The 57,671-nt window shown below is 40.2% G+C and carries 55 protein-coding genes (1 of these 55 running past the window's edge); 22 read left to right on the plus strand and 33 right to left on the minus strand.

Annotation, left to right across the window (positions count from 1 at the left end; translation table 11 throughout):
• Nucleotides 1-34 precede the first annotated feature (34 nt).
• Nucleotides 35-1,207, minus strand: coding sequence for a glycoside hydrolase family 130 protein (locus D7322_RS20330; RefSeq protein ID WP_121126073.1), 1,173 nt, complete (start codon nt 1,205-1,207; stop codon nt 35-37).
• A gap of 5 nt (nt 1,208-1,212) precedes the next feature.
• Nucleotides 1,213-2,502 (minus strand): sugar porter family MFS transporter, encoded by a 1,290-nt coding sequence (locus D7322_RS20335; protein ID WP_121126074.1) that lies wholly within the window; start codon nt 2,500-2,502, stop codon nt 1,213-1,215.
• A gap of 407 nt (nt 2,503-2,909) precedes the next feature.
• On the opposite strand from D7322_RS20335, the gene D7322_RS20340 reads away from it, so the two are divergent.
• Nucleotides 2,910-3,941, plus strand: a complete 1,032-nt coding sequence (locus tag D7322_RS20340; RefSeq protein WP_121126075.1) for a Gfo/Idh/MocA family oxidoreductase — start codon at nt 2,910-2,912, stop codon at nt 3,939-3,941.
• Nucleotides 3,942-4,072: 131 nt separating this feature from the next.
• Here D7322_RS20340 and D7322_RS20345 read toward each other — a convergent pair whose 3' ends face one another.
• A complete protein-coding gene (locus D7322_RS20345; RefSeq protein ID WP_121126076.1) occupies nt 4,073-4,660 on the minus strand; it encodes an outer membrane beta-barrel protein in 588 nt (195 codons plus the stop codon).
• Nucleotides 4,661-5,269: 609 nt separating this feature from the next.
• On the opposite strand from D7322_RS20345, the gene D7322_RS20355 reads away from it, so the two are divergent.
• On the plus strand, nt 5,270-5,965 hold the full coding sequence (locus D7322_RS20355) for an alpha/beta fold hydrolase (RefSeq protein WP_121126077.1): 696 nt from the start codon (nt 5,270-5,272) through the stop codon (nt 5,963-5,965).
• Between the two features lie 86 nt (nt 5,966-6,051).
• On the opposite strand, the gene D7322_RS20360 is transcribed toward D7322_RS20355, so the two are convergent.
• The 3 genes from D7322_RS20360 to D7322_RS20370 form a co-directional block, all read right to left on the minus strand.
• Nucleotides 6,052-6,615: a TlpA family protein disulfide reductase gene (locus D7322_RS20360; protein ID WP_245971397.1), complete on the minus strand. Its 564-nt coding sequence runs from the start codon at nt 6,613-6,615 to the stop codon at nt 6,052-6,054.
• A gap of 752 nt (nt 6,616-7,367) precedes the next feature.
• Nucleotides 7,368-7,589, minus strand: coding sequence for a cation transporter (locus D7322_RS20365; RefSeq protein ID WP_121126079.1), 222 nt, complete (start codon nt 7,587-7,589; stop codon nt 7,368-7,370).
• 36 nt (nt 7,590-7,625) lie between these two features.
• Entirely contained in the window at nt 7,626-10,043 is a 2,418-nt protein-coding gene (locus tag D7322_RS20370) for a heavy metal translocating P-type ATPase (protein ID WP_121126080.1), read from the minus strand.
• 295 nt (nt 10,044-10,338) lie between these two features.
• Here D7322_RS20370 and D7322_RS20375 point away from each other — a divergent pair, with 295 nt between their 5' ends.
• The 4 genes from D7322_RS20375 to D7322_RS20390 all read left to right on the plus strand — a co-directional run bounded on the left by D7322_RS20375 (nt 10,339) and on the right by D7322_RS20390 (nt 13,416).
• Nucleotides 10,339-10,734 (plus strand): VOC family protein, encoded by a 396-nt coding sequence (locus D7322_RS20375; RefSeq protein ID WP_121126207.1) that lies wholly within the window; start codon nt 10,339-10,341, stop codon nt 10,732-10,734.
• A 90-nt stretch (nt 10,735-10,824) separates the two neighbouring features.
• Nucleotides 10,825-11,919: a DNA alkylation repair protein gene (locus D7322_RS20380; RefSeq protein WP_121126081.1), complete on the plus strand. Its 1,095-nt coding sequence runs from the start codon at nt 10,825-10,827 to the stop codon at nt 11,917-11,919.
• Nucleotides 11,920-12,210: 291 nt separating this feature from the next.
• On the plus strand, nt 12,211-12,795 hold the full coding sequence (locus tag D7322_RS20385; protein WP_121126082.1) for a hypothetical protein: 585 nt from the start codon (nt 12,211-12,213) through the stop codon (nt 12,793-12,795).
• Nucleotides 12,796-12,855: 60 nt separating this feature from the next.
• Nucleotides 12,856-13,416, plus strand: a complete 561-nt coding sequence (locus D7322_RS20390) for a dihydrofolate reductase family protein (protein WP_121126083.1) — start codon at nt 12,856-12,858, stop codon at nt 13,414-13,416.
• Nucleotides 13,417-14,350: 934 nt separating this feature from the next.
• Here D7322_RS20390 and D7322_RS20395 read toward each other — a convergent pair.
• From D7322_RS20395 to D7322_RS20430, 7 genes are all read right to left on the minus strand, one after another.
• Nucleotides 14,351-15,535 (minus strand): metallophosphoesterase, encoded by a 1,185-nt coding sequence (locus D7322_RS20395; RefSeq protein ID WP_121126084.1) that lies wholly within the window; start codon nt 15,533-15,535, stop codon nt 14,351-14,353.
• A gap of 657 nt (nt 15,536-16,192) precedes the next feature.
• On the minus strand, nt 16,193-16,858 hold the full coding sequence (locus D7322_RS20405) for a TetR/AcrR family transcriptional regulator (RefSeq protein ID WP_121126085.1): 666 nt from the start codon (nt 16,856-16,858) through the stop codon (nt 16,193-16,195).
• Between the two features lie 85 nt (nt 16,859-16,943).
• On the minus strand, nt 16,944-18,218 hold the full coding sequence (locus tag D7322_RS20410) for an aminotransferase class I/II-fold pyridoxal phosphate-dependent enzyme (RefSeq protein ID WP_121126086.1): 1,275 nt from the start codon (nt 18,216-18,218) through the stop codon (nt 16,944-16,946).
• Nucleotides 18,219-19,232: 1,014 nt separating this feature from the next.
• Nucleotides 19,233-19,883 (minus strand): DedA family protein, encoded by a 651-nt coding sequence (locus tag D7322_RS20415; protein ID WP_121126087.1) that lies wholly within the window; start codon nt 19,881-19,883, stop codon nt 19,233-19,235.
• Nucleotides 19,884-20,123: 240 nt separating this feature from the next.
• Nucleotides 20,124-21,272 carry an AhpC/TSA family protein gene (locus D7322_RS20420; protein ID WP_121126088.1) on the minus strand — a complete coding sequence of 383 codons (1,149 nt, stop codon included), beginning with the start codon at nt 21,270-21,272 and terminating at the stop codon, nt 20,124-20,126.
• 71 nt (nt 21,273-21,343) lie between these two features.
• Nucleotides 21,344-21,919 carry a hypothetical protein gene (locus D7322_RS20425; RefSeq protein WP_147430502.1) on the minus strand — a complete coding sequence of 192 codons (576 nt, stop codon included), beginning with the start codon at nt 21,917-21,919 and terminating at the stop codon, nt 21,344-21,346.
• A 122-nt stretch (nt 21,920-22,041) separates the two neighbouring features.
• Nucleotides 22,042-23,712 carry an ABC transporter permease gene (locus D7322_RS20430; RefSeq protein ID WP_121126090.1) on the minus strand — a complete coding sequence of 557 codons (1,671 nt, stop codon included), beginning with the start codon at nt 23,710-23,712 and terminating at the stop codon, nt 22,042-22,044.
• Nucleotides 23,713-23,785: 73 nt separating this feature from the next.
• Here D7322_RS20430 and D7322_RS20435 point away from each other — a divergent pair, with 73 nt between their 5' ends.
• From D7322_RS20435 to D7322_RS20455, 5 genes are all read left to right on the plus strand, one after another.
• A complete protein-coding gene (locus tag D7322_RS20435) occupies nt 23,786-24,238 on the plus strand; it encodes a DinB family protein (protein ID WP_121126091.1) in 453 nt (150 codons plus the stop codon).
• A 47-nt stretch (nt 24,239-24,285) separates the two neighbouring features.
• Complete coding sequence (locus tag D7322_RS20440; RefSeq protein ID WP_121126092.1) at nt 24,286-24,753, plus strand: OsmC family protein; 468 nt, start codon at nt 24,286-24,288, stop codon at nt 24,751-24,753.
• A 165-nt stretch (nt 24,754-24,918) separates the two neighbouring features.
• Complete coding sequence (locus D7322_RS20445) at nt 24,919-26,154, plus strand: TCR/Tet family MFS transporter (protein ID WP_220700138.1); 1,236 nt, start codon at nt 24,919-24,921, stop codon at nt 26,152-26,154.
• A 141-nt stretch (nt 26,155-26,295) separates the two neighbouring features.
• A complete protein-coding gene (locus D7322_RS20450) occupies nt 26,296-27,591 on the plus strand; it encodes a DUF389 domain-containing protein (protein WP_121126093.1) in 1,296 nt (431 codons plus the stop codon).
• A 99-nt stretch (nt 27,592-27,690) separates the two neighbouring features.
• Nucleotides 27,691-28,020 carry a DMT family transporter gene (locus tag D7322_RS20455; protein WP_121126094.1) on the plus strand — a complete coding sequence of 110 codons (330 nt, stop codon included), beginning with the start codon at nt 27,691-27,693 and terminating at the stop codon, nt 28,018-28,020.
• Between the two features lie 35 nt (nt 28,021-28,055).
• Here D7322_RS20455 and D7322_RS20460 read toward each other — a convergent pair whose 3' ends face one another.
• Nucleotides 28,056-28,778, minus strand: a complete 723-nt coding sequence (locus D7322_RS20460) for an SDR family NAD(P)-dependent oxidoreductase (protein WP_121126095.1) — start codon at nt 28,776-28,778, stop codon at nt 28,056-28,058.
• Nucleotides 28,779-28,901: 123 nt separating this feature from the next.
• On the opposite strand from D7322_RS20460, the gene D7322_RS20465 reads away from it, so the two are divergent.
• Entirely contained in the window at nt 28,902-29,189 is a 288-nt protein-coding gene (locus D7322_RS20465; RefSeq protein WP_147430503.1) for a hypothetical protein, read from the plus strand.
• 549 nt (nt 29,190-29,738) lie between these two features.
• Here D7322_RS20465 and D7322_RS20470 read toward each other — a convergent pair.
• From D7322_RS20470 to D7322_RS20485, 4 genes are all read right to left on the minus strand, one after another.
• The gene (locus D7322_RS20470) at nt 29,739-31,769 is read right to left on the minus strand and encodes a heavy metal translocating P-type ATPase (protein WP_121126097.1); all 2,031 of its coding nucleotides are present in this window, start codon (nt 31,767-31,769) and stop codon (nt 29,739-29,741) included.
• Between the two features lie 38 nt (nt 31,770-31,807).
• Entirely contained in the window at nt 31,808-33,118 is a 1,311-nt protein-coding gene (locus D7322_RS20475; protein ID WP_121126209.1) for an efflux RND transporter periplasmic adaptor subunit, read from the minus strand.
• A 7-nt stretch (nt 33,119-33,125) separates the two neighbouring features.
• Nucleotides 33,126-37,457 carry a CusA/CzcA family heavy metal efflux RND transporter gene (locus tag D7322_RS20480; RefSeq protein ID WP_121126098.1) on the minus strand — a complete coding sequence of 1,444 codons (4,332 nt, stop codon included), beginning with the start codon at nt 37,455-37,457 and terminating at the stop codon, nt 33,126-33,128.
• A gap of 146 nt (nt 37,458-37,603) precedes the next feature.
• On the minus strand, nt 37,604-37,933 hold the full coding sequence (locus D7322_RS20485; RefSeq protein ID WP_121126099.1) for a DUF6660 family protein: 330 nt from the start codon (nt 37,931-37,933) through the stop codon (nt 37,604-37,606).
• A 593-nt stretch (nt 37,934-38,526) separates the two neighbouring features.
• On the opposite strand from D7322_RS20485, the gene D7322_RS20490 reads away from it, so the two are divergent.
• Nucleotides 38,527-40,140, plus strand: a complete 1,614-nt coding sequence (locus D7322_RS20490) for a fimbrillin family protein (RefSeq protein ID WP_183078788.1) — start codon at nt 38,527-38,529, stop codon at nt 40,138-40,140.
• 45 nt (nt 40,141-40,185) lie between these two features.
• Nucleotides 40,186-40,353: a hypothetical protein gene (locus D7322_RS28530; protein ID WP_183078789.1), complete on the plus strand. Its 168-nt coding sequence runs from the start codon at nt 40,186-40,188 to the stop codon at nt 40,351-40,353.
• 90 nt (nt 40,354-40,443) lie between these two features.
• Here D7322_RS28530 and D7322_RS20495 read toward each other — a convergent pair whose 3' ends face one another.
• The 6 genes from D7322_RS20495 to D7322_RS20520 all read right to left on the minus strand — a co-directional run bounded on the left by D7322_RS20495 (nt 40,444) and on the right by D7322_RS20520 (nt 46,966).
• Complete coding sequence (locus D7322_RS20495) at nt 40,444-41,610, minus strand: alpha-hydroxy acid oxidase (RefSeq protein ID WP_121126101.1); 1,167 nt, start codon at nt 41,608-41,610, stop codon at nt 40,444-40,446.
• A gap of 90 nt (nt 41,611-41,700) precedes the next feature.
• Nucleotides 41,701-42,474 (minus strand): SDR family NAD(P)-dependent oxidoreductase, encoded by a 774-nt coding sequence (locus tag D7322_RS20500; protein ID WP_121126102.1) that lies wholly within the window; start codon nt 42,472-42,474, stop codon nt 41,701-41,703.
• 56 nt (nt 42,475-42,530) lie between these two features.
• Complete coding sequence (locus D7322_RS20505) at nt 42,531-44,171, minus strand: sodium:solute symporter (RefSeq protein ID WP_121126103.1); 1,641 nt, start codon at nt 44,169-44,171, stop codon at nt 42,531-42,533.
• 8 nt (nt 44,172-44,179) lie between these two features.
• Nucleotides 44,180-45,400 carry an enolase C-terminal domain-like protein gene (locus D7322_RS20510; RefSeq protein ID WP_121126104.1) on the minus strand — a complete coding sequence of 407 codons (1,221 nt, stop codon included), beginning with the start codon at nt 45,398-45,400 and terminating at the stop codon, nt 44,180-44,182.
• Nucleotides 45,401-45,434: 34 nt separating this feature from the next.
• Nucleotides 45,435-46,487, minus strand: a complete 1,053-nt coding sequence (locus tag D7322_RS20515; RefSeq protein WP_220700139.1) for an alpha-L-fucosidase — start codon at nt 46,485-46,487, stop codon at nt 45,435-45,437.
• A gap of 35 nt (nt 46,488-46,522) precedes the next feature.
• Nucleotides 46,523-46,966: an L-rhamnose mutarotase gene (locus D7322_RS20520; protein ID WP_245971398.1), complete on the minus strand. Its 444-nt coding sequence runs from the start codon at nt 46,964-46,966 to the stop codon at nt 46,523-46,525.
• A 183-nt stretch (nt 46,967-47,149) separates the two neighbouring features.
• On the opposite strand from D7322_RS20520, the gene D7322_RS20525 reads away from it, so the two are divergent.
• Entirely contained in the window at nt 47,150-48,016 is an 867-nt protein-coding gene (locus D7322_RS20525; RefSeq protein ID WP_121126107.1) for an AraC family transcriptional regulator, read from the plus strand.
• Nucleotides 48,017-48,062: 46 nt separating this feature from the next.
• Here the strand turns inward: D7322_RS20525 and D7322_RS20530 are convergent, their stop codons facing one another.
• Nucleotides 48,063-49,040: an FAD-dependent oxidoreductase gene (locus D7322_RS20530; protein ID WP_147430504.1), complete on the minus strand. Its 978-nt coding sequence runs from the start codon at nt 49,038-49,040 to the stop codon at nt 48,063-48,065.
• Between the two features lie 22 nt (nt 49,041-49,062).
• Nucleotides 49,063-49,392 carry an FAD-dependent oxidoreductase gene (locus D7322_RS20535; protein ID WP_121126109.1) on the minus strand — a complete coding sequence of 110 codons (330 nt, stop codon included), beginning with the start codon at nt 49,390-49,392 and terminating at the stop codon, nt 49,063-49,065.
• A 208-nt stretch (nt 49,393-49,600) separates the two neighbouring features.
• Between D7322_RS20535 and D7322_RS20545 the strand changes: the two genes are divergently transcribed.
• Together D7322_RS20545 and D7322_RS20550 are read left to right on the plus strand one after the other, a co-directional pair.
• Nucleotides 49,601-50,374, plus strand: a complete 774-nt coding sequence (locus tag D7322_RS20545) for an SDR family oxidoreductase (protein WP_121126111.1) — start codon at nt 49,601-49,603, stop codon at nt 50,372-50,374.
• Nucleotides 50,375-50,502: 128 nt separating this feature from the next.
• Entirely contained in the window at nt 50,503-50,985 is a 483-nt protein-coding gene (locus D7322_RS20550) for a low affinity iron permease family protein (RefSeq protein WP_121126112.1), read from the plus strand.
• A gap of 166 nt (nt 50,986-51,151) precedes the next feature.
• On the opposite strand, the gene D7322_RS20555 is transcribed toward D7322_RS20550, so the two are convergent.
• Nucleotides 51,152-51,382 carry a hypothetical protein gene (locus D7322_RS20555; protein ID WP_121126113.1) on the minus strand — a complete coding sequence of 77 codons (231 nt, stop codon included), beginning with the start codon at nt 51,380-51,382 and terminating at the stop codon, nt 51,152-51,154.
• 376 nt (nt 51,383-51,758) lie between these two features.
• Here D7322_RS20555 and D7322_RS20560 point away from each other — a divergent pair, with 376 nt between their 5' ends.
• Nucleotides 51,759-52,079, plus strand: a complete 321-nt coding sequence (locus D7322_RS20560; protein WP_121126114.1) for a hypothetical protein — start codon at nt 51,759-51,761, stop codon at nt 52,077-52,079.
• 85 nt (nt 52,080-52,164) lie between these two features.
• Here the strand turns inward: D7322_RS20560 and D7322_RS20565 are convergent, their stop codons facing one another.
• On the minus strand, nt 52,165-52,821 hold the full coding sequence (locus D7322_RS20565; RefSeq protein WP_121126115.1) for a response regulator: 657 nt from the start codon (nt 52,819-52,821) through the stop codon (nt 52,165-52,167).
• A gap of 404 nt (nt 52,822-53,225) precedes the next feature.
• Between D7322_RS20565 and D7322_RS20570 the strand changes: the two genes are divergently transcribed.
• Both D7322_RS20570 and D7322_RS20575 read left to right on the plus strand, forming a co-directional pair.
• Complete coding sequence (locus tag D7322_RS20570; RefSeq protein ID WP_121126116.1) at nt 53,226-53,840, plus strand: DUF4142 domain-containing protein; 615 nt, start codon at nt 53,226-53,228, stop codon at nt 53,838-53,840.
• 75 nt (nt 53,841-53,915) lie between these two features.
• Nucleotides 53,916-54,404: a hypothetical protein gene (locus D7322_RS20575; RefSeq protein WP_121126117.1), complete on the plus strand. Its 489-nt coding sequence runs from the start codon at nt 53,916-53,918 to the stop codon at nt 54,402-54,404.
• Here D7322_RS20575 and D7322_RS28350 read toward each other — a convergent pair.
• From D7322_RS28350 to D7322_RS20595, 5 genes are all read right to left on the minus strand, one after another.
• The gene (locus D7322_RS28350; protein WP_147430505.1) at nt 54,395-54,688 is read right to left on the minus strand and encodes a hypothetical protein; all 294 of its coding nucleotides are present in this window, start codon (nt 54,686-54,688) and stop codon (nt 54,395-54,397) included. The two genes, D7322_RS20575 and D7322_RS28350, sit on opposite strands and share 10 nt — an antisense overlap.
• An 18-nt stretch (nt 54,689-54,706) precedes the next feature.
• Complete coding sequence (locus tag D7322_RS20580; protein ID WP_121126118.1) at nt 54,707-54,913, minus strand: hypothetical protein; 207 nt, start codon at nt 54,911-54,913, stop codon at nt 54,707-54,709.
• Nucleotides 54,914-55,133: 220 nt separating this feature from the next.
• Complete coding sequence (locus D7322_RS20585; RefSeq protein WP_121126119.1) at nt 55,134-55,376, minus strand: membrane lipoprotein lipid attachment site-containing protein; 243 nt, start codon at nt 55,374-55,376, stop codon at nt 55,134-55,136.
• Nucleotides 55,377-55,495: 119 nt separating this feature from the next.
• Nucleotides 55,496-56,167, minus strand: a complete 672-nt coding sequence (locus D7322_RS20590) for a DUF6766 family protein (protein ID WP_121126120.1) — start codon at nt 56,165-56,167, stop codon at nt 55,496-55,498.
• 23 nt (nt 56,168-56,190) lie between these two features.
• Nucleotides 56,191-56,676 (minus strand): DUF421 domain-containing protein, encoded by a 486-nt coding sequence (locus tag D7322_RS20595; RefSeq protein ID WP_121126121.1) that lies wholly within the window; start codon nt 56,674-56,676, stop codon nt 56,191-56,193.
• 233 nt (nt 56,677-56,909) lie between these two features.
• On the opposite strand from D7322_RS20595, the gene D7322_RS20600 reads away from it, so the two are divergent.
• Together D7322_RS20600 and D7322_RS20605 are read left to right on the plus strand one after the other, a co-directional pair.
• The gene (locus D7322_RS20600) at nt 56,910-57,653 is read left to right on the plus strand and encodes a hypothetical protein (protein ID WP_121126122.1); all 744 of its coding nucleotides are present in this window, start codon (nt 56,910-56,912) and stop codon (nt 57,651-57,653) included.
• Between the two features lie 2 nt (nt 57,654-57,655).
• Nucleotides 57,656-57,671: the 5' end (the start) of a metallophosphoesterase family protein gene (locus tag D7322_RS20605; protein WP_121126123.1), read on the plus strand. The gene runs 719 nt beyond the window's last position; 16 of the gene's 735 nt are visible here — the first part of the coding sequence; its start codon is at nt 57,656-57,658; its stop codon lies off the right edge, out of view.

Consider the following 57,671-nt stretch of genomic DNA (forward strand, 5'->3'; position numbering starts at 1 on the left):
TGTCTTTCGTGGCGTAAGGGACACCACATTCTTCCTATATAGAGTAATGAAATTGTATGCTTAAAAAATTGTACCCCCCAAACTTTCGGTATGATCCCTTTTGCGGATCAAAAACTGCTACACCGACACGTGAATCAGCACAACCGTAATACAGAAACCATTTTTGTTTAAAATACACCAAGCCCTCAATAAATACAGTGCCGTCGACATATTGGCCACTCTTTTCAAAAGCTTCCATTGGACGTAGAAATGGTGTAGCTAGACGAGCGAGTACTTTGGTGGGATCTTTCTTGTCAAAGAGCACCTGCCCTGCTGAATAGGTGTTTTTATTGAATCTCGGATCCCCTTTGTCTGCATGGTTTTTGCCATTATAGAGCAGTAGAATTCCTTTCGCAGTCAAAACCGCGGGTGGTCCACATTCGGTGAGCGAGCTGTCAAAATAACCCTCACGGGGCGAAATAAATGCTTGCAACTTTCCATTTTTATCCACGACGGGCTCCCAGTCGATCAAATTGTCTGATGTAGCACCATACACCCCGTATTCGCCCCAATATAACCAGTACTTACCATTTATCTGAGTAATAACCTGCCTATCTCCTACCAATTTTGTGAGAATAGATGCGGACTTATGTGCCATGTTAACAAGATTAGGCAATTTGTTTGATTTTTTGAAAATAGGTCCATGCTTTGTCCAGTTTCTTAGATCGTTGGAGGTGGCTACACCTAATCGGGGAACTTTACGATTCCATTGCGTGTAGAACATGACAAAGGTTCCCTCTGCTGTCTGGGCAATCCGGGGATCTTCAGTTCCCCCCGGCCATTCGTTGGCCTGTTGACTATCCTCATCCGGAAAGAATATAGGTGTTTTGCTTCGCTCAAAATGCAATCCATCCCCGCTTGCCGCAAGTCCAAGACGGGACGTTCGATGCCCAATTTTTATTCCTGTTTTATCTTCAGCGCGATAAATGACATAAACACTATCGCCCATGACAGCCGCCGCCGGATTAAACGTGTCATTATCCTCCCAGCGGACGGTCGTTTGGCTAAGGGGATCGTAGAATCTGGTGCTACTATCTGGGGCAATAACAGGGTTAATGCCGGGAGGCCGTTCAAATCCACCCATTATCCAGTTTTTTCCATGCTGTATATTGCATCCCTGTAAAATAACAGATTGGATAATAATATAAAGCCTAATAAATGTCTTCATAATGCCTATTTTATTTCCTCCAGCGGTCTGCCTTTAGTTTCTGGTATGAAAAGAATAAAGATAAAAGATAATACAACCATACTGGCGTAGAAAAGAAATGCATAAAATCCGCCCAAAACTGTCCCCTCCACGATGATTGGAAAAAGCCAGGATATTATTGCGGCAAAAAGCCAATGTGCAGTACTTCCCAAAGATGAACCCTGCGCACGCGCTTCATTCGGAAAGATCTCTGCCAAGAACACCCAAATAACGGCTCCCTGTGATAATGCAAAGGCAGCAATAAAACCGATAATGAAAAACAAGAGGTAATCGGCGTGGACACCCTTTAGTCCATAGGCTGACAACAATAAAAAGAAAAACATTCCTACTGCTCCTGTCAGCAATAATTTCTTACGACCGAAACGATCGATAATGCTCATCCCCATCAAGGTAAATAGCAAGTTGGTTCCACCGATAAATATGGGTTGGAGATAAGATAATTCTGCACTAAATCCTGCCATTTCGAATATGCGCGGCGCATAATAAAGAATTGCGTTTATACCCGTCATTTGATTGAAAAAAGCCAATAGAATAGCTAGGGTGATGGGCTTAGCATAGCGTTTTTGAAAGAGATTAACTTGCCTAGGTGGACGAACATCCTCAGACTCCGTCATAGGCACACATATCATTTCCTGATCCCCTATCAGCGCATAGCTTTCACTTGCCTTACTTCGGTCTCCCATCTGCAATAACCATCTTGGACTTTCCGGAATTCTTCGCACAAGTATGACAAATAAGAATGCAGGCAGTGCCATGACACCAAGCATATATCGCCAGGCATCAGTCTCTAATCCTAAAAAAATAAAATTGGTGAGATAGGCTGTAAAAATCCCTGTCACGATCATAATCTGAAATGTACCGGTCAGCTTTCCCCGATCCTTGGCCGGTGCGATTTCGGAAGTATATACCGGACCGACAACAGAACTTATCCCGACAGCAAGCCCACCAAAAAAGCGGAATAAAAGAAAAACTTCCCACATAGATGCGAGTGCACATCCTATAGCGGATAATAGATAAAGTAATGCAATAGCATAGAGTATTGGCTTCCTACCATATCGATTGGCGAGCTGACCAGCAATAATGGCGCCCAGGATTGTACCTATTAACGAGACGGAAACAGTGAGACCATGTCGCGCTGGGCTGAGTTGCCATAGTTTTTGAATAATCTGCTCAGCACCTGAGATGACAGCAGTTTCAAACCCAAATAAAAAGCCACCCAAGGAAGCGATCAAAGTAAATTTCCAAACAGGTTTCATATTGAAATTGGTTCATTAATTCGTTCTTAACCGAAATTTTATCGCCTCCATGGAGTCAATACACATCAAATTTATTTTGCTAGTTGACGCAAACGAATTGGTTATAGGTTTGATAAAAAAGCAAAACCGGTTTTGTCAATTACCCAAATATACTTGTTATTCCAAAATAAATCAAAATCTTTCTTCTGAATGTATTCTTCAGTGCATATGTAATTGGATAAAGTAAGGTTGGCAAGGATCATATACATGTTATTTTCTTAAAAATCCGATCAAAATATTGAAGGAAATTCATTAAAATAAGCGGGATATTTCTATATTTATGTTAGGGTCTTTCCTATGTTAGACATCATGAATATGCGGAGAATATTCAATTTCGGACAACATCGCTACAACAAGATTATATATAAATGGCAAGTACAAAAATTAATACAGGAATTTTAAGTTTTGGTATGTCTGGGCGTGTCTTTCACGCACCTTTCATCCATATTAGTCCACATTTTAACTTAACCGCCGTCGTAGAGCGGTCAAATAAAACAGCGCAGGAACTTTATCCGGAAATTATTAGTTATGATAGTGTAGCTCAATTATTGGCAGACGATACAATAGAACTTGTGATTGTAAATACACCAAACCATACCCATTTTGAGTTCGCTACCGACGCATTAAAAGCAGGGAAACATGTTCTTATCGAGAAGCCGGCAGTGGAAAATATTGCTCAATTCGATGAGCTTATTGAGGTCAGCAAAAAAAGCGGGAAGCGGATTTTCTTTTATCAAAACAGACGTTATGATAGTCATTTCCTTGACGTAAAGAAAGTCGTCGAAAGCGGTGATCTTGGCAAACTGGCTGAAGTATCTTTTCGCTTCGACCGCTATAAACTGGAATTGGGTCAAAAATATTTCAAGGAAAATAACCAATACATCTCCAGCGGTCTCACATACGACTTAGGGCCTCATATAATAGATCAGGCTATCGCACTTTTTGGTAAACCATTAAAATTCAGTAAAACAACCTCAATCAATCGACCGGGGTCCAAAGTCGCGGATTACTTTCATTATCATTTGCGTTATCCGGATGGTTTGAATGTATTTTTAACGGGAAGTCTTGCTGTTGCCGAACCTTTACCTGCTTTTGTTTTACACGGTACTAAGGGAAGCTTCATTAAAACGATGGCAGATGTACAAGAACAACAATTAATAGATGGCATGCTTCCCGACAATTCAATATATGGCGTGGAGCCAGACGGCAGTGAAGGAAAACTTGTGACCATCGATAGCTCAAATCAAAAGCATATATCTTATCCTCGTCCACATAAAGGAGATTATAATCTATTATTCAATGCTATCTATGAAAATCTTGTTAATGATGTTGAATATCCGATTACAATTGACCACATTAGGTGGCAGATCGAAATGTTATCGGCGGAAAACATAGGATAAGATATATAAAAAACCATCCCGATTACGTCGGGATGGCCTCTCCTGTTAATATTGCCAATATCAATTTTTATGCATGAAAAACCAACTTTTCAGCAAAGTCTTCCACAATCAGGTTTTGCACCGAAATTCATTTAAAATAATTCAAATTTGAATCCCAGTTGATATTGTTCAATATCAGCAATCCAATTGTCAATAATATTATTTGTCCTATTAAATTTTCGATACCGAAAATAAACTCCGCCCAATTCCGCCCCTAAACTATAACCTGTTCTTGGTCTACTACGGAATGCATTGTCTCCATTGTTCAATTTATAGCGATCATCATTGAGTAGAAAATTAAAGTCGAGACCACCCATAATTGCAATAGTATGGGTAAAGTTTAGTTTCAAATAGAGTGGTACACTCATATAGGCTAGCTTTCTGGTGCCGGCTCCAATACCGTGTTCACGCTGTGCTGTCTGATCATTATTTTGGATCCGTATCAAGTTATAGACCGGTTCAGCTTGTAAAGCAATGTTTTTATTGAAATGATAGGTAAGATCCCCTCCGATCTGAAAACCGACTTTCTTATTTGAGCGGAAGGCTGAGCCATCTGTACTTGATAGATTGCCCCCTGCCCGGATGCCCATTCCAAATTGTGCTAAAGCTTTGTGGGTGGACAGCAGTCCAAAAATTACTGTTACGGCAAATACAATTTTCTTCCTTTTATTGTTTGGCATACAATGTCATTTACTATTTGAGTTCCTCCTGATAATTCTTTCAACACAACGGAATATCTGCTGACATACCGCCAAATCCGCAATCAACAAACGGAGAATGCTTACAAAAAACTATTTTTTAATAAGGAAGCTGTTATTTACGATAAAGCTAAAAGAAAAATAAATACAGATAGACAAAATTATACGAACGGCATTGTTTTATATACGAACATGCTAATTTGCATTAGGCTTCGGTCTCCCAGCTCTTCTTCATCACGATTCGAAAAGAGCTTTCTTTCCAGATAATGATCCCACCCAAGATAAATTAAGTCCAGGGTTTGGGCTGTTGTGATAGCAATAAGGTAACTTTTATTGTCAATGTCAAAGCAAGCATATGATTCATGTTGTGACATATTGTAAAAAGTTTTCAATAAATTTAATATAAAATTATTTTGCTCGCCGAAAACGGGCAGATATTTCAATTGGTTGCTCAAAAAACATATTGACAGCTATATCAAGGTCAAACTGGCATGGTTGAGTGGAATCGGTCTACCGGTTTTAAAAGGTTAACTTAAGTTAATATGTTCAATAGCAACTTAAACATATATTTGTTTATAAACTTCAACGAATATGGGAAATCAAAATGTAACAATTATTTTAGTCCACGGAGCTTGGGGAGACGGGGCTCATTGGCGACATGTTATTGAAAACCTTCATGCAGAAGGATATGCTGTCCGAAGCGTACAAAATCCATTGACATCAGCGGAAGATGATATTCAGAAAACGAAGGATTTAATTGATTTACAGATGGGTAAAGTTGTGTTGGTTGGGCATTCTTACGGCGGAGCAGTCATATCGGCAGCAGGGCATCATGAAAAAGTTGCGGGTTTAGTGTTTATTGCCGCCTTTGCTCCTGATAAGGGCGAAAGTTTAAGCGGGATATTCAGTCGCAGAGAGAAACCTTCTGGCGCATCAAGTATTGTTCCTGATGCAAAAGGATTTCTTTGGATCAAGCACGATAAATTCCACGAAAGCTTTGCCCATGATTTAAACGAAAAAGATGCAATTGTGATGTCTTTAGCTCAAAAGCCAACTCATGGCAGTATTTTCGTCGCGGAGGCGGATGAACCGGCGTGGAAAACAAAACCAAGCTGGTACCAAGTATCAGATAATGATCATATGATACCACCGGCAACACAAATAGAAATGGCTGAGCGGATCAACGCAAAAAAAATCATTCATTTAGCAACTAGTCATGCTTCCCTGGCTACTCATCCAAATGAAATTACAGCATTGATCAAGGAGGCTGTAAGTGCAGTTTCTTAAAATCTTATCGTATTATAAAAGAGCTAAATAGATTAAAATCCATTTAGCTCTCTTACGACATTTTACTTTAACTATTTGTTCGTGTATTAATTTGCCTTTGTAAGTTCCGTCAATGCTTTTACGATCTCCGGAGCAGCATAGTCTCTACTCCCCTCTAAGCGTTCGATTATCTGTCCATTTTTGTCCAAAATTACTGTCGTAGGAATTGATCCGCCTAAAAATTCGGGTGGGATTTCTCCTGCGGGAGTGAATAAAGGTAAGTCATAATTGTTCTTTTCCATAAATCCTGCTGATTGATCGATATCATTATCTACATCCACCATCAGGAATTCAATATTTTTATTATCCTTGAATATTTGTCTTAAGGTATTTATGGACGGCATCTCATGTATACACGGAGGACACCAAGTAGCCCAGAAGTTGATAAACACAACTTTGCCTTTTAATGCACTCAACGATACGACATTTCCCGACTTATCTTTAAAAGATACGTCCGCTACTTTTGGGTGCTGTATCTCCTGGATAGGCTGCTCTTTTTCTTTTTCGGGTTTGTTACTCGGTGTTGGATTTCCGCAGGCAGTTAAAACACTTGCCGCGATAATAAAAAGCCCAATACGCATGGTTATACTGTTAAATCTAATATTCATCATTGTATTTGTAAGTTACTATAGTTTATATTCGAAATTTATTGCCTCAATTTTTTTACCTTGCTAACTTTCAGTGGTATAAAAATGTGAATACAGCTGCTGCCGTTCTGTTGATAAGACTCAAACTTGTGAAATAAAGATAATCCTAAATGCGCAATGTCTGGTATTGGAGAAAGATAAGTAAGGTACGTGTGGTACTCTGATTCGAATACTGTATTGAATTGATTTTCAGGTATCTATGTGTGATAAATGCATGAAATAATATATCCGTACATACATTCCGAGGTAAAAGAAGCCTCCCTTGAGCAAAGACGATTCGTGTATTTCTGTTCTCTATCGACTCACTGCATCGTTCAGATCCATTTTCGATTGGGGCTACGGGTTGCGTTAGCCTTCCTTGGACGGTATTTATCGGTAGCTCGATGAGACGTTTGATCCCACTCCTAATTGGGCAGGATGTGAACGATACGATGACCAACATAAGTAAAGTGATCAGGTATTGTCCGTTTTTTTTGAAAATGTTAGATTTAATATAGCCCATCAATGGCTAAAATAAGCTTAATTGTGCAAGCACACAAGTGACTTAAGCTATTTTATTTATTTTACAGTGCTTTCTATAACATTCAAAATGATTGCTATAGAGCAGACTTCCTGACCACGATACCAACTATAGACTTAAAAAACTACCTCATTTAGTAAAAAAAAGAAAAGCCATCCGCTATAAACGGCGACTTTTCCCTGATGATTGCAGTTAATTATGCAGAATGTGATTCTGCAATAAAGCCTTTCTTTTTGATAATCTCGATAACTTCTTCTTCGGATATGCCATTTGATTTCACGGTGAGAATTTTATCACTGTTCGATGTGTCGACATTCCATTCGCAGATCCCTTCGGCATTGTCCAGATCAGCACTAACTTTGGCTACACAGCCTCCACAGTTGAGGTTTGTTTTGAATTGAATATTTTTGCTTTCCATGTTATTTAATTTTGATATTATTAATTCTATTTCTATCTATTTTTTCCATTTTAAACGTAAGCTATTGCTCACTACACTAACACTGCTTAAGGCCATTGCCGCTCCGGCGATCATAGGATTTAAAAGGAAGCCATTGATCGGAAAGAGTATGCCTGCTGCGAGCGGGATACCGATCACATTGTAAATAAAAGCCCAGAATAAATTTTGTTTAATCGTGGTCACCGTTTGTTTTGACAGTCGGATAGCCTGTGGTATTTTAGTTAGATCCGAGGAGATGATGGTCATTTTTGCCACATCCATAGCAATATCACTTCCTTTACCCATCGCTATACTGACGTCAGCTGTTGCCAGCGCCGTGCTGTCATTGATACCGTCGCCGACCATGGCCACCACTTTCCCTTGTTGTTGAAGTTCTTTTACAAAGTCAGCTTTGTGTTGTGGCATAACTTCCGCTTTGTAGTGTTTAATACCGGTTTGTTCGGCAATCGCTTTAGCGGTAGATTCATTATCACCCGTCAACATATAAAGTTCAATACCCATGGCCTGCATTTCTTGAATGGCCAATACGGAGGTTTCTTTGATTTTATCGGAAATTGCAATTACCGCAAGTGTATTTGTACTATTCGCGAACCAGATAACAGTTTTGGACTCTCCACTCCATTGGTCTGCCTGACGCTGCAATCCTGCCGCGACGCTGATTCCATTTTCCATCAGAAGTTTCTTATTTCCTACATAATAAGTTTCCGGTCCATAGTTAGCTTTTGCTCCTTTGCCTGTTATGCTATCGAATGCAGCTATCGGCGTGACGCTTACACCTTCCAAATGATTGACTACTGCCTCCGCCAGCGGATGCTCTGACTGTTTCTCAATATTCAATAAGATACCGTTTGTGGCATCATCATCGTTTAACCATTGGATACCTGTTACCCGTGGTCTTCCCTCCGTTATTGTTCCGGTTTTATCCAATACGATCGCATTGACGCGTTTGGCAAGCTCAAGGCTTTCCGCATCTTTTATCAAGATACCATGCTCTGCCCCTTTACCTACGCCAACCATGATTGCGGTAGGTGTTGCTAGGCCAAGGGCACAGGGACAGGCGATAACTAATACGGTAACCGCGGCCAATAAACCTTGTACCAGGCCGTTGTTACCGCCCAAAGTAAGCCACATAGCAAAGGTGAACAGTGCAATGCCAATGACGATCGGAACAAATACACCAGCGATTTTATCAACCATTTTTTGTACGGGAGCTTTACTTCCCTGCGCGTCCTGAACCATTTTGATGATCTGAGCTAGCATGGTCTCCTTACCCACTTTTACAGCGCTAAACTGGAAGCTGCCTTTTTGATTGATCGTACCGGCAAAAACTTTTTCATTTTCTTTTTTCAGAACAGGTACAGGTTCACCGCTCAACATGCTTTCATCCACGTAGGAATCGCCCGATATGACCGTCCCGTCAACGGCAATTTTTTCACCAGGTTTTACCTGAATGATATCGCCAACATTGACCGCTGCTATAGCAACCTGTCTTTCAGATCCGTCTGCTTGTATTACCATCACTGTCTTGGGCTGCAAGCCCATCAGCTTTTTTATGGCTGATGAGGTATTGCCTTTGGCTTTCTCTTCGAGCAATTTCCCGAGCAAAATAAAAGCAATTACCACAGCGGCAGCTTCAAAATACACATGTGCATGCAAGCCGCGTTGGTGCCAAAAATTGGCAAACAGCATATTGAAAACACTAAATATATAAGCAATCCCAGTACTTAACGCGACTAGGGTATCCATATTGGCTGAACCATGTTTTGCTTGTTTCCATGCATTGATAAAAAAGTCTTTTCCCAACCAGAGTACGACAGGTGTCGCAAAGAACCACATAATCGGGTTCGCATAAGGCATATCCATAAAGAACATGCCAATTGCCACCACTGGTAGGGACAGGATGACAGCCCACATTGTTTTGGTTTTGAGTGTTCTAAATTTTGCAGCGTGAATTGACTCCAGGGTTTCTTGTTGTGTGGCTTCGTCTTCTACCAATAAATCATAGCCGCCGGCTTGAACAGCTTTCTGGATTTTCGTAGCATCAGTTATATTTGGAAGATATTCGACAGTCAAGTTTCCGGTGGCAAAATTTACGGAAGCATTAACTACCCCCTGTTCGTATTTAACCATACTCTCGGCGCTACTTGCACAGGAAGCACAGGTCATTCCCAATACAGGAAAAGTTTTTGTTATCGTAGATACGCCGTAACCAAGGTCTTTGACAGCCTTTACAGCAGCAGCAACAACTTCGGTGCCCTTGACAGTAATAGCTGCCCTACGATTATTTAATTCTACGTTGTGGCTCTCAATCCCTTTTATCAGGGCCAGTTCTTTCTCAACAATTAATGCGCAATGTTCGCTTTCGACATCTTCCAATGGAATGTAAATTGTCTCTTTATAATTATTTGTAGCCATATCTGTATGTTTAATCTTACCATACAAATGTGCGCACAAACTGCTCGGAAATCTTTATGGAATTATGGGATTGATTTGTAAAATTATGGCCTGTTTGACCGGAAAATTTGGGGAAATATTGCAGAGAAAACTTCAAAATCCTTGACAGTTAAGGGATTGAAAATACTTGCACTACTTTTGCTGCGCGTCATACAAGTTGTAAGGAAGAATGAGATTAAATCATAATCTTTTTATGTTGACAGTCAGCTGTCAGTCCGATGATCTAACTTTGTCCAGCAATAAAAAATTTAATACAATGAAATTTCAATCCAATAGAATTATTACAAGTGATATCAGGAGATCTGTAGCATTTTACGAAAAGGCTTTAGCAGTTGATGCCCATTGGTTTACAGCAGATTTTGCGGAATTGTCCATAAATGCCTTTACACTGGCTATTGGCAGTACGCAAACATTACAGTTATTTGGCGATGACTTGCCAATTCATAGTGATAAATCAGCTATCATCATGGAATTTAGGGTAAGTGATGTGGATGAAGAGTATTTACGGATAAAAGATATCACGGAAAAAATCATTCAAAAGCCTACCACGATGCCTTGGGGAAACCGTTCACTGTTATTCTGTGATCCTGATGGAAATCTGCTGAACTTCTTCACTCCGGTAAGTCCTGCGGCCATTCAAAAATTTAGTTAGGTTTTATCGTTCATTCCATGCCCTGATGTTATTTTCTTTTTGGTTATTTCCCGATCAAGAAAATGTATATAAACTATATAGCGCGTATTTATGAGTCTTATCAAGGATGTCTATTCCACCAGCTTCTACCAACAACTAGCAGATCAGTTTAACGTCGTAAAACCTGATTTCGATGGCAAGCAATTTATCAAGCGAATTTTTAGCACTAATTTTAATGATTTGGAGTGGAAGGAACGGACAAAACACAGCACACAGACCCTACATGAATTTATGCCACCCGATTTTGAAGAAGCAGTTGAATTGATCAATCAGGTTGTTAAAAATGCCATTGCAGCGGGTTATTCTGGTGGTCTCGAATATATTATTTTTCCCGACTATATTGAAACTTACGGTATTGACCATTTTGAATTGGCAGTACAGTCATTTGAATTAGTTACCACCTTCATAACCTGTGAATTTGCGGTTCGTCCCTTTATCATCAAATACAAAGAGCGGATGATCGCTGTTATGGAAAAATGGGCTGAAAGTCCGCATGCTGCGGTTCGTCGTTTGGCAAGTGAAGGTATTCGACCACGATTGCCCTGGGCAATGGCTATCCCCTTTTTGAAGCAAGATCCGACGCCAATTTTACCCATTCTGAACTTGTTAAAAAATGATGTTTCTGAAAGCGTAAGAAAAAGTGTCGCCAATAATTTAAATGATATCTCGAAAGACCATCCGGTTATTTTATTGGATATAGCCCGACATTGGAAAGGGATTAGTAGAGATACAGACGCAATTATCAAACATGCTAGCCGTACATTGCTCAAGCGAGGGCATCCCGATATTCTGCACTATTATGGTTTGGATGGTGCAGATTTCAATATCACCGATTTATACATTGAAACTCCGGTCGTAAAAATTGGTGGGCAGGTCAGTTTCTCTTTTCAGATTGAAAATACTCGGCCGCACCCCAAAGCACTCCGGCTGGAGTATGGACTGTATTATCAAAAATCAAATGGCTTATTATCACGCAAAGTATTCAAAATTAGTGAGCGGATCTACCAGGGATCTGAAATCAATCGGATCTTACGAAAACAATCATTTAAAGTGATTACCACACGAAAATTTTACACGGGTAGACACAAAATTTCCATTATTGTCAATGGACAGGAAACATTGATGACGGATTTTGAACTGATATAAGTTTTCATCAGGAGCAGTAGAGTATGTATGGTGCGAATGAATGCGTCAGTATCGAAACCTATATGAAAATGATCAAGTATTTCTATTATTATTAAGGAAATATGATGAATGGTCTTCCGATTAACAAGGTCATTATACGCTGGTAAGGAATAGTGGCTGAGGGAATGTTCATTAAAAATTATCTTAGTGTTAAATTAGATTCGATTCAAATTGCAATTAGATCCTGATAAAGAGACTGAAAGCGAAGTTTTAAAATTATCTTTAACGTGCCAAATATAATGAGCAACAAAAATGGAAAAAATAAGAACTTTTCAGCAATATGAGCTAAATAAAATTAGGAAAAATGTTAAAGATAGCGGACTGCAATTCGAAAAGTTTGGGAGATCTTCAAATATAATGGACTATTCCGATAGGGAAATCAATGAGATGATCCTAGGAATCTATAAGGATAGTAAACATCTACTGGTTGACGGAGAATATTTTATCGATGTTTCTACAGTTCAGAAAGCGAGCTGTATTTTAACGGATGTATCCTATTCTCGTCGGATAAAACCTGATAAAACATCTCCGATCAAACTAAAAGATATCAGAAACTTTTATATTGAGGATTATTTTGTGGAAACAAGTGAAAAGTTCTCAAATTCCTATAAACACAGAATTACGGGTTACCTGAAAAAAATTGGCGGTATTAGTCTTGGAAAAGGAAAGTACAGTCATTCTTATTCTATCCCAAATGACTTCAAAACTTTCTATAAGGGCATTCCGCTAGACCTCTTCTATCCAATCCAGCATTATATTAATGGCTTGTTTTTTGCTGATGATTACCATGTGGCAACATTTGAAGTAGTTGGTAATCTTACAATTACCGACGAATAGTATACGCTGTTTCGCGTTTTTTTTTCGTAAATTTAAGTTGCACGCTGATATAAGTAAGATATGAGAAAAGTAATTGCGGCAATTAATATGAGCTTGGATGGTTTTTGTGACCATAATTCGGTGGTTGCAGATGATGAAATTCATTCGCACTATACAAACTTATTGTTCGGGGCCGACACCATACTATATGGCCGGATAACCTATCAGCTTATGGAGTATTGGCGTCCATTTTTAACAAAGTCCAGTGGTAACAGATCCATGGATGAATTTGCCCATGCTATGGACAGAATATCAAAAATCGTGTTTTCGAGAACTCTTAATAACGTGGATTGGAGTAGCGCTAGATTAGCGCACCGAAATATATTGGATGAAGTTATTGCGTTAAAACAACAATCTGGTAAGGATATTTTGGTAGGTAGCCCAAGTTTAATCGTGGCATTAACAAATTGCGATCTGATAGATGAATATCAAATTTGTATCCATCCTGTTATAGTTGGAGGCGGTTTACCGCTGTTTATGAACCTAAACCGGCAGATAGTGCTCAAGCACCTGAAAACAAAAACTTTTAATGGCGGAGCATTACTCATTTATTATAAACCAGAAAACCGTGAACAAAACTGAGCGTTAGGTGATTTTTGGTTTATTATGCACCATGATCGGAAACTAAAAGCATGGCGCTATCGTATTCCTTCAGTTTCTTTAATTTTTATTCAGAAGATTTAAAATATAATTAGTGCTGCGTACAATTGTATTGTCGTAAGCGTTGATAAGCTCATCTTTGGAGCAATTTCAATTTCACACTATTCTCTTGCAAAAAAGTTTAAAGGTTTCAAATTGAGCAGGGTATTTTTACTATAAGTAGATCCATGGCTATAGTAACAGGTTTCCTAAGCGGCAATCTGATTTTTTACAAGACTTAACTATCCCAAGGGTTTGTAGTCTTCAAGCTACAGTTTTGGCTACCGAGATACTCACTTTTATAACAAGGCATGACTTTTGTCAACTAAAATTTATAAGTAATAAATAAAAAAAAGATCATGAGAAGAACACCCTATACTACAACAGTTATTGTCCTATTGGTATTATGTGTGGTAGTACTAATGACAACCTGTGCAAGAATTGTATAAATACCTATACATATCTGATTCATTAGGTCAGTCAATAAAAGTCAAAACGCATATAGCCCTTAGGCGTACGCTCCTGCCCTCTTCTAAATGAGGGAAATTACTTTGTGTGCCATATTTCAAATTAAATAATTGGTTATAAATCCTATTAATTATCGAACTCACGCATCCTAGAATCTGTATGACATCTTCTTTACGAATTCCGTCTATATTATATCAAGCGTAGGTTCTTTCTTTCCGCTAGATTTAATCGGTTATCATTACTTGCTTGTGCCCGACAACTTACATTGCCAAGCTTAGCTACCTGAAATATAACAAATTAATTTTCGGAACAAGAGATATTGTTGATTACAATTAATCAAGAATGAGGAAAATTGAGTAGTTAAAGTACACATTAGGTGTTTTAGATATTGGGATCGTTAGCATAAAAACTAAGAAACAGACTTTTTAAGCGTAATGACAGTGATCTCTGGCCATACGCCGATTCTGCCCTTTAGTCCATGATAGCCAAAACCACGGTTAACATACAGATATTTACCCTGTTTTTGATATAATCCGGCCCACTGTTTATAAAAATATTGGATCGGACTCCATTTAAACCCAAAAAGCTCGATTCCAAATTGCATGCCGTGTGTATGTCCGGCCAGCGTCAAATGTACATGTTGATCATGCGTCAGGGTGACCCTGTCCCAATGCGAGGGATCATGTGACATCAATATTTTAAAGGATTCAGCTGGTAAAGCGGACGTTGCCTTACCGAGGTCTCCATATTGATGAAAACCACCCTTTCCCCAGTTTTCCACACCGATTAATGCGATGCTCGCTCCTTTATTTTCAATTTTGATAGATTCATTCAGCAAGAGCTTAAATCCCATTTCCTGATGAATTTCTTTTAATCTGTCGAGATTAGATGCCTTCAATTCGGCATTATCCCATCGGGTATAATCTCCGTAATCGTGGTTCCCAAGTACCGAAAATTTACCAAATGGTGCCTTTAGAAGTGTAAAATCTGAAATCCATGCTTCCATCTCGGCAGCCTTGTTATTAACAAGATCTCCTGTAAACACTAGGAGATCACTATTTTGTGCGTTTGCCAAGGCTATTCCCTTGCGCACGCCATTAACGTCCGATAAACTGCCAGAATGAATATCTGAAATTTGTGTGATTTTAAATCCGTCGAATGCATCTGGAAGATCCGGAAAACTTAAGATTTCTTTCCTGACCCGATAAAAATGCTTTCCTCTTGTAAGACCGAAAGCGATAACAAGTAAGGTCAGGGCTGCACATATAAGAACAAATTCGCTTAGATATATATTTCGAGGTGGAAAGCCCTGTACCATACGCAGTAAATCTTCAGTCAATAAAATTGGCAAGGCCACTAGCTTCGGTATATACACAATTAAAAAAGTGGTAACTAAATCGCCTGCCTGCCGCTGAATATCCTGACCTTGTCGTTGGAGAAAAATCAGCTTTGCGACACCAATGAGCAATAATATATCTATACACCAATACGCGTAGTGTAGAAAGGGGCTATGAAAAACCGTAGTAAACGCTTGAAAAAAATAAATATCACCAAGTATAAATACCATGAATATAAACATCAGTCTCTTTGCCATTTTTGAATCGTTTAAATCTAAGCGGGCGAAAGATATGCCAAAAATAGCCTGAGAGAAAATGAATGTCTTCTTGCACTAGATATTGATTTCTGTGTGACAATAGGTTGTGTAATCACCTGATGCCCATGGGATAATTGACAGATTGACATGCTCTCCATTAGCACTTGAATAAGAAAAAGAGCGGTTCCTTTTGGTAACTGGGCAAATGATATTATACAGACAGTCATTTTCTTATACATGTTCATGATAGGAAGTATGAATAAGAAATAATTGATCATTGGCAGTCTACTGCCTATTATTACTGATGAACTGGCTGAGCCAAACCTATAAATAATCCTTCCACCCCAGGAATATAACAAAGACGGAAAGCATTTTCGTACTGTACAAACTCTCCGACAGTTGAACTCCATGTTTGACAAGTCTACTTAATCGCTTATCAATATGCAATCGATAAATATTGCTCTTAAGTAACCTAATGAATTCATTGGGCCGTTCGGATGGTCAGATATGACAGATTATACTGCCTCCTTCAAGTTTTAGGCCGAGTTCCGTTAAAAATAAAATGGCTTTGTCGAGGGGGTCTACGACGATACCAATATTGTGCATTCTTAGTAATTTGCTCTGTTGTGCCATAGCAATATATTTAAGAAATAAAGTTTATTTCAGTGAATTGTTCTCAGATGAAGTTTCTTTTGTCTGTTCTCCGTATGCCCAGGAAAGAATTGTTTTAACCGCATTGCGTATTCTGTTTAATCCGTCTTCATTTAATTCAATTTCACAAAAGGTGCTATCCGTATTTATTGAATGTAGTACTAAATAATAAATTCCTGCTGTTAAAATACTACTAATAGCCCTTAAATCAACATTTTTATCTTTCATTTCCTGATCAGCAAATGCAAAAAACAAAGCGCTCATCTTTTCACGTTCTCTGGTAATCTGAGACATAATTTCAGATTTTTCACTTATTTGCCACAGAACTGCTTTTTGCATTTCAGTATTCTCCAAAAAACTGTCCATTTGGTTTAATAACAACGATTCCAAAAAACCTTTTGATCCTTCCGTTGGTGCGGTGCCGAAGTATTCAACAGCACCGAGAGTTGCTGATACCCAATAATCTTTACTTCTGATGTATGTTTCCACTAAATTGTCAACCGAACCGAAATAAAGTGAAATAAGTTTCCTGTCAACACCAGCAGTTTTAGAAATGTTTGCTATTGTCAAACCTGTGTACCCTTTATCTCTAAGCACTTGGCCTACAGATAAGATAAGTTTGTTCATGGTACGTTCTTTATCGTTCTTCTCTCCTTTATAAGTTTTACGCATCTGTTGTCTATATGGTATTGATCTGAATACCTAAAATTAATGATTCAGATCAATATAATAAATAATAAAAAATTATATAATTAATTTATCTTGATTTTTTTAAACTTACTACTTTGCTAATGTCTTCCAGTACGTTTAATACTTTATCCAAGTGTTCTTTTGTATGGGTGGCCATCAGGCTTGTACGAATACGGGCATCCTTTTTTGCTACACCGGGATAGACGATGCAATTGGCATAGACCCCATTTTGTAACAACATCCGCGATACCTGAGCGGTTCGAATTGGGTCACCGATTTTTATCGGGATAATTGGAGAGGATGAGGTTCCGATATCTGCACCGAGTGACAATAGCCCTTCTTTAAAATAGGTGACATTGTCTTTGAGCCTAGCGCGCCAAAAGGGCTCTTCATCAATTAGATCAATCGCTTTTAATAAACCAAAACTTGCCGGTGTTGACGTAGATGAAAATACCTGTTGTCTGGATTGATAGCGAAGGTAATTAATGATCTCCGGAGTTGAAACGATAAAACCTCCAATATGACCCAACGCCTTACTCAGCGTACCGGCAATAATATCTACCTTATCCAAAAGGTTGTAGATTTCAATAGCGCCCCTGCCATGATCGCCCATAACCCCTATACCATGCGCGTCATCGACCATTAAATATGCACCATATTTTTTTGTCAACGTATGAATCTCATCCATCTTCGCTAAATCTCCGTTCTGAGAATATACGCCATCAATGATAACCAATTTGGTTCTAAATTTACTTTGCGCCTCAGCTAATGCACGTTCAAGATGAATCATACTATTATGTGGAAATCGCTTGACGTTTGTATTTGGCAAACCTTCATATACACTAGCATGTACTTCCATGTCAACGATAGCGCAGTCTTCTTGCTTCAATAAACTTAGTAAGGTCGAGCTATTTGCAGTATATCCAGTTGTAAAAACAATACTCGATCCTTCAGGACGATTGAAAAATTCACACAGCTTCCGTTCTAAAGCCACATGATATTCATGATGTCCTCCGATTAACGGAGACGCTCCCGCTCCCGTGCCATATTTTTCAATTCCTGCTATTGCAGCAGCTTTCACTTTTGGATGTTGAGAAAAATTAAGGTAATCGTTTGATACAAGACTTATACATTCAGTCGGTTTAGCTAAAAATGGAGAAGTTACAATAGCCGTTGGCCCACAGCCTTGAGTTATAAATCTAAAGTTAAGATGCTCATTTTCTTTCATGTAATTTATATAAGAATCGAAATACTTTGCAGCATCCATCATATCAAAACCAGCAATATTTTCAAATTCTTTAAAACTTGCTGTAGCAAAATCAATTTGTTGGTTAATTTCCATTGATATCTTGTTAGGTATTCATAATAATACTATAAATATAAAGTAAAAATTAGATTACTCATCTTATTAAACATTCATTTATAAAAATTTCCTGACAGACCTTTATAAGGTATAGGACAATGTTAATCTTGTCTTGGCTATTGGTAATATAAAATGAGGGATTATGCTAGTAAATGACAAAAAAGAAGTATATATTAACAAAAGCTTTAACTTCAACAGAAGGCGGTTGAGTTACGTCATTGTATGAAAAAAGGAGTTATTAAAAACAACAGCGGGTAGCCCCTACAGCTACCCCTGTTATATTATACACCTACCTACAGTATACATATCATATCTACATTTTTATAGGACAAATACATCCTTATAAGTCCACTTAGCAGTTTATAAGAGCTGAATAAGTGAAGAACGCCTCAATGATATACAAATATATAAAAATAATTTCCCTTATGTGTTAAAATTAAAAAAAATAATAAAAATGTGTAATTCGAGTCATAGACACTATATGTGGTAAATATTGCTGTCTGCTATTTCTTCTTTAAAACTATAGTTATTATATTTTTCATCCCTGTAAGAAAATAGTAAATATTAGATGTGTTGAATAATAAATTTTCTCAAAACAAGGAATATTGTAAATTATTGTTATAAATATGAAGGGTATAAACGTTTGGAATCACTAATTGTTACTTTATGCTATATTTTAAAGTAATTGACGATGTGGTTTACGTAAAGGTATTTATAGGCTGTGAAGGAAAAATGGCTACTTATCTATTGATTTGTAGCCATTTATGATAGGTATACTGTAGGGTGCTTTGTAATAGTGCTGTAAATGTAAGAAAAATACACCAAAACATTTCTTTTCTGTGAAAAAAAATGTTTAAAACACAGGTGAAATTAGTGAGAATATGGATAATAATTTCTTTAGATATTTTTGGCAAATTACTGGGAATATCTATTTTGCGTTGATCTTTCAGATTTTTAGATTTTTTATAGAATGACTAGATATTTGATCAGATCTTATTGAATAATTTTTGCCTTATCTTTTGATGCAAAAGCTTTTATAATGACCGGTGCTGTCGCAATCAGAACAATAACGATAATGACGAGCTCCAGATTTTCTTTTACCCAAACATTCTCACCTAACAAGTAACCGAGAGTAACTAGGCTTCCTGACCAGATAATTGCTCCAATCACGTTGTACAGTACAAATTTTTTGAACTCCATACCAACGATGCCCGCAACGATTGGTGCAAAAGTTCGAACAACAGGAAGAAACCTCGCGAGAATAATAGCTCCACCACCTCTTTTTTCGTAAAACTCCTGTGCTTTATAGATATAACTTTTCTTGAAGAACCAGCTATCTTCCATACTCATTATTCTTTTTCCAAAGACCCTTCCGCACCAGTAGCCAACAAAATTACCCAGAATTGCGGCCAATGACACGAGTACAATCCAATAAAGCAATGTCGGTATTTGTTCTGATGGAGGAATTGTCATGTTAGAAACAATCATCCCCGCGATGAAAAGAATCGGATCACCAGGAAGAAAAAATCCAATGAGGATACCTGTCTCGGCAAAAATAATAAACAACAGCAGATATAAACCTCCATGGTTAACAATCCAGTCTGGATTTGTGAGGTTATTTAAAAATTCAAAAAAAACATCCATCAAATAAATCGAATAATATCAAATACAAAACAATCTGCCTTCACTCCAAATTTAAAGTACGCTGCGCCGATCAAATTGGATTACAGCCCAAATATCCTAAAGCTATGTGATCTTTAATTAAAGGCGCAAGATAGAAAATCAGCTGCAATTGCAGGCAATTTTTTACACTTATTTTTGGAACAATAGAGCATGTTCCAAAAAAACGCAATTTGCTGGCATTTTTGACATACGATAGGGATATTACTTAATTGCTTGTAGGGTAAAGATCGTTTTCAATTTATTTTGCAGATCTTCGCCTCTTAGATTTCGTGCGATTATTTTACCGTCAGGACCTAATAGAAAACTGGCTGGAATGGAGTTGATTCCGTACAGCTTTGCTGCTATGCTGTCCCACCCGCCCAAATCCGAAACCTGGGACCATGGCAGCTTATCTTCTTTGATCGCTTTAATCCAGGCTTCTTTGCGTGCCGCATCATCTAAAGATATGCCAAGGATCTCAAAGCCATTATCATGGTATTTTTTATATGCTTCTACAAGATTGGGATTTTCCGCGCGGCAAGGTCCACACCAACTTGCCCAAAAATCAATGAGCAAATATTTTCCCAAAAAATCCGAAATTTTAATCGTTTTCCCATCAGGGCTTTTGAGGGCGAGGTCCGGGGCAATCTCCCCGATTTTTGTTTTGGCGAGGGAAGCCAGCTGAAGTGGAATAATCCGGCCTAGAGGACTCTCTTTTAAACCCGGTGAAAGACGTTCAAATGCTGACTCAACTGCCTCGGCAAACTTCTCCTGACTTGCAACAAAACTTAAACTAATGACACTGAGGTATGAATTGGGGTGTTTCTTCGCAAATGCCAGATGGGTACTGTAATTTTCATCCATAAGAAGCTTCTCCCGATCTACAAAATGGGCGAATAGCACAGAATCCTTCTGTTGCTCAACTGGCAGTTTTGAGAACTCTTTGTTTAACGCATCGAATTTTCCGTCAAGACCTTTTTTCATTCGTTGGAATTCCTCATTTTCCAGATTCAGCTTCGATCCGCTCAAAACGATATTTTTGAGCGAGTCTTTGGCATTCATGACAATATCAGCGGCCTCTAGGTAAAAGCGAAAGTAATCCAATTTTTCACGGGGCTGCAGTTTCGTTACGTATGGATTTTTATTTAGGTAAAGCGCGGAATAAATTGGATAGCTGAGCCTTCCCTTAAATGCAAAATGTCCCGCTTTGGTTTCTGTTGAATCCACATATGAAACACCGTCACTGTTGTAAACCAGAAAAAGTTTACTGCCATCTTCCAGCTGTTCTACTTTGCCTGTAATCGAGTAGTGATCTTGGGCGATGCCCAAAACTGGAAATAATAGCAATAGGCATAGGAAGGGAGTTTTCATTAAGCTGCTTTTTAGGTCTATTAATCAATCTATTGCTAAAAATAGTAAATTTATTGCAATCTGACCAATAACTAAATATCCTGGAGTATAAGTGTGTCGGAAAATAGCCTCTTTGCCATAGGGATCATTTGCGTAACTTGATTCTGCCCGCCAATTGGCACTGATAGATAAGGATCCTTCATCCCATACAATGCCGGATCTTTAATCTTCATGCTCATTTTGGAGCTATTTTTTCCAAGATAACGCCTAAAACAAATTTCCTGAATATCATTGATAAAGATAAACTGATAATCGCTTGTCCATATCCCGTTAGGGGCCAATCTGACTGCTGTTTTCTCTTTGAATGGCATCAAAGTAAACTTTACACCAATAAAAAGGACAAAAATACCAGCAATTGACTGCTCGCGAAATATACCAATCGCGGAAAAGCAAATGACCAAACCAAAAATAAGCGTAAATAATATATTGGGGCTTACCGTAAATGTTACTTTATAATTTATTACGGTTTTACTTAACGCACGCTGATGAATAATTTCATAACGTTGTATAAACTTCATTTTTTTAGTATCCTCAAACCAGCTCATGAAATAATACACATTGATCAGCACGGTGCCAATTACACAGAAGCTTAATCCGGTTTTTTTCATGTTTAACAAATAATACATGAAAAGATTGATGGCAACGTATAAAATATTGTAAGCTAGGATCGTATAAACTCTTTTATTTTTCATGCTGATTCAACGAGCTGTAAAGATAATCATTTCATCTATCACTCATCCCGCAAGGAATCTACTGGATTAGCAAGAGAAGCGCGTATAGACTGATAGCCTACAGTCAATATCGTAATTCCGATTGCCAAAGTTCCCGTCATCGCAAAGATTTCCCATCCCGGGCCAATTCGATAAGCATATTCCTGAATATAACTATTCATAGCCCAATAAGCAATTGGAAACGCAATCAGGCAAGCAATACAGACCAATAGAACAAATTCACCAGATAACATCCGGGCAACTGAAAATACAGATGCGCCATGTATTTTACGGATGCTGATTTCTTTTGTTCTGCTTTCAACCATATAGGCTGCCAGTCCAAACAGGCCGAGACAAGAAACAAAAATAGTAAGTGCAGTAAATATACCCGCCAATCGCTCCGTCCGTTGTATTTCATGAAATTTTTTAGCATACTCCCCATCTAAAAAATGATATTCGAGGGGATAATCAGGATTGTACTCTTTGAATATTTTAGCTGTCTTGCTTAGCGCATCTGCCGTCGTTAATAAGGTATTGAATTTAATATGAACAACCCCCAATGGTGCTGCTGCACCCTCTATAACTGTTGGTGTAATTGGGTTAAATGGTGATTCTTGAATAAAATCTTTGACAATAGCGATAATTGTATACTTCTTGTCTCCGTCCACGATATAGCTGCCGATCGGCTGCTTAAGTTTCATAACCTTTGCAGCTGTTTCATTGATTATAGCGGCCATCGAATCCGTAGGAAAACGTCGAAGATCAAAATCACGTCCTTTGATTAGTTCGAGGCCTGTGGTTTCGATCAATCTGTCATCAGCTGACTGTCGATTAAACGGAATGATGCTATTGGGGTCTTTTCCTTCCCAGGATGCGCCGCTCCACCCACTCCACCTCTCTGTCATTGGTGACATAGTCCTGGTTACGGAAGTCGCAATTCCCTGCTCAAGTAAAGCTTGCCGGATTAATGCTATATTTTTCGCAATGGCCCCTATCTCCACTACATAGACCAAATTATCTTTTTTAAAACCCACATCACGATTTTGAGCATGCTGAATTTGTTGCCGGATAACCAGCGTACTGATGATCATCACGACAGCGATGACAAATTGGGAGACAACAAGTACTTTTCGTGGGCTTATCCTTTGTTTGATATAGATAAACCTACCTTTTAGTACACGGACGGGATGAAAAGCGGAAAGAAAGAATGCTGGATATCCCCCAGCCAGCAAACCAGTTAAAAAAATAAATATAACTCCGGTAGTCAGGAATTTGATCTGATTGAGCGGAAGCGTTAGTTTTCGCCCTATTAAATCGCTAAAACTCGGCAATAATAGGATGACGATCAAGATGGCGATAATAGCAGACACCGATACCAGCGCGATTGATTCCGTTAAAAATTGCCAGACCAGAGACATTCTCTGTGCACCCACAACCTTACGTACCCCGACCTCCTTTGCTCTTCTTTCACTCTGTGCGGTGCTTAGATTGACAAAGTTGATACAGGCAATCAGTAAAATAAATGCGGCTATACAGATAAAGATCCTTACCATTTCTATTCGTCCGCCTATAACAATACCATTTTTGTAACTGTTATAAAGATAAGTTTCTCCTATAGGCTTCAGGAAATTGTCATTTTTGACATCCGCATGTGCCTTTGAAATAACAACTGTAGCTAACCGGCTTATCACAAAATTAATTAGCGCAACTGTATTTACTTACATATTCTTGTGTATATTTAATGCCTAAACTAAGTAATTCATAATGTCAAATCCGCTGATACAATTATGGTTATATAACGATTGGGCGAATAATTTGCTGATCGAAAAAATGAAACAGGACGCTGAACGTATTCCTGCAGGCTGTTTACGCTTATTAAGCCATATCATGAATGCACAGCTGATATGGCTATACCGGCTGAATGGCGAAAAACCTCCTGTAGGGGTATGGGATGAACATACTCTGTTAACTTGTGAACAATATCATCAGTTAGCTTCCTTGGGGTTTACAGAGAAGGTCTACGCTGATGAGTGCAAGATCATGGAAACCGTAAACTATACCAATACCAAGAGTGAGCAGTTCCAGAACTCTTTTGGAGATATTCTTTTACATGTATTTAATCACGGTACATATCATCGGGCACAAATCGCTGTGGAAATGCGAAGGAATGGACTTGATCCCATCAATACCGATTACATCTCTTTCGTTAGGACGTAATCGTAACTCCAGCAGTAGAAACTAATAATACCCAAAATTTTCATAACATGGCTTTTAAACATTATTTTAAGGCTACTTTAAGATGGTTTCATCAACAAAAGCCTGGATCAGGCGCAAAGTTATATCCTAAGAGTCACCGGATTTCTATCCAGGGCAAAACGGATTTACAGCTTTCTGCAGCAAAGGCCTTTAAGGGTGATCCGAAATTATATAATCCGGAGGATCTGTTGTTGAGTAGTCTCGTCTCTTGCCATATGATGTCTTATCTATATGTCTGTTCTAAAAATAACATTGAAGTAATTTCCTATACGGACAATGCTGAAGCAGTTTTAGAAACCGGTCCCGATGGCAGCGGTCGGTTTGTTCAGGTTGATCTATATCCAGAGGTCAGTATATCTGATCCCACAAAGATCGTTTTGGCGCTATCATTACATCATGAAGCGAATCGGCTTTGTTTTATAGCCAATTCCTGTAATTTTCCCGTACGACATCATGCAGTTTGTTCTGTCTGCTGACAAAAAATAACCGTTTCGCAGAATTCGCTTTTCAGCACGACTGAAACAGATTATATCGAGTTCGATCTTTTGTTAATTGACTTTCTCTTTTGAGCTGATAGTTTATCAAAAATTAAGTTTTTAAAATTCAGACGAATTTTTTCAGGTTTTTTCTATTTTTAGGCCATGATTGACAGCTCGAAAAAGAAGGCCGCCATAGGCTTTATATTTATTACTCTACTTATTGACATCACAGGATGGGGTATCATCATTCCTGTTGTTCCCAAGCTTATTGAGGAACTTATCCATAGTGATATCAGTGAGGCCGCAAAGTATGGTGGCTGGCTCGGTTTTGCTTATGCGTTCACTCAATTTATATTTTCACCAGTGGTGGGAAATCTGAGCGATAAATATGGACGGAGACCGATTATTTTAATTTCCTTATTCGGTTTCGCGGTGGACTATATATTTCTCGCCCTTGCTCCTTCGATCGGCTGGTTATTTTTAGGACGGGTGATTGCCGGGTTAACAGGGGCAAGTTTTACAACCGCCAGTGCTTATATTGCGGATATCTCTACGGATGAAGACCGGGCGAAAAATTTTGGACTCATTGGGGCCGCTTTCGGATTGGGCTTTATTATTGGGCCTGTAATCGGTGGATTGCTCGGACATTATGGCGCAAGAGTTCCTTTTTACGCTGCTGCTGGATTATGTTTATTGAACTTTCTTTACGGATATTTTATTCTTCCTGAAAGCTTGGATAGAGATAAGCGGCGTGCATTTGACTGGAAGCGTGCCAATCCGATCGGGTCATTTCGATTCTTAGGAAAACATCCTGAAATTTCCGGCTTGATTGTAGCTTTGATATTGATCTATATTGCGGGGCATGCTGTACAAAGCAACTGGAACTTTTTTACCATGTATAAATTTGACTGGACAGAAAGAATGGTCGGTCTCTCTCTTGGTGTTATTGGTCTATTGATAGGCTTGGTCCAGGGCGTTCTGATACGCTGGACAACACCAAAACTTGGTGAACAAAAAAGCATTTATTATGGATTGATATTTTACGCCTTAGGGCTATTGCTGTTCGCATTTGCCAGTCAGGGCTGGATGATGTTTGTCTTTCTGATCCCCTACTGCCTGGGCGGGATTTGTGGTCCGGCACTACAGTCTGTAATTACCAAAAATGTTCCGTCAAATGAACAAGGAGAACTTCAAGGTGCATTAACCAGTTTAATGAGTGCAACATCCATTATAGGTCCGCCGATGATGACCAATTTGTTTTACTATTTTACACACGATAAGGCACCCTTTAAATTCTCCGGAGCCCCGTTTTTTCTGGCGTTTGTTTTAATGACTATTAGTGTGATTATTGTGTATTCAGCTTTTAGACGTAAGACTAAGGAGCGGCTTGGAGGTTAAGCCGCAAAGACATTTTACCACGAGAGTGCCAAGTTCATCCTATATGTAACACTACTTATTTATTATTCTAAGTTAGTAAAATTGCTCTTTTAAGAATAATGATTTCTCTTGTGTATATTCGTATAGGAAAAAACGATCCATATGAATAAAATAATTCGATTTTTTGATTTACATCCGGGCGAAGAGCGTAAAGAGGCTGTGCTTGATAATGTCATCAACAATATTTCATTCCGCGGAGCCAATGCATGGATTTTGGCCTGTGCCATTGTTATTGCCTCAGTTGGCCTCAATGTGAATTCAACGGCGGTCATTATTGGTGCCATGTTGATATCCCCGTTGATGGGGCCAATTGTGGGGGCAGGATTTGCACTTGGAACATTTGATTTTCAATTGTTAAAGAAGTCAATAAAAAATTTGTTGATCGCAACATTGATTAGTTTGATTGTGTCCTATTTTTACTTTCTCCTGAGCCCATTTAAAGAGGCACAATCCGAACTGCTCGCCCGTACCTCACCCAATATCTATGATGTACTTATTGCGCTTTTTGGAGGGCTAGTAGGCGTTATCGCCATAACTCGTGTGGATAAAGGGAATCCCATACCGGGAGTGGCTATTGCTACAGCCCTAATGCCGCCACTCTGTACTGCGGGTTATGGGCTGGCTATTGGAAACCTGAGTTATTTTGCAGGAGCTTTATTTTTGTATATCATCAATTGTGTATTTATCTGTATAGCTACATTTACGATCGTAAAATACCTGAGATATCCCAAGAAACATTATGTTGATCCAAGAAGAGAAAAAAGGATAAGTCAAAGCATCACGCTGATTACTCTAGCCTTGGTTGTCCCAAGTTTATATTTCGCATATAATCTCCTGCAAGAAAAGAAATATACAAACAAGGTTAAACAATTTGTTCAGCAACAGTTTAGCGATAAGGGCTATACAGTGGTCTACGAAAAATTGTTTACCAAGCCAAAGCGTTTAGAGCTAGCTTTTTTAGCGAAGAAATTTAGTGACCAAGAAATTGCCACCTTGAAAAAATCCATGGTGTCATTTGGAATCGAACATACCGATCTGGTCATCCGTCAGGATAGCTTCGACTTAAAGACAACGATTCTAAGTGAAATTGATAAACGAAGCGCTGCCGTTAATGATAAGGATTTAACGATTCGGGCACTGAATAATGAACTTGCCAGGTATCAGGTCGCAAGTCCGCAATTGGACCAGGATCTATTGGTGCTTTTTCCAGAGCTACAGTCGTATAGCATAGGACAACAACAATATTATGCAAAAAAGGATAGCCTTGCGAATCTCATTGCCTTTATCTATTCGTCAAAAGATCCTCTAGCTGAATCGCAACAGATCAAATTACGCCTTTGGTTAAAAAACCACTTTCCAAAAGATAGCCTTGAGCTTATAGATCGCAGGATCAAATAGAATCCAAAAGAATTTCACAATGATCAGTACTGCTGTTTTTTAACATTTGTAAAATGTTAGTACGTCCGTGATACGGATCTTTGTCTAAAAGAACAAGATATGAACTGGATAATTTTGATCATCGCCGGATTGTTTGAGGTTGGCTACACTTACAGTCTGGGCAAAGTAAAGGAAGCCACAGGAAATGCTATCTATGTCTGGTATGGAACATTTACGTTATGCCTAGCCATTAGTATGGTTTTATTGATCAAATCCGTACAAGGACTTCCCTTAGGAACCGCTTATGCAATATGGACGGGTATCGGAGCTGTCGGCACAGTCATTATAGGAATCCTTGTATTTAAAGATCCCGTAAGCTTCTGGCGTCTATTCTTTATCGGTACGCTAATCGCTTCTATTCTTGGATTAAAGTTTGTAACTGGCCATTAGAACAATAGGGATCCACATCTCCTGCATTCGGATTATTAAACATTCCTGTCATTCATTGCCGGCATATGAATCTCTTTCACACAACTTGCTTTTGATGTCGAGATAATAAATCTTAACGCCTGAATGACATCCGATAATGGTATAAGATCGTCATTTGTTTCCTGAGTGGTCATTCCCAGATTATTCTCGTTATCAGGCGCTGTGGCCAGATAACCAAGATTCAATATAGATACTGCAATCTGATCGGGTCGAAGTTGTTCTCTCAATGCATGAACCACACCCCGCAGCGCAAATTTTGTTGCTGAAAACGCAACTTCCCTTCCATTGTGGTTGTCAAGCCCCCACGTTGAACCGATCAAAATAATTTTGGCATTATCGGCCTGCTTCAAATTATCCAATGCTGATTGAATATTTAAAATACATGAAGTAACGTTGGCATTGATCAGGCCACTAATCTCCTCTACCGGAGAAGACGCAAAATCATACTCGTCACTAAAAGCGTTATTCTCCCAAATACCGACATTATAAATAAAATAGTCAATTTTCGTATTTTTTATCCTGTCTTTGATTACGTTAGCAGCCTCCACAGGGTTGGATAGATCAGCCGGCACCCAATACACATTTGCGTTGTCTTCCAAATAATCGGGTTCACTTCTGGACACTCCAAATACAACATCAGACGGATCTGGAAGCTGCAGTGTGATTGCCCTTCCCAATCCCTTACTAATGCCAAAAATAAGATATGTTTTCTTTTCCATTGTATTACAAATATAAGGTAAGAACCCTCTTTCCTATGGAATATTCCGAATTATTTTCGATCACATGAAAGCAGAAAAAAGCTATAAGAAACAACAAATTGATATTTTCGGTGTTCTATGTTTATGGAAAGACATTATAACAAAGGAAACACGATTTCAAGTGGTCATAGTACCCACAAAGGTAAGGCTGCAAGAAAGTATATTGTCAGTGAAATTATTCTTAATGGCGAGCTTGTTGGTGTGGGCATTTATTATGATGGAACCGACGAACTTCGAGCCGCCGTTGTGGTAAATGATCAGGGACAGGGTGTCGAAATCCGCAATCTCCATGATGAACACTACCCAGAAGCACAATCAGATGATGACCTCGCGGAGCTCTGGCCGCTCTATGAAAAACTCGTGGCGAAATAAACGTCAGCTCTTTCCAATTCAACAATCTTCTAAAAATATATAAAATCTATACTTATATATGGATAAGTTTAAATATTTCAGTTTTAATGTATTTAATATTTATACGATTATATTTATATATTATACATTTTAATTGATTAACGTACTATACTTTTAGCTTTCCGGAACGATGTCCGTGTCTTATCCATTATTCGATATAAGTTCGAACCTGATTTGAGACAGAATATGCCCTTCTTCGCCCCTCATTCGACATAAGACCACAATGAGTACAGCTTCATACCACTGTGATACCGTGTTTAACACGGACTCACCACGGACTCACGTCGGACGCATGGTGGACACAGTACGAAGTAGGTAAGAAGAAAGCTACACGCAGGATCGACCAAATCCTATAAGATACCCGAATCACAGCCGACCATTAGCTCTTTTAATAGAAATTAGTGTATAAACAGTTTATTAAAAACCTTATAGTATTTATTACAAACCTATTATGCCTACCCTTCCAATATTTCAACTTGAAGGGTAAGCACATCATAAATAAAAATTGAATTAGAACTTCATCTTCTGGATGCGGATGGCGTTCAGTATGGCAATAAGAGAAACACCAACATCTGCAAACACCGCTTCCCACATCGTTGCCAATCCTCCGGCGCCAAGGATCAAAACCACCCCTTTGACCACAAATGCCAATCCTATATTTTGATAAACTACTTTTTTGGTCTGTTTACCAATATTGATTGCCATTGGTATCTTAGATGGTTTGTCGTCCTGTATCACCACATCAGCAGTTTCGATCGTTGCATCGCTTCCCAATCCGCCCATAGCAATTCCAACGTCGCTCAAAGCAACTACTGGCGCATCATTAATACCGTCACCGACAAAAGCAATACTTTCGTTCGATGCCTTTATTTCTTTGACTTTGTCAACCTTATCTTCCGGCAGGAGATCTCCAAAGGCTTTGTCTATACCGAGCTCCTTTGCAACATAAGCTACGACAGTGCTCTTATCTCCGCTCAGCATAGTCGCATGTACGCCTGATTTATGTAAAAGTCGTATGGTCATCGCGGCATCTTCTTTAATACTATCCGCAATGGTTATGAAGCCCATAAAACGATTATCGAGCGCTATGGCTATTGTCGTGTAGACAATACTATTGGGATCTATGTGATAAGCAATATTAAACTTGTCCAGAAGCTTAAAGTTACCGACCAAAAGTACTTTTCCATCTGTAGTTCCTTTTAATCCATGCCCCGTTATTTCCTCCACGTCAATCAGGTTTAGTGATTCATCTGGTTCGCCGACATATTCCCTGATTGCTGTTGCGACAGGATGACTGCTGCGACTTTCAATCTTATTGACCAATTTGAGTATGACCGTTTCATCAACCCCCGGTTCTAAACGAACTTCTTGCACCTTGAAAACCCCTTCGGTCATTGTGCCTGTCTTATCCATGACGACATGCTGAATCTTGGCCATTGCATCCAAAAAGTTACTGCCTTTGAATAGAATGCCATTTCTGCTTGCTGCACCGATTCCTCCAAAATAACCAAGTGGTATGGAAATCACCAAAGCGCAGGGGCAGGAAATCACAAGAAATACTAGTGCGCGGTACAGCCAGTCATTAAATACATATTGTACAACAAAAAAGTAAGGGACAAGACAGATCGCTATTGCCAAAAGCACGACAATGGGGGTGTATACTTTCGCAAATTTTCGGATAAAAAGTTCCGTAGGCGCTTTTTGTGAGGTTGCATTCTGAACCAGCTCCAATATTTTACTCAATTTACTGTCTTTGTAAGCGGTTGTCACTTTCACCAGGCTTACCGTGTTCATGTTGATCATTCCGGCCAGCACAATTTCTCCTTTGGTTTTTGTATCCGGTTTGCTTTCTCCGGTTAATGCGGCTGTATTGAACGAAGCAGTATCCGAGATCAGCTCACCGTCCAAACCAAGTTTCTCTCCGGGTTTCAGCTGAATAATATCACCAATTGCCGCTGTTTCAGCTCTGATGACCCGACTATTGTTTGCTTCTACGATGGTCACCTCGTCCGGACGCTGGTCCAGGAGCGCCTTAATATTGCTCTTGGCTCGACTTACGGCCAGCGTCTGAAACACCTCACCTACTGCGTAGAAAAGCATCACGGCAACCCCTTCGGGGAATTCTTTGATCGCAAATGCGCCCAGGGTAGCAATACTCATCAGTAAAAATTCGGAGAATATTTCCTCTTTGCTGATGCTTTTCAGCGCATCTTTAATTACGGGAAATCCAACAGGAATATATGCAACCACATACCAACATACCCGGACCCAGTCCTTGAACCAGCTCTGAGGCACCCAGTTGTCCATTGCGATAGCTGCCATGAGCAATACAAATGAAATAATTGCAGGTAGAAAGAGTTGCAATTTACTCCCTTCTACTGCAGCATGATCATGGCCATCATCGTCGTTATGGCTATGGAAGTGATCCTGTGCAGGCGCTTCCTGTATTAAACGTTGCGCGCCTGCCTGATTATAAATTTTTTCGGTCTGTGTACAACAAAGCTGTTTGCCTTTTGCATCATAAATATGTTTGTGTTCCATAACTTACCATGTTTTTATGCGTTAAAAAACGCCAATAGTTAATGTTCATGTCCACCTGTATTGCTCATCTTGGCATTGATAAAAAATGCGCTTTTCACAACAATTCTGGTCTGAGCAGGGATTTCCTGTACAGGCGTAATCGCTGTATACCCCATTGCCGAGACACCTTTTTGAACTTCAATTTTTTCAAAATTTATATTTTTGCCCTGATCTGTGGCATGCTTAGCGGCTTCCTGTTCATTTTTATGTTCATGTTTTGCCTCACCCTCATCATGCGCATGACCATGATCGTCGTGTCCTTCTTCATGTTCTTCGGGCTGCTTGTCTGTCTCTACGAAAATATAGAACTTACCATCAGCCTCTACGATCGCGTCATTTGGAACAGCTGGAGTCGTTACATTATTTATTCCGATCATTCCGGTAACGTTCATTCCGTCTATCAGACCAATCTTACTGCCGATCACAGTGCTATGCACGGCAATTGTTTTGCTGTCATTCTCAAAAGAAGATCCGATCGTAAAGACTTTAGCCGCATAGGTTTTATCCGGATTATTTGTCAGTTGAAAATTAATGATCTGTCCGATTTTGATCATCGGAAGGTCCTTTTCAAAGACTTGTAAGTCAAGATGTAAGAGACTGTTGTCTACAATTTCAATGACCGGAGATGAAACATCTACATAACTACCTATCTTGGCGAAAACATTGCTCACAGTGCCATTAATTGGACTTGTAACCACAAGTGATGAGCGCAGGGTCGACAGATTGACACTGTTTGGATTGATGCCCATTAACTGAATCTGCTGTTGCAGGGATGCCTTTCTGGCGCGAAGACTATTAAACTCCGCTGTCGCCGATTGTAAGTTCTTTCTCGCTCCGGCATTGCCTTCATTGAGTTCCTGCTGTCTCGCCATTTCTTGTTCCGCAAGTGTGATTTTACTGCCCAAAGCAATATACTCTTCCTGAAGCTGAATAAATTGCGGATTTGTAATGGTTGCTATCACCTGCCCTTTACGTACATTGTCGCCCAACTGCACATTTAAGGTTTTGATGACTCCTCCGTATAGGGTGGTTGCATTGGCCTTATTGTTATTGGGCACACTGAGTACCCCATTGGCTTTGATGGTGGCTGTCAATTCTTTTTCCTCAATGCTTCCGAAGACAATTCCCACGGCTTTGATCTGTTGCTCGCTCAACGCCGCTACCGTCACTGGCCCTTCCTCATGGCTTTCTTCGGCAGCACCTTTCCCTTCCTCCTTCTTGGCATCGCCAGTACCTTTTGAATCTGGTCCGCAGCTATATAAAACTGTTGTAATCGCTAGTGCAAAGAATATTTTTATGATAACTCTCATGGTTGACTTATTTATTATTGAAGTAATTGTATTGGATTGCTGATTGATTATATTGATTGAGCACATCTAAATAGTTCTGTCTGATCCCGATCGCCTGACTTAAGAACTGGCTCATCTCCGCAAAACTTATTTCACCGGTTCTGTAGCCAAGGCTTGCGGCTTTGATGATGGCATCAGCTTGCTTGAGTCCTGCGGACTCATAGAACTGCAATAGAGCAGCATTTTTCTCAATATCAGCCAATGCATTCACCTTATTCGTGTGAAAAACTTGTGTATCATATTCCAGTTGCCTTTGTTGCGCCTCCATTTCCGCGTTTGCAGCTTTCACTTTGTTTTTATAAGCAGCCAGGCCAAATACAGGAAATGATGCCGATACCGAGAATCCCGTAAAAGGATCCTTTGCCCCCCAAAGGCGCTGCGAAAAGAATCTGCCCGAAAATTCAGGCTTATTTGTATTTTTCTGTACCGCAATATTGGAGGATGCAATATTGACATTCTGTTGTTGCAAAGCTAAAACAGGATGTGAGGCATCAACCGATGGATTTTGTACATCCACGTCCATTTGTATCTTTTCCAGTGATTTCTCGACAGGCAATAGCCAGTCGTTGCGGTTAAGGAGCATCATCAGTTGTTGTTGTTGAACCAGCATATCCTTTTTATTCTGCAACAGCTGCGCCTGTAGTTCCTTTAATTTCGCTTCTGCAGCTATTTTATCCAAGGCGGCAACATCGCCGGTTTTAAAACGAAGCTCGGTCGCCTTGAACATCGCTGAATAGATACTGTCCAACTCCACATAGAGCTTCTGTCTATCTTGAAGATACCAGAGCTGATAATATGCTGTGCGCACATCTTTCTTGATATTCGCATTGAGTACTTCGGTATTCAGATTGGCATATTTTAGCTGTTGCATAAAATATGCCTTTCGTGCCGAATAGAGTCCCGGCCATGGAATGCTTTGCGTAATACCGATTTTCATGATCCCTGTCTTATCGCTGGGTCGGTAATCTTCATTCTCCACAAAAACACCCGTTTTTGGGATCTCATTGGCAGTTTTGACCGTGTAGGTCGCTCCGGTTATTTCGGCCTCGTTGACCTGAAATTGGCGGTTGTTTTTTAATGCGGTAGCGATCGCCTGATCTATTCCGATCCGTTCCTGTGAAAAGGCCTTAAATCCAGATACAGAAAATAGGAAGACCAAGATTGTTGCAATAGCTTTGCCCGCATTTCCTTTTTTCATATTCCTTTTTGAATTAAAAATGATATATAATAGCGGTAGTACAAATAGGGTTAAGAAGGTTGCTGTAACCAGTCCGCCGATAACGACAGTAGCCAGTGGTTTTTGCACCTCCGCACCGGCACTTGTGCTGATCGCCATCGGTAGAAAGCCTAATGATGCGACGGTGGCCGTCATCAGTACAGGACGTAACCGGGTGAGTGTCCCCTCTTTAACGCGCTGCAAAATGTCGTCCATGCCATCTTTCTTCAATTGATTAAAGGTACCGATCAGAACAATGCCATTCAGTACGGCAACGCCAAATAGGGCGATGAAACCAATTCCGGCACTGATACTAAAGGGCATGCCACGCAACATCAGCGCAAAAACACCGCCAATTGCACTCATCGGGATGGCGGTAAAGATCAGGGTTGCTTGCTTAAACGAATGAAATGTGAAATAGAGTAACATAAAGATCAGCAATAACGAAACCGGTACCGCAATCATTAGACGTGCACTTGCTTTCTGTAAGTTTTCAAACTGACCTCCATAGGTGAAGTAATAGCCTGCCGGTAGTTTAACCTTTGTTGACAGCTGTTGCTGAATATCCTTGACCACACTTTCAACATCTCTTCCGGCGACGTTAAAGCCGATGACGATCCTTCTTTTACCGGCCTCCCTGCTGATCTGAGCAGGACCAAGCTTGTAATCAATCGCTGCTACCTGTGAGAGTGGAATCTGGATGCCGGTGTCTGTTGGGATCATCAGATTGCGTACATCGTCTATACTATTACGATGTGTTGTATCCAGGCGCACGACAAGATCAAAACGTCGTTCGTTTTCATAGATCTGGCCAGTGCTTTTGCCTGCAAAAGCCGTGCTTACCACATCATTTACGTCCTGAATAGTCAGTCCATAATTGGCAATACGTGTACGGTCATAGACAATATTGATCTGGGGAAGTCCTGACACCCGCTCCACCTGAGGAGAAGTAGCTCCTTTAACGGATTGAATCTGTGTGGCGACGATATTGGCGTAGGAAGCCAGCGAGTCAATATTTTCGCCGAAGATCTTTACGGCCACATCCTGGCGGATTCCAGTCATCAGCTCATTGAAACGCATCTGAATAGGTTGGTTCTTTTCAAAGAAAACGCCCGGTATTACCTCCAGTTTCTCGAGGATAGCTGCTCCAAGTTCGCTATAGCTCCGCCCGGATGTCCATTCTTTCTGTGGTTTGAGAACCACCATCAGATCTGTAGCTTCTGGTGGCATTGGGTCTGTCGGTACCTCGGCAGCTCCCGTTTTGCCCACAACCATTTTTACTTCTTCAAACTCCTTAATGATCCGGGATGCTTGCATCGAAGTTTCAATACTTTGTGAAAGCGAGCTCCCTTGGGGCAATATACAGTGAAAGGCATAATCCCCTTCCTGTAGTTGCGGGATAAACTCTCCACCCATGTTTTTAAAGAAGAAAACCGATAAGGCAAAGAAGGTAATCGTCAAACCGACAATGAGATATTTAAAGCGGATTGCTTTCTGCAACAACGGAGCATAGATACCTTGAAGTTTTTCGATCAGGTGATCACTGAAAGTCTTCTTGTCATGATGCTTTTTTGGCAGAAACAGGGCACACATCATTGGAATGTAGGTCAGCGAAAGGATCAGTGCTCCAAATATCGCGAAACCCACTGTCTGTGCCATCGGACGGAACATCTTTCCCTCCACACCCACTAATGTCAATATTGGGATATAAACGATCAGGATAATAATCTCGCCGAAAGCGGCGCTGGTCCTTATTTTTGAAGCCGATTCAAACACTTCGTTGTCCATTTCGGTCTGTGTAAGCTTTTCGGTAGACTTGCGTAGCCCAAGGTGATGGAGCGTCGCTTCTACAATAATGACCGCACCATCGACAATAAGCCCAAAGTCTATAGCGCCCAAGCTCATTAAATTGGCACTTACGCCAAACACATTCATCAGTCCCAATGCAAAGAGCAGCGATAAAGGAATGGCTGAGGCAACGATGAGGCCTGCCCGGAGATTACCCAAAAATAACACCAATACAAAGATAACGATCAGCGCTCCCTCTATGAGGTTCTTTTCGACGGTGCCTATTGCCCGGTCGACCAGATCTGTACGGTCCAGATAGGGTTCAATGACCACATCATTAGGCAGGGATTTTTGGATAGTTGGTAGTTTCTCCTTTACACGTTTGACAACTTCATTGCTATTTTCACCCTTTAGCATCATTACCACACCGCCCACGGCATCTACTTGGCCATTATAGGTTAGAGCGCCGTATCTGACCGCATGTCCAAAACGTACATCCGCCACATCTTTGACGTAAATCGGAACGGTACCAGATTTTTTGATGGCGATATTTTTTACATCTTCCAAAGATGTCGCCAGCCCGATGCCGCGAATGAAATAGGCATTTGGCTTTTTGTCGATATAAGCACCACCGGTATTTTGGTTGTTCTTCTCGAGTGCGGCAAAAATCTCCGGTATGGTGATATTCATTGCTTTAAGGCGATTAGGATCAACAGCAACTTCATATTGTTTCAATTCACCTCCAAAACTATTGACCTCAGCAATACCGGGGGTACCATAAAGCTGACGAGCCACGATCCAATCCTGCATTGTCCGGAGGTCCTTTGCATTATATTTGCTTTCATTTCCTTTCTTGGGGTGGATTATATATTGGTACACCTCTCCTAAGCCCGTACTAACAGGTGCCAGCTCCGGTCTGCCAATACCTCGGGGAATTTGGTCAACGGCTTCTTTTAAACGTTCGCTGATCAGCTGCCGCGCAAAGTAGATGTCTACATCTTCCTCAAAAACGACAGTAATGACAGAAAGTCCAAAACGTGATATACTTCTGATTTCCTCGATCTTCGGTACCGTAGCGATACTTTGTTCAATCGGAAAAGTAACCAATTGTTCGACTTCCTGACCTGCCAAGGTAGGGCAGGAAGTAAAAATTTGTACTTGATTATTGGTAATGTCGGGAACGGCGTCTATGGGCAGCTTTGTCGCACTCCAGCCACCCCATATAATAAGTAACAAGGTCATTAACGCGATAATGATCTTATTCTTGATGCTAAATTTAATTATACTATCTAACACAATATGCTTGATTAATGCTTAAATAATAGATATATAGAATATCCTATTTCCATGTAGCAGTATGCTACAGTTAACTCCTACGGCTAGCATTGATTAGAAAAGAAAAATTTTCCAATCATGTTTGCTAAGGCTATTAAAAATTAAAATTAAGCATCTAACTTAGGCGGTTGCCAGATAGTTCCGAAGTAGTTTGATAGAATGGGGGTGTCTAAAAGCGGCATGCGATGGTCAAAATAAATCGAAATCGGAATCCCCCCAATTTTTGGTAATTGATATTCAAATATCGTAATATTTCCGCTGCAGCAGTTGCAATAGCAAAAAATCGAACAAGCATCCGTGGTATCTTCACTATGATTATGCGGTTTGTTCAATTGTGTTGCCATAGCTTCCCCCTCGGTGCGAATATTCGCATCACTGCATGGGACAAAGGAAAGTCCCAAAATATAGGCGATCAGTATGATAACAGTTAACCTCATTTGTTATACAAATTTAGAAAAATATTTTAAAAAGTTATTCTTTTATAATAATAGCTCATTTCGTTGTTTGTCTATAGACCTATAGACTACAGTATTGGTCTTGCCAGAAAAAAGTTATTTCGGAAAATATAAACAATCATATCGCTTCCGACAAATCCTGTTCTATCATAATATTAAAGCTTTTGGCCTCCCGACGGATAGATGCCGTGTGAAAACGAGGAGCTGTGCCGGTTTGGACTTATCCATATCAAAAACAAATCTGTCTATCGCAATCTTTTATTTAACTTTTACGATAATAATAACCCAATAAAACTATTGGCAATACTAGAGATAAAAAGCTTTAAAGGGTTTAAAAACAGTGTTTAAACACCGTTGTGGATTTGTAGGGATTTCTCTACAGGAAAAATTACTTATACAAAATCATAATGATTAAACAGGATGCTATATATATAATTGTAAAAATAAAATTTAACGCTAATAAATAAGTCGTGTTTTTGGTGTGAATAATGTTAACTCTGTAAATATAAATTAATAATAATATAAAATAAATCAAAATCACTAGGAATCCAAGAAAAATCAAAATGTCTACTTACATGAAAAAGAATCGTTACCGTAATCTTAAAAATGTTATAATGTTGGGATGCATTATGCTGGTTGCATCAAGCATTTACTCTTGTAAAAAGAGCGGTGAAAACACAAGTCTGGCCGGAGAAACGATGGTCAAAATCAATCTACAGGGCGTAGCAGCCTATGGTGAAGACGAAATTGGCGCCGTAGGACAAAAACAGGGTTCAACAAAGGTTAATGCCGTAAGCAATGCCGCTGATGTTCAGGAAATGAGTATTCCCTTTGGCAACGGCACTTCCATTGATGTGGTAGTGACAAACAATTCCACTGCGGCAGTCAAAAAAGGATTGGTCGCTTCATCGGGAGCCAAAGCCGCAATACCTCAAGTAACTGAAAAGCCTTTGGATAACGGTGTGAAATACAAAGTCGTTGTTTATGACGACCAGGGGAATTACGTGACTGAAAAAACGTATAGCTACGGTGGCGAAGCCGCCGCTGAGGGTATTGTTCTTGATGCCGGGAAAACGTATACTTTTATTGCCTATTCAACCAATAGCACAAGTACAGTGCCGGCGATCAATAGTCAGGGCACACTGTCATCTGCAAGCCTTGATAATATCAGTGGAGATTTAATGTACTTTACGAGTAAGCTGAAATTAAACAGTGGTGTGAATAATTTGAACGTGGTTTTAAAACATCGTTTTAGCCAGATCACAACAACATTATCAATGGATGCCAATATGACTGGTGCAATTACCAAACTTGAAAATGCTGTATTTAAACCAAGTCATTCATCTGCAAATCTTAAGCTTTCGGATGAGACACTTACCTACAACGAATTAAACGATGCAGGCGTGTGGGCACAATTCCCGGCTTTGGGAATTGGACTACGAACTGTGGCCAGCACTCCGTCCCTATTGATCCACCCAGCCACTAGCGCGGGAACACTTAAATTGGGAACCTTGACCATTGATGGTGAAACAAAATCAAACCTGACAATTCCGAACGTAAAGATCAATCCCGGACAGAAATACGATCTGAAACTAAATTTCAAAACCTGTACACAAGATGTGACCAGCAATGGATTAAATTGGAGTTACCCAGCGGTGACCGTAAATGGAAAAACAGGAATCCGAATTGACGGTGTATTTCATCCCAGTGGTACCACAATATCCAAAAGCTTTACGGCACCTGCTGCCGACTATGGGTTTGTATTTGACATTACTGAATTGGATAACGCCTTCAACATGGAAATCAATGGAGTGAAACTGGCAAAAAATGAAATCCAATTTGAAGTTGGTGCATCCTCGGCACAAAATATTCAATTCCTCGACGGAAGTAAATATGCGGGTACGAATGTGGAGACAGGTAAGAGAATTGATCAAGTCTATAATATGCAGGGAACAGCTGCTAATCCACTGATCAAGCTGGTGATCAGCAGAACGGGTAAAGTGACCATGTTTGGTAGCAAAACAAATGGCGGACCGCTATATGAGCTTGTACTGGTCAAAGGTAATTCTTTCAATACTTTCCCTTGGGGAAGCACACAGGACAATGCGGTTAAGGTGACTCAACTTGTGGACGGACGTACAATTATTAAAGGCGTAGGTGCAGGTAAGAAGAAAATACCTTGTAGCTAAGCACAGAAATAGATTCAATATATATAATTCAATAAATAAAAGACTATGAAAAACAAAATTGCCTATATCAGCCCGGAGGTTAAGGTACAAAGGATCGAACTTGAGCAAGGTATCGCTGCTGGGTCTGCTTGTGTAAGACCCGAAGACTCAAATGGTAACGTCAGTGAACAATGGGGACTTGGTGACGATGACAACCGCACAATAGACTGGTAATAGATATCAGCACTATCGATATGCAAAAAGGCCGAATTAAGCACCATTTATCTGTGTTTAATTCGGCCTTTTACTGATTGTATAAAGAGCTTATAGTACCTTCTGCAAACGTTTTGGAAATTCGCTTATTTTTGAAATACTGAGCTGTTTCATTACTTGGAACAGGTGTGCCTTGAACATATTGATCGTATGTTCACCGCCCGCATTCCCCAGTGCCCCAACGCCATACATAAATGGTCGTCCCATGAAATTAAATTCAGACCCAACAGCATGCGCACGGGCTAGGTCCACACCGGAGCGGATACCACCGTCCAGCATAATCTTGATTTTGTTTTTATAATCCGGATTGCTCGCAAGGTGAATCAATGAATTGATGGACGATTCACTGGCATCAAGCTGTCTTCCGCCGTGATTAGAAACAATGACACCATCTACTCCGAGCGTGATGGCAGCCTGCATATCTTCATCGGTTGCAATCCCCTTTAATACCAGCGGTCCTTTCCACAAGTCGCGAATGGCTTTGATCTTTTCGACATCTACTTTTCCGGTAAAGGTTCTGTTCATAAACTGTCCCAGCTGGGCCAGGTCAAGACCTTTTTCCATATAAGGTTTTAACGTTGCAAAAGACGGGATACCATGTCTGAGCGTTTCAATACCCCATGTTGGACAGGCGAATGTCTGCAGAATATTTGCGATATTCATCTTTGGAGGCATGGACAAACCACTTTTGATCTCTTTATACCGCAGTCCAAAGGCAGGAACATCTACCAGAACGACAAGTACTGGGCATTCCACTGCTGTCAGACGTCTTAGGATATCGTCGCGCAACTTATTTTCTGTCGGATGATAAAGTTGAAACCAGGCCTTCCCCTGCGATACTTCAGCGATGCGTTCGATACTGCTTGTTGACACAGTGCTCAAGATATAAGGGATATCGTTTTCTGCGGCTGCTTTTGCCAAAATTTCCGGTGCATTAGGCCACATCAAGCCCTGCAAACCGATTGGCGAAACACCAAATGGAGCACTATAGCGACGACCAAAGAGCTCGACGGACATATCAATTTCTCCGCTCGCTTGAAGATATTGAGGTTTTAATAAAATATGATCAAAATCATTTTCATTCCGGGCGAGATTCAATTCTTCGTTGGCACCTCCTATTAGATAGTCAAATGCAAATTTGGGGATTCTTTTCTTTGCCTGTCTTCTTAGATCTTCAACAGCAGGAAATCGCGTATTATATGTAAACTTTTGGCTCATGATTGATGTATTAAATATTGGCAGTGAATTATCTGCGCGCCAAATATACTATATAATTTGAAAATAGTTTGCTATTTATCCAATAATATCCTAGGTATTCCGTCGGTAGCCAAGCTCAGCCCCACCGCTGACGGGCAGGTTTACCCCCGTGATAAAACGGGCACTTTCAGATAGCAAAAAGATACATGCATCTGCAATGACATCCCCTTCCGGACAATAACCCAGGAGGTGAATGTTTTTTAAAAAATCAAAAATCTGTTCCGGTTGTGCTTGCTCGGATGCCCATTGCTGAAGCATGGGAGTCATGACTGCGGCTGGCATAACCGAATTCACCCTTATTCCCAGCGACGCATAATCTATTGCCATCGCTTTGGTCAAAGCGTTGACGGCGCCTTTTGTCGCAGCATAAGCAGCATGGTTTTCCTGACCAATCTCGCCTACCAGACTGCTGGTATTTAAAATGCATCCCTTGGCGTTCTTTAGATGGGAAAAACCATACTTGGTCGTCAGTAAAATACTCTTTACATTGATATCAAATAGCCTACCCCACTCTTGTACACTGGTGTCATGTAAAGGTTTTGACGGACTCGCCAGGCCAGCATTATTGTGAATGGCGTCCAGCCGGCCAAAAGTTGCTATGGTCTGATCTACGACTGCTTTTACTTCCTCCTCTTGGGATATATCTGCACAGATGCCCAAATGCGGAGCCCCCAGCAGCTCGCCTGCCGCTGCAACGGACTTTTGATCAAGGCCGATAAAAACAACCTTTGCCCCTGCCTTTGCATAGGCCTGAGCGCATGAAAGACCAATTCCAGCAGTCCCCCCACTGACCAATATCACTTTATCCTTTAATGTGTTCAACATAAATCTATAAAAGGTTATTCAATTAATTCAGAATCTAAAATACGACAAGTAAGCATTTACCTGAAGATTACATATAACATTGTGACAATAAGGATTAATAAACCGGTTAACACACGGTAATTCCCTACTCCTTTCCATGCGGGTCCACCAAGCGGTTCCAATGGACTTTTCCAGTACAGCAGCTCACTTTCAGTATTATGCTGTACCGGATATAGAAATGATAGAATGATCTGCATAAGCGCGCAGACCAAGAAAAGATAGAAGGCCATTATCATAAACGGCGTCTGTCCGATCCATGAATGTGGCATGATCTTATTGATGATAAAAACACCCATACCCAAAAATGATCCGATCCATAAAGTCATTTTTGCAGAAGCCGCAGAGGCTTTGCGCCAGAATACCCCCAAAAGGAAAACACAGGTTATAGGGGGAGCGATATGAGCGATTACATCGTTGATGCCATTAAAAATGCTTTCGTACTTATCTAATAATGGCAATAGAAACAAGGAAAAGACCATGGCGATCACAGCGGATATTTTTCCGATACGTATCAGCTGCCTGTCCGTAGCATCGGGTTTCCGCTGTTTGAATATATCATAACTGACCATGGTGGAGATGGAATTGAGTGCGCCAGAAATCTGGCTCATCAAGCCGGACAGCAGTGCTGCCACAAGTACACCGATCAGACCAGAAGGTAACAATTGCGTTATCATCAGTGTATATATTCCTTTGGAATTCACATTGCCCGAAGCATCTAGCCCCAAACTATGGAGATCGAGCTGTCCACTTTTAAACAAGGTGTAAGCAAACAAGCCCGGCAGCACGAATATAAACACGGGTAAAATTTTAAGAAAACCACAGAACAGCGCGCCAACACGGCCATGGTTCTCGTCTTTTGCGCCCAATACACGTTGAACAATTGTTTGATCGGCACACCAATACCAGATTCCCAAAATAGGATATCCAAAAAATACCGCATACCAAGGCATACCGCTGACATCATCAGCCCCGCGCAGCATAGATAATCGGTCGAGCCCACCTTCGGCAATCAGCACATTTTTCATTGGCATCCATCCGCCCATACGGTCAAAAGCTGCAAAACTAATGATAAACGCGCCGGCTAATAAGACAATAGTCTGAATAGATTCCGTGATAACTACCGCACGCAATCCGCCAAGAATCGTATATAGCCCAGTAATAATACAGATGACGGTAATGCTTAAATACATGTTAAAGCCAAAAAGTGTCTTCAGTACAATACCGCCCGCGAGCATGGAAAAGGCAATATGGATCACGATTGCAGATACAATGGAGATAAAAGTCAACCAGTCCCTACTGGAGCGGTCATACCGTCTTTCTAAAAAATCCGGTAGGGTTGTTACGCCGGATTTAAGATAAAATGGCACGAAGAACAGGGCTAACAGGATCAATGTAAAAGCCGCCATCCACTCAAAGTTACCATTGAGCAAGCCGGTATCAAATCCACTTTGTGCCAAGCTTACTAAGTGTACAGTGGATATATTGGTAGCAAACAGCGCAAGTCCTATCGCTGGCCAGCGCAGGGTTTTGCCAGCGAGAAAATAGCCTTCGGCCGTACCTGTATTTCTTTTGCCTCCTCCTACGCCAGCACGAATGCCTACAATCAAAATAAGAGCGATATAAGCCATCGCGATACCTAAATCTATATTTCCTAACATAAATTATGCTATATTAAATCACAACTACTTCCTGCTTCCATTGTTGTTTGATAAACACCATTTTCAATCCTTACCGGCTGTGCAAAATGAGATTTTAGGTGCGGGATGTGTTCAAGGAACAATGCTTGATGACCAAGGCTTATGTGGTTGAACAGGACTAAATGCTGGTGCAGTTGCCCCATGTCCCCTACATGTGGGACTACCGGAATCCCATATTTGCGGCAAAGGAGACTGACACTTATAAACTCACTGACACCACCCACACGGACCGCGTCCACCTGTACAAAACCAGCAGCACCCAATTGCAGGTAATTTTTGAACACAATGCGGTTGGGTACATGTTCACCCATGGCGATCTTTATCGGCGCAATGGTATCGGTCAGTATTTTATGTGCAAAAATATCATCGGGATGAGTGGGTTCCTCCACCCAATAAGGATTCATCGTTTTAAGTTCCTGACATATTGCCAACGCTCGTGGTAAAGTCCACTGTTGGTTCGCATCCAACATCACAGTAGCCTGATCCCCTGCGACCTCCCGAACAATATGTGCTCTTCTGATATCACGGAGCGGATCTTCACTGCCCACTTTCAGTTTCATGGCTGTAAAACCATTGGCGATTGCGCGTTTACAGTTTTCGCGAACCTGTTCATCAGAATAGTTAAACCAACCGACAGAGGTATCGTAACCGGTATACCCCTTTTCGATTATATGAATTCTTTCTTGCCGGTTTTGCCAATTTTCAGCAATTAACGCAATGGCCTCTTCCCGCGTAAGTTCATCTTCCAGGTAGGAAAGATCCAGTGTATTGACAATTTCTTCGGGAGAGAGATCTATTAACAGTTTCCAAAGCGGAACATCACGCGTTTTTGCCCATAAATCAAAGCAGGCATTTGTGACAGACGCTAATGCCAGATGTACAATACCTTTATGTGGCCCCAGCCATCGGAATTGCTGTTCATTGCTCAAGGTGTTGAATATCGTACCGAAATTTGCCATGAGTTCTTCGATCGGCATTCCTTTGAGGCGTTCGGCGTAAAAAGATGCTGCCCGACAGACCAATTCATTTCCCGCACCTATCGTAAAAGCTAGTCCGGTTCCTATACGTCCTCTGTGATCTTTCAACCGTGTGACGGCATAGGAATATATAGGATCTTTGTGTACAGCATCACTCCCTGCTCCGGTACCTAAAGGAAATCGGCGGTCCTGTATATCGTAATTTATAATCATTCTGTTTCGTTGGTTTTAAAATTTTTGGATAGATCTATTGTAGTTTCAATTTTTCCTTTAGTCTGAGTAGCAGATCAACATCCGTCTCTTTGATACGTCCATTCCTATTTGGGCCGACGTTTAAGATCAGGATATTATCCTGCGCCGTTGCTGTTCGGTAGATCTCTTCCAGTTCCGCTAGTGTCTTATATTTTTTGTCGGTCGTATTGTAAAACCAGCGCTCCCCGAGTACCACTGTGGTCTCAAAAGGCATGTAATACGTATTTCCTTGCGCGGTAAAAAGTTTGGGATCTGGCACGACAGGCAAATACGGATCTCCTAGACGGAAATCGCTCGGGAAATAACGTATCGGAAATAAATCCTGTTGCTCTTTGGGGAGTACAGTATGCTTATCTGCGTTTTCGGGACTACCAATACTCCAGTTGATACCGATCTGACATTGCGGAACCTTACTTTTGACCAAAGTATAGATCTCTTGTGCCGGCCACCTGTAATTCTCCTTTTCCCAGCCACCATCTAACCAGAGTTCAACAATATCTGTATACTTCTTGGTCATATCGAGCAATTCGTTCAATTGGTTCAGCATATAGGTATTATAGGCTTGATCAGCCTTTCTGTCTTTGACATCACCATTCTGCTTGCGGTCCCATAGCGAATAATAAAGTCCCAAGCGTATTCCCTGTGCCCGACATTCCTTGGCCAAAGCTTTCACTACATTGGTCTTATTCGCTGAACTAGCTACATCGTAAGTCGTATATTTACTATCCCATAAACAGAAACCATCGTGATGCTTAGATACCAGTATGATATATTTCATTCCCGCTGCTTTAGCTGTAGCGACCCATTGTTTGGCGTCGATCGTTGTCGGGGCATATGAACTCGTTGGTTTTGACCCATCTGTCCATTCTTGATCATGGAATGTATTTATACCAAAATGTATAAACATGCCATACCTTCTGTCGATCTGCTCCTGCTGAAATCTATTGAGTTTATCGGCAGCTGTTGGCACGATCGCTTTCGTCTGAGCGAAGACTTTAGATACCAATAAGCATAGGGTTAAATTAAAAAATACACGCTTTTTCATCATTAATTTATTTTAGGTTCTTATTTCGATATTTTGGGCTAATCGGTATGAAAAACCTCTGTCATATCGGACCAGATGGCACTTTTTTCTTTTGCCTCCGGAAGCGGGTTTTGACAAGGATCAGTTTCTTTCCACCAGCGCTGTGTCTCGGCATCGGCAGCCATTCGTTGCATATCCGAGGAAAAATCTGTTCCTGTATACTCAAAATAACTGAAGAGATAATACTCGCCGGCTATCTCTTTCAGAAAAATAGAGTAATTCTGAATATGACATTCTTTGATTTTTTGCAGCACTGCTGGCCAGGCTTCCGCATGTAGCTTTTTATAGTAGGATAGTTTTTCAGCTTTTAAACCAGTAATTGAAGCATAACGCTTTACTGCAGCACGTTTTTTTTCTTGTGTGCAACCAAAAGCGAGTAAGGCTATTAAACCAATCAATACAAAGCGCTTAAAGGGAAATCGTTTTTTCAGTATCTTCATCATATTTAGGTATTCTTGTTGTCAATACTCCGCTAGACATAGTGCTAAACTACGACAGGCAAAACAATAAAACTTCACTTAGATTGCTCAATACTGACACTATATTAACGGTATTTGGATTAGTGTTTTATAATTATGACAAAATAGGCTATATTTAAATTCCTTTAAACAAAAATAACCAAGTAAATGAAACCCGTTTTCACGAAAATATTAGCGGGATCAGAGATCGAGACATTCGCAACAAAGGAGGTTTGTCAGCCGTCTTTTTCCACTGAATTCCATTTTCATCGTGCTTGCCAGATGACTTACATTGTGCAAAGTGAAGGTAAACGAATTATAGGTGACAGTATAGACAGCTATTTAACGGATGAATTGACTTTTTTAGGACCCGATCTGCCACATGTATGGCATAACGATAGCATGGATAAGGATTCTGTACAGGTATCGCGTTCTATGGCGCTTTATATCGAACCTGAATTAATGGTCGAGGTGTTAGGGCATCTTTTCAAAACACATAAAATAGAGACATTTCTTACCGCATCTAAACGGGGCCTCTTATTTCAGGGCAAGACAAAAGAACAACTGAAAGGTAAACTGGAACAGATGATCCATCTCGATTATGGTATTCAAAAAACTATTTTACTTCTTGAAATTATCGACTTGCTAATTACTACTGATGAATATGAATGTCTTTCCAGTCCGGGGTATACACATAATTACAGTTCGATGGACAATGATAAAATTGACCGAATCTTTAAGTTTGTATTCAATAACTTTACAAAAGAGATTTCGTTGGATGAGGCTGCAACTTTAGCAAATATGTCCAAGCATTCCTTCTGTCGGTATTTTAAGTCCCGTACACAAAAGACCTTTGTGGAATTTGTCAATGAAGTACGTATCAGCGAATCATGTCGACTGATTGCTGAAAACAAATTGCAGATAACGAATATTGCCTTTGCCTGTGGATTCAACAGTCTTTCTAATTTCAACAAGATTTTTAAATCCATCAAAGGGATTACGCCAAGTATGTATAGAACGCAACTACAGACTTAAAGAAAACTTACATAAATGCACATTATTGCTGCTTAGCAATAAGTGGTTATTTGTTTACACGCAAGAGTCCTGATATAGCAGGGCCATTTAATAACTTACCATCGATATCAAAACGGGATCCATGGCAGGGACAATCCCAGGATCTTTCCGAGGCGTTCCAGCTTACTGTACAACCCATATGGGGGCAAATTGAACTAACACAGTGTAACGCCCCTTGCTTATCTCGGTAAGCAGCAAAGGTTTTGCCGTCGTAATTCACGATCCTGCCCTCCTCCGGATGTATATCTTTAAATTCGTTTATCTTGTCTATTGCGAATTTATCCATAACAAAATGTTGAGCGGCACTCCATCCCTCCGATAGTAAACTCTTAGCACTCGCGATTGGCTTGATACGGGCTGGAGATAACAATTTGGATAAGGGTGTTTCTTTGCCCTGTAGTAAGTCTGGAATAATTAGAGACGCCATTGATCCGAAAGTCATGCCATTTCCGCCGTACCCCGTCGCGATATAGATGTTATGTTCGCTAGGCATGCGGCCTATAAAGGGTAGACCATCAGCTGAAACATAATACTGTGATGACCATTGTGCAACGACTTCTTCGTATTGAAATTGTTTGTCCACTAACGCTTTGAGGTCAACAAAATGCTGCTCGGTATCTTTTTCATCCCCTGTTTTATGGTCGAAGCCACCTGCAATAAGATAGTACTTGTCGCCATCACTGTGATATCTAAAGTAATGATAAGGGTCATACAAATCTGCTGTCTGCGCAAGCATTTGTGGTTCCTGTAAGAGTTTCACTGTAAGCACGTAACTCCGATAGGGCGCTACCAACAAGTCAAACCTATTTTTTCCGGGGGGTATATGGGTAGCCCAAACGATATTTTTTGCTGTAAAAATGTGTCTATCACTCGTTTTCAATGTGATTTTGTCATCGTGATGTTGATAATCGACAATTGACTGATTTGTCAAGATTGCTCCGCCGCCTTTTCTAAAGGCATCTAAGATTCCGAGTAAATATTTCAATGGATGAAATTGTGCTTGTCCCTCAATCCGGATAGCTTTTATAAAAGGCAGGTTGAAAGGAAGAGTACTGCTTGGCGTAGTTTTTACACCCAATTGTTGATGGGCTGAAAGTATGCGCGTCGTAAAAATTATTGATATGAGCCGTTGTTCCACCCGTGGTACCGAAACCAGGGTTTTCCTTGTCCAGAAGCAAACATTTGAAACCCGTATCCTGTAGTTCCTTGGCGAGCGTCACACCCGTGATACCCGCCCCAACTATAATTGTATCAAATTCCAAATCGCTGAAATCTGTTGGAAAATTTTGCCCATCAATCGTCTGCCAAAAGCTGTTGTTACTACCGTCACGTTTCATATTGGATGCAGTTTAAAGGCTGGGAAACTAGTTCCCGGTCTTTGGTGATATAACTAATTATGATTTGTACGAAAAGAACCAGCCCTAGAGCTAATCGTTTTACGATTAAATACTTAAAAAAAGGAAGAAATACGTCATCCGCTACCAAATCAAACGATCCAATTTCAGGCATTGTTCTTCTCGAAACAGAAAACAAAAAATAAAAGTGATGACAGATAATCTCAACGACTATGTAAATTCCATTATCCCTACTTGGATAAAGAATAAAAAAATAATGGTCACTGGTGGTACTACTGGTATTGGACGCGCCACCGCACTTCTTTTAGCAGCCTTGGGTAACGACGTTTTTATATGTGGGCATCATGAACAGCAACTCGAGGATACCTTGCGTGATTTTGATAAATTGAATGTTGGAGGTTCACTGACAGGAATAGTCATAGATTTAGCCACCGAAGAAGGCATACAGGAACTTTTCAAAAAATTTGACAGCATGTATGACCGGCTGGATATCCTTATTAATAATGCCGCTATCGCTTTTCAATCTGTCAAAGATGGTAGTTATAACGATCAGGCTTACATTTTACGAACCAACGTCCTCGCGTACCTTGCTTGTGCTCAGGCAGCCTTGTATCGGATGGAACCCAGGGGATCAGGACATATCGTCAATGTAGGATCCATGAGTGCAGATATACGCGAGGCGCAAAGTTCGGTTTATGTATGTACCAAAGGTGGTATCCAGGCCTTTACAGAATCGTTACGCAAAGAAGCGAATCCGAAAGGTATACAGATTTCCTTGATTGAACCGGGTGCTGTTGGAACAGATATGCAACCCTACCCCCCTGACGAGCAGCGCAAAAAAATTGAAACCATGGAGATGCTGTTCGCCGAAGATATCGCCAGAGCTATCGTATTTACGATTTCTCAGCCAATACGCACCTCAATTGTCAGTATGCAGGTTAAACCTCTACGTCAAATTATATAGCGTGTGTCTCAGGCTTTGACTGTAGTTATTATCGATTTACAAACTAAATAATTCTGCTCTACAGAATTTAGCAGACTGTTTACGAAACAAATTGATCAGCACTATTGTCCCAATAAAAATTAGAAAACATGAAAAAAAAGAAAAATTTGTTTGAACGATTTTCAAACTGGGCTACACATGCAACCGGAAGTTCAGCAGCGTTTATTCTGGCTACATCCACTGTTGTTGTCTGGGCGGTCAGCGGCCCCATCTTTGATTACTCCGAGACCTGGCAACTAGTTATCAATACAGGTACAACAATTATTACCTTTCTCATGGTATTTCTGATTCAAAAATCACAGAATAAAGATTCCAAGGCAATTCATTTAAAACTCAATGAGCTGATTGCTTCTCATGAAGGGACGAGCAACCGAATGGTAAGTCTAGAGGATCTGAGCGAGGCAGAGTTGGATCAACTCGCTAAATTTTATGCGCATATTGCCAAACTTGCCCTTGAAGAAAGTGACCTAACCTGTACCCACTCTATTGATGCAGCTCAAGAAAATCATGACTTTAAGAGTAAATTCCGTCAAAAAAGAAATGAAAGTGACCGGAACAAAAAACAACAATAATCCCCAGGGCTGGGGATATTGCCTTTAGGGTTGACCACCGCCACCAGCAGCCCCATAAATCTGAGCATTTTTTATCTTCCTTATTTTATCATTTTGTATAAAAAAGGGCTCAACTTGGTTGAGCCCAATAGCTATTGAATGCTAATTTTCTCTTTTAATGTCAGAACTAATCGTGTCCCTCCGTTTTTACAATTTTATTATAGATGCCTAATAATAGAAATGGCGCTGCCCATTGCCCTACAAACAAGGCTGTCTTATCGTGCATCATACATTTTAAAGCGGCTGATACGCCCATAGAAAGTAGTGCAGCGCCTAAAAATAGCGTGGAGGGAATTTTAGAAGTTTGTTCTTCGATTTTTTTGGTGATTTCACCTTCGTTTCCTGTTGTTAATGCCATAATATCTGTGTTTAGTGATTATTTAAAAATTTCTAAATCTTTTTGTTTTATGCTTATTCCGCCTTTGAGTTCAGATTTGTATCGGCAAGTGCTGTCAAATCGCGGTTACTGTTGCCATAATATTTATATGTTTATGCTCAAAGAGCGGTTCGTTAAATAAAGAGAGGCAAGAGTTTATTCGTTCATCCGCCAGCCTCGAAATCGCCAAAACACGCATATATCCAGCATAAAAAGTAAAAACACGTTATCGACGCGATGAAAACGTATTGCATAAAGTGCATTATATTTAAGTAAAAACCGGTTCGGAATGAGTACTAATTCTTCTAACTATATCGATACTGCACATGTTTATTAGATGAACTAAAAACAAAAAAAGATGAATAAAATTCAATCAGCGCATAAACAGTATCAAGGCATACTGATTGTTGCATTTACTGTGATAAGCCAGGTCGGTCCAGAAGATTTTCCGGCTGATATCCCAGAGCGACCCGAGGAAGAATTGCCTGAAAATGATCCAAACGATAAACCAGAAATTAATCAGGATGATTTGGACTCCGAAGAAGAACTAGACCTAGATGAAGGGGAAGAAATTCCTGAATTAGATGAACAGGAAATTGACGAAGAAGCGAATGATGCTGAAGGTGTTCCTTTGGAACCTCGGAATCCACCTTCGGACTTAAATGAAACAACAATTTAGCATGAAAAGGTGCAAATGGGCTAATATTTATAACCAATATTAGCCCATGTCTCTGTTTTATTAAACTATATGGAAGAATAATTTATTAATTCAAAAGTTTGGTTTTAAATCCAAATCGGATCAATCCGGCCGTATTTCTGGAACTGGTTTTTTCCAACAGCTGTTGTCGATGTCCCTCTACGGTACGCTTACTTAAAAATATTTGATCCGCTATTTCAGCATTGGTATACCCTTCTGCGATTCGTTCCAAAACTAAAATTTCGCGATCAGAAAGCTCATATCTTGCCATAACATCATCTCTATTTACTTCTTCGGGAATATGTGAGGCAGAATAGTCTATCAGTTGAAAAGCGAGTGCCGAACTGATATAACGCTCTCCCCGTTGGACCTGTTTAAGACCAAATAAAATTTCGTCAACATGTGAACTTTTAAGCAAGTAACCATCAGCACCCATACTGAAAGCTTCAGATGCAAGATGAAAACTGGCATCCATTGTCAATATAACAAGTTTTATTTCCGGGAAGCGCATTTTTACCGTCTTAATAAATTGTATTCCATCCATTATATCCATATGGATATCAGTAAGAATAAGGTCCGGCTGAGTGGCTCGGGCGAGATACTCAAGGGCATCTTTACCATTTTCTGCCTCTGCAATTACAGTTATATCCTCTTGAGCCTCTAAAATTAATCGGAAACCTGAACGTACCAACGCGTGGTCGTCTACTAAAAGTAACTGTGCCATAGCTATCAATTTGTAGTTTAAGTATGATTAAATTATTTTTTACAAAAACAACATTACGCTCAAAAAAGTTTTTAGACTAATTATCCCGCACTTTTTATCGGTTGTTCATAAAGTCGATTGCTATAAGTAGACAACTGTTTTTCTATGGATAACGCACTTCTACTATGGAATTGCGTATCAGTATCAAGTTTTGTTTTAAATACGTAAAATTATGGTTTTCAAAACGCTAAGCTATTGAACCATGTTCCTAAAGAAAATGAACCATTATAGGAAGCGCTTATGTTTACTTCAATAATTATAGGTATCGTCTTTATTCTGGTTGCCACTTACATTATCATTAATTATAGGCATCGAAAAAGCGGTACCCGAAACAGAAAGAATCGTTAATATTAAATAATTGTATTATGAAAATCGTTTTAAGAATCATTGGCTTATGTATAGCCATTATGGCCTGGAGCATGGTGATCCAGGCACAGGACAGCACTCAAAACCAGACACAGGCTGGGGATATTGACTTTGCAAGCAAGGCGACAGCAAGCAATAACTTTGAAATCCAGGCTGCAAATATTGCGTTGACCAAGTCGCAGGATCAAAATATTAAACAATATGCACAGATGATCGTTGATGACCATACAGCAGCCGGCAACGAACTGGCTACATTGGTGAAAAATAAAAACTGGCAATTAAGCACACCCGATAACCAAAACTATAGCCAATTGATCGATCAGCTGAACAATGCTGATCCAGCCAACTTTGATCGGACCTACGTTGATCTGATGGCCACAAGCCACCAAGACGCCATTACACTATTTAAAGACGCGAGCACTGGTACCGCAACTACAGATGCTGATCTGCGCAAATTTGCAACCGATAAAATTCCAGCTTTTCAAAAGCATCTCGATCAAATCAAGAATATGCAACCTGCAGACAATAACACGCCAAAAGATACGCTAAAAAATATGGGGCCTAGCGTGCCCAATCCGGCAAAATCAAAAATACCGAAACCAGGTTTAAAATAATATTGTATTACTCCAACTTTCCATTGGAGAGGGCAAAGCAATAGGCTTTGTCCTCCTCCTTTAAATAAAATACTTATGGAACAAGCATTTGATTATATCCACGAACTTTTAAACAGACAGATGGCTTTACGGGCGAAAATTGAAGCCAGTCCCATTGCCGGAGAAATTCATTTCCGTTATGCTGACGATTACTACCAAGAAGAAGTTCGTAGCATGGGTCTTGCCATGATACGGGAAGGAATGAATGATGAAGGTGAACAGTTGGTTCTGGATTTTACACAAGAATATTACCCTGATCACCTTGACGATGAGCGTATGTGGATCCAGAAAATGATGCGCTATTTAAATGCGATCACCGATACATTAATCGATAATCTGCATGCTGAAGGCTACAAATGGTTACAGGGAAATGTCGATATGCCCAACGAACACGCTATATTCTATCCCTTATATGAACTCAATGCCGATAGTCTACAATCGCTCGAATTGGCACTTAATACGATTGTTGATCTGAGTAAGCCTGATGAATTAGAAAATCTACAGGGCTGGCTTTATTATCGATGACCCGGAAGGGTTTGACTATGTTCCTGTCGTTGCCAGGCAAGGATACGTTTAACGCTATCCAGTTCGGTGTAATATCGATTCAGCTGTGCACGCCACTGTTGCACATAATTCCTTACTGTCGCGAGCGGGGTCTCCGGTAAAGAGTCCCTTAGACTTGTTGAGTCTATAACTGTCCTACTCAAATCAGGAGTTTGTCCGTATAGCAATGCACAAAAGAGGCTCAGATAGACTAAGCTACCAAGCCTCTTAATGGTGTAGTTTGATATAATTATTCTTGCAGCCATAAGCAGGTGAAGGTTTCGCTATTCAGGTTTTGCTGGGGATGGCTGCCTTTGCAAACTGTCGGTACTGTCCGAAGCGAGCGTATCGCCACCTGCCGGATCCGTCCGCCCATCATCAGGTGTCATGGATGAATCATAAGAAACATTTGCGTCCGTTCCTTTGTTGCTACTATTGTCGCATCCCCATAATCCAAGAAGTAATACGACTAAAAAACTGATCTTTTTCATGTGCAATTGTTTAAGTGTAAACTATTTGGATGTTGAACGCTATAGAAAAAGGAAAAGTTCTTCGAACTTCTACTTTAGGTAGTATCAACAATAACACGTAGTACTACGTTTTCTGGAAATTACAAAATATCCCATGTTCTATTGATATCTTACGCCAATTTCCAGCTACCAGCCCAAGCCGACCTGCCAATACCATCGTAAATCAATCTGTATTCCACGCTTATTCTCCTTTCTTATCACGGTCAAGATTATCCAAAGGAACACCTTGTCCTATAGACGTGCTGTCACGAAGTGTATCCGCAGGACGGCTACGATGGATATTATCTAGCGGAACACCGTGGTTTGTCTTTAAGGTATCTGTCGTGGTCATCGTTTCATTGGCATTTTTATTCGTTCTCTCCTGACACGCACTCAGTAAAAGTGCTATACTAAGAACGCTTATCATTAATTTTGATCTTTTCATTATGTCCAATTTATAGTTGATATTTTTTGAATCATTAAGAGACCAGACCTTTCCATTTCCGCAGATGCAGTGCCTCTGTGGGTTGAGATCTTGTCGATAATTTTTATAGCTTTAACAGATCAGTCCTTTCCGGTTTGCGCATGCGGTGCGTCCACAGGTTTAGATTCTGGCGATCCCTTTTGTCTGAGATAGATGGTAAAGAATACGATTGATAATACGGATAAAAATTCACTCTGCCAATTTTGAAAGGTTTCAAACCAAAACTCAGGCATCAGTAGATAAGCCAATGCAGCATGGGGCGGTAAACCATCAAGTTGCTGTTCCAAATTGTGTTGGCGCCAGCTACCGTAGAAATGTACTGCCCAACTGATCAAAAAAAGCAAAGCAAAGCAAATAAATAACGAAGAACTGTACATGCGCAACAACCATCCTCCCTTCCGTACCGGATAGGGAGCATCAGGTCTGGGTATGGGTTCTCGGTCCACCGCCTCAGGTTCATCCAGCTTTTTGGATTCGGCAGATCCCCATTGCCTTAGTCCAACTGTGAGCATGACATAAAGCGCCATCTGCAAAAATTCACTTTCAAAATTTTCAAAAGTGGCCGAAATAAAATGCCCTGTGTTGAGATAGGGAAATAATGCCATAGGAGCTTGGTGGGCTTCTTGTAGTTCCTCGTTATGTACCTTCCAACCTGTAAAAAATTGCATGCCAAGTGCAAAAATAAAGAGCATTAAGAATACCAGACTTAAACCATTCCGGTATAAGAAGGAATAGGATTTTTTCGTTTTCATAACTGTTACTTTAGAATAAAATGCTATACTTTTGATTTCAATGTGAAACTAATGCGGCCATTAGGTTCCATGAGCGCAATATCAACCTCGTCGAGATGTTTACTGTGGGTTTCCAAACGCAAACTGGTCAGCAAATCTGTTCGGCTGACTCCTAAGCGATCCATCTGGTCCCATTGAATCTGATCGTTTTTATACAATACTACTGGTTTCCCTTTAACAAGATTCCCTAAATAAGGAAGGCGGGTCGAAACTTGCGCCAGTACTTTATTCACAATAATCATCACGAAACCGGCAAATACCGTTGACATAAAGGGTGAAGCACCCACAATGCCCCGTGCTAATACCGCACCTAACACAATAATAATGACAAAATCGACGTCTGATTTTCTACCCAATATTCTGATACCCCCCAAACGAACTAAAAGCAGGGCAACGATAAACATCATAAAGGCGCGCACGCCCATCTGAACCATGTTGAGCTCCTCGCCCATGCCAAATAAACTTTCCATTATTTTTTTGTTTAGTTTTAATTTGTTCAATAAGCAAAAAGAAAGCTGTTTATCTCGCTATTTATTTTTTAAAACAGTTCATCTTGCTCTTAATAGAACATCATTCAGCGTTAAAACAGTTTGCGTAAATGGAAATCAAGTACTTATACTCACCTCATATGTGGGGAATACCTTTTCACGATCCAAATCCAAACTACCTAGATTAAATAGCTGTTTAAGGTAAAAACGATACTATGATAGATCTTGATAATCCCCCTGAGGAGTGCATCGCATTCTTCCAGGATACACTACAGCTTTTGCACACAAGTGGCAGCCCATTTTTGGTTGGTGGTGCGCTGGCGATGTTTCATTATACGGGGATTATTCGTCCCACCAAGGATCTGGATATTTTTTGCAAGAGCAGTGAATATCCGAATATCCTAAAACATTTTGCGGCCAATGGTTATCAGACCGAATTGACCGATGTCCGTTGGCTTGCCAAAATCCATAAAGCTCCCTATTTTATTGACATTATATTTGATAGTGTCAATCATAATTGTACGGTGGAACAGGATTGGTATGAACGTGCACCTGAAGGGATATTATTTGATACACAGGTGCGCTATGTTCCGGCTGAGGAACTTGTCTGGTGCAAATTATATGTGCAGAATAGGGAACGTCATGATAGCGCTGATATCAATCATTTGTGGCTTCGCTATGGAAAACAGTTCGACTGGGATCATCTACTGATGCGTATGGACCAGCACTGGCATCTCTTACTCGCACAGCTGATTATTTTCCAGTTTACTTATCCACATGATTATCGTGATATTATTCCAAGGCATTTATTTGAGGAATTGATCAAACGTGCGCAGCAACAGTATGAACTCCCCCCCTGTCTCGAAAAAGTATGTTTGGGCCCGTTGATTGATCAGACACAATATCAAATTGATATCAAAGAATGGGAGTATAAATCATACACCATAAAAACAGTATAGCAATGGCAAAGAAAACAA

The sequence above is a fragment of the Sphingobacterium puteale genome, assembly GCF_003627955.1.
GTDB classification, from domain to species: domain Bacteria; phylum Bacteroidota; class Bacteroidia; order Sphingobacteriales; family Sphingobacteriaceae; genus Sphingobacterium; species Sphingobacterium puteale.

Coding starts and splice junctions, on each gene's coding strand:
- D7322_RS20330 (WP_121126073.1), bottom strand. CDS start 1,207: ATGAAGACATTTATTAGGCTTTATATTATTATCCAATCTGTTATTTTA.
- D7322_RS20335 (WP_121126074.1), bottom strand. CDS start 2,502: ATGAAACCTGTTTGGAAATTTACTTTGATCGCTTCCTTGGGTGGCTTT.
- D7322_RS20340 (WP_121126075.1), top strand. CDS start 2,910: ATGGCAAGTACAAAAATTAATACAGGAATTTTAAGTTTTGGTATGTCT.
- D7322_RS20345 (WP_121126076.1), bottom strand. CDS start 4,660: ATGCCAAACAATAAAAGGAAGAAAATTGTATTTGCCGTAACAGTAATT.
- D7322_RS20355 (WP_121126077.1), top strand. CDS start 5,270: ATGGGAAATCAAAATGTAACAATTATTTTAGTCCACGGAGCTTGGGGA.
- D7322_RS20360 (WP_245971397.1), bottom strand. CDS start 6,615: ATGATGAATATTAGATTTAACAGTATAACCATGCGTATTGGGCTTTTT.
- D7322_RS20365 (WP_121126079.1), bottom strand. CDS start 7,589: ATGGAAAGCAAAAATATTCAATTCAAAACAAACCTCAACTGTGGAGGC.
- D7322_RS20370 (WP_121126080.1), bottom strand. CDS start 10,043: ATGGCTACAAATAATTATAAAGAGACAATTTACATTCCATTGGAAGAT.
- D7322_RS20375 (WP_121126207.1), top strand. CDS start 10,339: ATGAAATTTCAATCCAATAGAATTATTACAAGTGATATCAGGAGATCT.
- D7322_RS20380 (WP_121126081.1), top strand. CDS start 10,825: ATGAGTCTTATCAAGGATGTCTATTCCACCAGCTTCTACCAACAACTA.
- D7322_RS20385 (WP_121126082.1), top strand. CDS start 12,211: ATGGAAAAAATAAGAACTTTTCAGCAATATGAGCTAAATAAAATTAGG.
- D7322_RS20390 (WP_121126083.1), top strand. CDS start 12,856: ATGAGAAAAGTAATTGCGGCAATTAATATGAGCTTGGATGGTTTTTGT.
- D7322_RS20395 (WP_121126084.1), bottom strand. CDS start 15,535: ATGGCAAAGAGACTGATGTTTATATTCATGGTATTTATACTTGGTGAT.
- D7322_RS20405 (WP_121126085.1), bottom strand. CDS start 16,858: ATGCGTAAAACTTATAAAGGAGAGAAGAACGATAAAGAACGTACCATG.
- D7322_RS20410 (WP_121126086.1), bottom strand. CDS start 18,218: ATGGAAATTAACCAACAAATTGATTTTGCTACAGCAAGTTTTAAAGAA.
- D7322_RS20415 (WP_121126087.1), bottom strand. CDS start 19,883: ATGGATGTTTTTTTTGAATTTTTAAATAACCTCACAAATCCAGACTGG.
- D7322_RS20420 (WP_121126088.1), bottom strand. CDS start 21,272: ATGAAAACTCCCTTCCTATGCCTATTGCTATTATTTCCAGTTTTGGGC.
- D7322_RS20425 (WP_147430502.1), bottom strand. CDS start 21,919: ATGAAAAAAACCGGATTAAGCTTCTGTGTAATTGGCACCGTGCTGATC.
- D7322_RS20435 (WP_121126091.1), top strand. CDS start 23,786: ATGTCAAATCCGCTGATACAATTATGGTTATATAACGATTGGGCGAAT.
- D7322_RS20440 (WP_121126092.1), top strand. CDS start 24,286: ATGGCTTTTAAACATTATTTTAAGGCTACTTTAAGATGGTTTCATCAA.
- D7322_RS20445 (WP_220700138.1), top strand. CDS start 24,919: ATGATTGACAGCTCGAAAAAGAAGGCCGCCATAGGCTTTATATTTATT.
- D7322_RS20450 (WP_121126093.1), top strand. CDS start 26,296: ATGAATAAAATAATTCGATTTTTTGATTTACATCCGGGCGAAGAGCGT.
- D7322_RS20455 (WP_121126094.1), top strand. CDS start 27,691: ATGAACTGGATAATTTTGATCATCGCCGGATTGTTTGAGGTTGGCTAC.
- D7322_RS20460 (WP_121126095.1), bottom strand. CDS start 28,778: ATGGAAAAGAAAACATATCTTATTTTTGGCATTAGTAAGGGATTGGGA.
- D7322_RS20465 (WP_147430503.1), top strand. CDS start 28,902: ATGGAAAGACATTATAACAAAGGAAACACGATTTCAAGTGGTCATAGT.
- D7322_RS20470 (WP_121126097.1), bottom strand. CDS start 31,769: ATGGAACACAAACATATTTATGATGCAAAAGGCAAACAGCTTTGTTGT.
- D7322_RS20475 (WP_121126209.1), bottom strand. CDS start 33,118: ATGAGAGTTATCATAAAAATATTCTTTGCACTAGCGATTACAACAGTT.
- D7322_RS20485 (WP_121126099.1), bottom strand. CDS start 37,933: ATGAGGTTAACTGTTATCATACTGATCGCCTATATTTTGGGACTTTCC.
- D7322_RS20490 (WP_183078788.1), top strand. CDS start 38,527: ATGAAAAAGAATCGTTACCGTAATCTTAAAAATGTTATAATGTTGGGA.
- D7322_RS28530 (WP_183078789.1), top strand. CDS start 40,186: ATGAAAAACAAAATTGCCTATATCAGCCCGGAGGTTAAGGTACAAAGG.
- D7322_RS20495 (WP_121126101.1), bottom strand. CDS start 41,610: ATGAGCCAAAAGTTTACATATAATACGCGATTTCCTGCTGTTGAAGAT.
- D7322_RS20500 (WP_121126102.1), bottom strand. CDS start 42,474: ATGTTGAACACATTAAAGGATAAAGTGATATTGGTCAGTGGGGGGACT.
- D7322_RS20505 (WP_121126103.1), bottom strand. CDS start 44,171: ATGTTAGGAAATATAGATTTAGGTATCGCGATGGCTTATATCGCTCTT.
- D7322_RS20510 (WP_121126104.1), bottom strand. CDS start 45,400: ATGATTATAAATTACGATATACAGGACCGCCGATTTCCTTTAGGTACC.
- D7322_RS20515 (WP_220700139.1), bottom strand. CDS start 46,487: ATGATGAAAAAGCGTGTATTTTTTAATTTAACCCTATGCTTATTGGTA.
- D7322_RS20520 (WP_245971398.1), bottom strand. CDS start 46,966: ATGATGAAGATACTGAAAAAACGATTTCCCTTTAAGCGCTTTGTATTG.
- D7322_RS20525 (WP_121126107.1), top strand. CDS start 47,150: ATGAAACCCGTTTTCACGAAAATATTAGCGGGATCAGAGATCGAGACA.
- D7322_RS20535 (WP_121126109.1), bottom strand. CDS start 49,392: ATGAAACGTGACGGTAGTAACAACAGCTTTTGGCAGACGATTGATGGG.
- D7322_RS20545 (WP_121126111.1), top strand. CDS start 49,601: ATGACAGATAATCTCAACGACTATGTAAATTCCATTATCCCTACTTGG.
- D7322_RS20550 (WP_121126112.1), top strand. CDS start 50,503: ATGAAAAAAAAGAAAAATTTGTTTGAACGATTTTCAAACTGGGCTACA.
- D7322_RS20555 (WP_121126113.1), bottom strand. CDS start 51,382: ATGGCATTAACAACAGGAAACGAAGGTGAAATCACCAAAAAAATCGAA.
- D7322_RS20560 (WP_121126114.1), top strand. CDS start 51,759: ATGAATAAAATTCAATCAGCGCATAAACAGTATCAAGGCATACTGATT.
- D7322_RS20565 (WP_121126115.1), bottom strand. CDS start 52,821: ATGGCACAGTTACTTTTAGTAGACGACCACGCGTTGGTACGTTCAGGT.
- D7322_RS20570 (WP_121126116.1), top strand. CDS start 53,226: ATGAAAATCGTTTTAAGAATCATTGGCTTATGTATAGCCATTATGGCC.
- D7322_RS20575 (WP_121126117.1), top strand. CDS start 53,916: ATGGAACAAGCATTTGATTATATCCACGAACTTTTAAACAGACAGATG.
- D7322_RS28350 (WP_147430505.1), bottom strand. CDS start 54,688: ATGGCTGCAAGAATAATTATATCAAACTACACCATTAAGAGGCTTGGT.
- D7322_RS20580 (WP_121126118.1), bottom strand. CDS start 54,913: ATGAAAAAGATCAGTTTTTTAGTCGTATTACTTCTTGGATTATGGGGA.
- D7322_RS20585 (WP_121126119.1), bottom strand. CDS start 55,376: ATGAAAAGATCAAAATTAATGATAAGCGTTCTTAGTATAGCACTTTTA.
- D7322_RS20590 (WP_121126120.1), bottom strand. CDS start 56,167: ATGAAAACGAAAAAATCCTATTCCTTCTTATACCGGAATGGTTTAAGT.
- D7322_RS20595 (WP_121126121.1), bottom strand. CDS start 56,676: ATGGAAAGTTTATTTGGCATGGGCGAGGAGCTCAACATGGTTCAGATG.
- D7322_RS20600 (WP_121126122.1), top strand. CDS start 56,910: ATGATAGATCTTGATAATCCCCCTGAGGAGTGCATCGCATTCTTCCAG.